Genomic DNA, 57671 nt, shown 5'->3' on the forward strand with positions numbered 1-57671 from the left:
ACTGACACCGGAGCCGTGACCGAAGACGTGACCGTAGCTGCCTCCGGTACGCTGACGGCCGAGGATGCGGACGCCGGTGAAAGCGGGTTCGTGGTGCATGGAGCCGATGCCCCGCTGGATGGTTCCTACGGCAAGCTGACCATCACTGAAACCGGTGAATGGAAATACGAGCTGGACGGCCGCGCACAGGCGCTGGACAATGGCGACGTCCGCACCGAGACCTTTACGGTGACAACCAACGGCGGCGACACGCACACCATCACCATCACGGTGAACGGTACCGAAGATGCACCCGTCATCACCGGAACTGACACCGGAGCCGTGACCGAAGACGTGACCGTAGCTGCCTCCGGTACGCTGACGGCCGTGGATGCGGACGCCGGTGAAAGCGGGTTCGTGGTGCATGGAGCCGATGCCCCGCTGGATGGTTCCTACGGCAAGCTGACCATCACTGAAACCGGTGAATGGAAATACGAGCTGGACGGCCGCGCACAGGCGCTGGACAATGGCGACGTCCGCACCGAGACCTTTACGGTGACAACCAACGGCGGCGACACGCACACCATCACCATCACGGTGAACGGTACCAACGACAAGCCCGTGGTTACGCTGGCAACCGGTTCCAACCTCATCATCAACGGCAGCTTTGAAGACGGCGTGAACTTTGGCGGTTCCAACTGGACCAAGGCCGACTCGCTGCCGGGCTGGAAGAACGAATCCGATACCTCCATGGAGCCCCATAAGGGCAGCCATATGAACGTCGGCACGACTGACGGTGAGAACTATATGGACCTTGGCGGTTCGCCCGGTAACGCCCATATCTCGCAGACTATCGAAGGGCTTTCCGACGGCGAGACTTATACGCTGCAGTTCTCCATGTTTGACAAGGCATTCAAGGCAGGGAATGCGGATTCCGGCACGCTGGAAGTCTACTGGAACGGCCATCTTGTGGCGACGTTGCATGGTGATTCGGCATCGTGGTCTGAGGTGAGCCTCAATCTGGTGGCGGATGGTACCAGCGGTACTCTTTCGTTCAAGGAAGTAGGCACCTCCACCGACAACCACGGCATAGCACTGGACAACGTCCGGCTGTTCGGCACCGCCGGGGCTGATGTTACCGTGGCCGAGCATGTTGCCAACGGCACAGTTGTGGCTACCGCTGCCGGATCTGACGTGGACGCAGGCGACACCCTCTCTTTCTGGTTGCTCGATGGTGAAGGAAACAGGGTGAACACCCTGAATGGCTTCGCTATCAACCAGACAACCGGGGTTGTTTCCGTCGTCGATTCAAACATGATCGATTACGAATCTGCCACCAACCATGCCATCACGCTCAAGGTCGTCTCTTTTGATGGCACGGAGAATTCTGTTCCGCAGGACCTTACGGTCAATATTACCGACGTTCCGGAAGTGCTCTTTACGACCAGCCATCAGGAAACCCAAACTCCGAATTATACGAACGAATTTGCTACCCAGTTCGATCAGAGCGGCACCAGGGTTGTGAACGGACATGCCGTGACTGTGGGCAAATATGGTGGAACAGACAGCATTTCCGTGGACAAGTGGAATGGCGTGAAGAGCGTGCAGGCCACTTCGTCCGGCGATGCAGACGTCACCATAAACAACTTCGTTCATGTTGACGTGAACCTCGGCTCGGCCAATGACGACGATGCCAAGGGCAGCAACGTGCTGATTAACAACGCCAAGCGCGGTAACGTGACCACCGGCAATGATGGTGACCATATTACCATTCATGCACAGACCAACGACAAGCCGAATACCGGCTGGTCCGATACCTTCACCATCCACACCAATGATGGCGATGATACGCTGGACCTCGTGGGCTCCGGTCTGAAAAATCAGGGTGGCAGCACGGTCTTTGTCGTGGATGCGGGCAGCGGTAACGACACCGTGAACATTTCCGGTGAGAACTACAGCCTGAACATCAACGGCGGTGCTGGGAACGATACCATAACCGTTTCCGGCAGTGCAGCGCACAGCACGCTTGCCGGCGGCGATGGCGTAGACCATGTGACCGTGACCGGCGCCTTGGCGCACAGCGTTGTCAGCGGTGAAGATGTGGATATAAACGGCAGCGTGTTCAACAGCACGCTGACCGGCGAAGATATCACTATCGGCGGAGCGCTGGACTCAAGCTCTGTATCCGGCGGTGACATAACCGTGGGCGGGTCTGTATCCAACAGCACCCTTTCCGGCGGTACCGGAGACGATACCATCCGCATCGGTGGCAATGCCACTAACGTGACTCTGTCCGGTGGGGAAGGAAGCGATCGCATAACCGTGGTGGGCAACTACTCCGGCCCTGCCATCGACGGTGGTTCCGGTGACGACTTCATATCCATCGCGGGCTCCACAACCGGAGCGCACCTTGTGGGCGGTATCGGTAATGATGAGCTTATCGCCGGAAGCGGAACGGATACGCTGACCGGCGGTGTCGGCAACGACACCATGGACGGCGGAGCAGGGTATGATACCGCCATTCTCCAAGGCAACTTCAATGAATACCGCGTGACCGACCTTGGTGATGACGGCTTGCGTTTTGAGCGGATTTCCGACGGAGCCGTTGTGGAAACCGATATCATCAAGAACGTTGAAAACTTCACCTTTGGTGACAAGCACGACCTGAATCTGACGGATGTGCTGAACAATGTTCCGTCGGATGTGGGTATGGCCCGCGCTACGGGCTCCGCTTCCGTGCTCAGCACTGCAACGCTGCATCTGGACGCGCATGCGGTCAACGGAGTTGCACCTTCCACCGTGCATTTCAATAGTAGTGACGGTTTGGGTGGTGTGGGGAGCTGGACTGATACTGCGGGCTTCCCGAACAACGCCTATGCACAGGATACCACCTATGATCCCCATTATGATGCATCTGTGCTGAACGGGCATGGCGGGATATCCTTTGCGAATACCGATCTCATTGCCGCTGCAGGCATCGACATCAAGGCTGAGAAAGACATCAACTCCGGTTCGGATGACACCGGCAAGTCTTTTGCCGTTGTCTTTGAAACCGGAGCCGTGGATGGTTCCATGCAGGTGGTCTATGATAACGGGACGCTCTGGGGTGGCTATAACATCGTAATCGGTGCTGATAATCATCTTTACGCGCAGATATATGACACTTCGTTCTGGAAAAATTCTTCGACTCAGATTGATCTCGGGCTCGCGCAGGCAGACACCACATATTCAGTGATAGTGGACCATGACGATGTAGCGGATACGCTCTCGGTCTGGTGCAACGGGCAGGAGTATTCCGATTCTGTTGCCGGAAATATTCATCTTGTCGAATCGTCTGATATCGGTATTGGCGGGGCTGCTGGTTGGCTATACACACCAGACCATGCCTTTGATCTTGGCGACCACACCTTCAAGGGCTCTGTCGGCGAAGTCATCCAGTGGAATGAGTCACTTGGTGACAAGGTGGATGACGTTCAGTCGTACCTTGACCAGAAGTGGTTTGCCTCGGGCGACAGCCTGACCGTGGGCGCGCATGATGGCATGATTCTCGGTTCCCTTTCCGCCCATGATGCGGACAACGACCCGCTGACTTACAGCCTGAGCAATGATGGCGGCCTGGTGAACCTTGTGTCTACCGGAAGCGAGCATCATATTGTGCTCAACACGCTTGTCGATTCGGGCATGCATGATATCCGCTTCGATGTAACAGCGACGGATTCTCATGCAGCCTCGCATTCGGAGCGCTTCATTGTTGATGTCAACGATCCCTCCGGTACCATTTCGCTTGGCGCTGCGGACACGGGACACGATGTGACCATCATAGGTCTCGATAAGGGCGAGAAGCTTGATCTGAGTCAGCTGCTGCAGGACGAGCACAGAGACACTCTGGACCAGTATCTGCATTTCTCGACCGAGACCGAAGGCGGCAGCACCAACACGCTGATTACTGTTGATGTGCATGGCGGCGGCAACTTTGGTGCCGGTTCCCAGCAGATTACGCTGGTCGGAGTGGACATGACCTCCGGAGGTCATGTGGACTCTGCATCCATCCTGAATGACCTGCTTGCCAACGGCAAGCTCGTGACTGACCTGTAGGTTGAACGGAATGCATACACCCCGTTGTCTTGAGGCGGCGGGGTGTTTTTTGCCTGAAAGAACGCAACGGTGACTGTTTGCGGTATGTGTAAACCAATCTGTTGCAATAATTGAATATAAATAGAATGGGGGCAACGTGAGTTTGCGAATTCTCAAATCCATGCGCGCGGTGGGCATGGCTGTCTGTCTGTGTCTGAGCGGCTTGGTAATGGGTGACGTGGCGTTGGCTGGTGAGACCAGCCTGAGAGACAGTGTTATGGCCACCCTGAAGCAGCATCCCTATCTCCAGTCCATGGGAAAGGTGAAGGATGCTGCGGAACAGGATTATAAGCAGGCCCGGGGCGGCTTCTTCCCCAAACTGGACGCCAGCGCTCAGTACGGGGCGGAATCCTACAGCGATGCAGCTACCCGCAGGTCACAGAACGACAACGATGTGACGGACCGTATGGATGCAAGCCTTACAGCCACACAGCTTCTCTGGGACGGTCATGCGACCGAGGGCCGTACTGATGCCGCGCTGGCTGGCATGCGGTCTGCCGAGAGCCAGTTTGTGGATGTGGCTGATACCCTGGGGCTGGATGCTGTCATTGCGCACGTTTCTGTCTACAGACAGCAGCTGCTGGTTGCACTGGCACAGGACAACGTTTCCGAACACAAAGATATTCTGGCATCCATGGAAGAGCGTGAACGAGTCGGGGCGGGCAGCCTTGCAGATGTGACGCAGACCCGTGGACGCCTTGCCCGGGCCATGACAACGCTTTCTGCCACCAGAAACGAGCTCAATGCGGCCGTGGCAAACTATTATCGTCTGACCGGTGATGCTCCCAAGGAACTTGCACTTGCCGAATTGCCCGGTGCTGTTCCGGCCAACGTTGATGCGGCAGCCAAGGATACCCTGAACAACAACCCCAAGCTTACTTCGCTGATGGCGGAAGTGGACAGGGCTGTGCAGACGGTTGTGCAGAACGAGGCTAACTATTATCCGGAGTTCAACCTCAAGGCTTCTTCCGGCTTTACGCAGAATGCGGATGCTTCCGAAACCTACACCAAGAAGGATCAGCTCATGGTAACCATGGACTGGAATCTCTTCAACGGTGGTTCGGACGTTGCCGGTGTGCAGGCGGCCAAGTCCCGCAAACTGGCTGCCGAACTGAACCTGCGTGATATGCGCGATTCTCTTATGGAAAGCGTGGCAGCAAGCTGGAGCCAATATGAGGCCGCCCGCGAGCAGGTGAGCCTGTATGAAGAAGCTGTGGAATACAACCGCCAGACCCGCGACATGTACGCCCAGCAGTTCACCGTCGGCCAGCGCAGCCTGCTGGATGTGCTTGATGCCGAGAATGAACTCTTTAATACGCAGAGCCAGCTTGTTACCGCCCAGATGAATGTGGTGATCGGCGGTTTCCGCCTGCTTACCCTGAGCGGCAATATTCTTCCTGCGCTGGAAATTGATAAGAAGGAATACAGCCAGAAGTCCATGTAACCGTTTCTGCGCTGGCTTTATTACGATGAATCAAGGGACGCCTCCGGGCGTCCCTTTTGTTTTTGCCGTGGCGTGCAGCGAATTCCAGACGGGCATGTTTACGCTCCATGGTGCGTTGCAATTGGTCAGACCTTCATGGTATCTTGCTTTATTACAGGCATGAATACCGGAGAGTGCAGCGATGCACCGGTCAGAACAAGGAGCATGACATGGAATTGAAAACAGTGGGCTGGATCGGAACCGGAGTCATGGGAAAGTCCATGTGCGGACATTTGATGAAGGCCGGTTATGCAGCCAATGTATATAACCGTACTCCCGAAAAGGCTGCCGACCTTGTGGCTGCGGGGGCCAGACTGTGTGCCACGCCTGCCGAAGTGGCAGCAAACAGCGATGTCGTGTTCACCATTGTCGGTTTTCCCACGGATGTTGAACAGGTGTATTTCGGGCCTGAAGGCATCATCAGCAATGCCCGTAAGGGTACTGTCGTGGTGGATATGACCACGTCGAAACCCGCACTTGCGCAGGCCATTGCCGCAGAAGCGCAGGCACACGGCGTGGAGGCTCTGGATGCGCCTGTTTCCGGCGGTGATCTAGGTGCGAGAAATGCCACGCTGGCCATCATGGTGGGCGGCAGTCAGGCTGTGTACGAGAAGGTGCTGCCCTTCTTTAACGCCATGGGTAAGACCATCCAGCTCATGGGACCCGCAGGGGCAGGCCAGCATACCAAGATGTGCAACCAGATACTCATAGCCGGAACCATGATCGGCGTGGTGGAATCGCTGCTCTATGCCGCCCGTGCGGGAATGGATCACGATGCCGTCATAGATATCATCGGCAGCGGTGCAGCAAGCTCCTGGTCCATCAACAACCTTGGCCGTCGTATTGCCAAGGGCGACTACGATCCCGGCTTCTACATCAAGCATTTCGTCAAGGACATGGGCATAGCGCTGGAAGAAGCGCGGGCCATGAAGCTGGCGCTTCCCGGCCTTGCTCTGGTGCATCAGCTGTACGTGGCTGCGCAGGGGCAGGGGCTGGAGAATCTCGGCACGCAGGGCCTCTACAAGGCCTGCCTCACCGTGAACGGGCTGCAGTAGCGTTGCTGGCGGGAACAGTGGCGGGGGACAGACGTTTTTCCTGAAATAAGACAAGGGCCGCTCCCGCAAAGGGGCGGCCCTTGTTTCGTTGATTCGCGGGGGAGAAAACAAAAAAGCTCCGACATATGCCGGAGCTTTTGCATTCCGTGTGGTGCCCAAGAGAGGACTCGAACCTCCATGAGGGAACCCTCACTAGACCCTGAACCTAGCGTGTCTACCAATTCCACCACTTGGGCACGGAACGTGCCGAGATATTTTCTCGGCGTCGAGGAGAGGTGTTTATCGAGATTGTGTTTGCTTTGCAAGCAAATTCTTGCGGCATGATGAAAAAAAATGCCATGCTCCGCATGCAGGGCGCAGTGTTGTCATTCTCCGCTGTTCTTGTCACCATTTCGGGGACTTGGGCAAAATGAGCGGCAATCCGCATCGGGCCTTGATGCTATGGCGCTTTTGAGGTAGCAATATTCGCTTTCACAAACGGTTTTTTCTTCCTGCCCGGGGGAGGAGGGAAAAAAACTTGCCGTTGGCGGTATGCATGGAAATCGCACGAGAATTACAGGAAATTTCCATAGATCTTTCACGAGGCTGTTGTGTGACCATCGGAAACTTTGATGGTGTGCACAACGGTCATCGCAAACTTATTCGCCGCACCATGGAAAAGGCAGCAAAGCTGGGGCTCCCCAGCGTTGTCGTTACCTTTTGTCCTCATCCGCTCAAGGTGCTGGCCGGAGCGCACGCAGCTCCCCTGATTACCGATTACGAAAAAAAGCTCGACCTCTTCGAGGCGCTGGGCGTTGATCTTGTATTGATGCTGGAGTTCACAAAGGCCCTTGCGGGTATGGAGCCTGAGCAGTTCGTGCGCGAAGTGCTGGTTGAGGGGCTGCATATGAAGGAGCTGGTTGTCGGTTACGACTATTCCTTCGGCAAGGGGCGCAAGGGCAACTTCGAGTTGCTCAGCGAGCTGGGTGCCAGGTTCGGGTATGCCACGGAACGGCTTGACCCTGTCATCATAGACGGTGCCATCGTCAGCTCCACCCGCATCCGCGATATGATCAAGGCCGGCAGGGTCTGGTATGTCCGTCCTCTCATGGATCGTTTTTACGTCGTGAGAGGGACCGTGGTGCATGGCATGGACCGTGGCGGCAAGCTGCTCGGGTTTCCCACGGCCAACATGCGCGTACGCGACGAACTGCATCCCATGCCCGGCGTGTACGCAACGTGGGCAGAGGTGGATGGCAAGGTCTACAAGGCCGTGACCAACATCGGGACCAATCCTACCTTCGGCAACGACGAAATCAGTGTTGAAACCTTCATCATGGATTTCGATCAGGATATTTATGGCTGGGAACTGCGGCTGAATTTTGTCACCCGCCTGCGTGACGAGAAAAAGTTCGGCAGCCTTGATGAGCTTGTGGCGCAGATTACCAAGGACATTTCCTTGGCGCGCCAGATTTTGGAAACTCCCGAGGCCCAGCTGTAGCGTTGTTTTTCGCTGTCCAGCTCCCGGCCTGAATAACACAGGCGGAGGCTGTCAGCTTTCGCCGGACGGCCTGACAGGATGCGGATGCATCCGCTGCTGGTCGGACTGTCTGACGCTGTTTGCGTATTGTCAGCAAACGCCCTCTAACGGGAGTTTGCTTTTCGGCGTTATGCCGTCTACAGATTGATCGGGAGTATGCTCATGTTCAGTCCCCTGAAGCGTCTCTGGAGGAAGTATCTCTACCTCTACCGCAACATAACATATGTGCGGATGCTGGTTATCGGGATATTTCTGGGGGTGCTCACAGGTATCGCCTCCATTCTTTTCTTTTTAGGTATTGAATATTTCAAGCATCTCATTCAGGGGCAATGGGCCGGAATGAATCTGCCTGCCCCGGCTGGAGAAGCCATGTTCCATGGAGAAGGTGCCGAGCACTACCGCCCGTGGATCATACCGCTTTCCTGTGCCGTTGTAGGGCTGGTCACCGGCTGGCTGGTTGAACGTTTTCTGCCGCACTCCATCAATGGCATGACCGATGGCACAGATGCCATGATCAAGGCCTTCCATCAGGACAGAGGGGTTATCAAGCCCTGTGCTCCCTTGATCAAGGGCATCACCTCCATTTTTACCATTGCCTCCGGCGGATCCGCCGGTCGTGAAGGGCCAATTTCACAGATCGGTGCGGGCCTCGGTTCATGGATGGCGGATTTTCTGGGACTTTCCGTCAAGGAACGGCGCATTCTCATGCTCACGGGGGCTGCCGGTGGTCTTGGGGCTGTGTTCCGCGCACCGCTCGGGGGAGCACTCACAGCCATCGAAGTGATCTACAAGGAAGACTTCGAATCGGAAGCGATTCTGCCTGCAGTCATTTCTTCGGTGGTGGCCTATTCGATTTTTACCTTTGCGTTTGGCACTGAGCCGATGTTCGGCATTCCCGAATTTTCGTTCAGCAATATCTTTGAACTGCCGTTTTACGTCATCCTCGCCTTTGCATGTGCCCTTACCGGCTGGATGTATGTACGTACGTTCCAGTACCTCAAGTATTCCGTATTCGAGAAGATGCGTGCCAAGGTAGGCATCATGTGGACCATGGCCGCTGGCGGCCTGATCATGGGCATGTTCGGCATGATGTATCCCAAGGTTATTTCCGGCGGCTACGGCTGGCTTGAGCAGGCCATTCTGGGCGAGCTGACCATTACCACGATGGTTGTGGTGGTGCTGGCAAAAACGCTGGCAACGTCCATAACGCTTGGGTCAGGTATGAGCGGCGGCATGTTTGCACCGGCTCTCTTTGTGGGCGGCATGACAGGCGGGGTTGTAGGCTTCAGTGCGCACAAGTTCTATCCGGATGTCGTGGCCCAGCCCGGGGGATACGTGCTGGTGGGCATGGCCGCGTTCTTTGCAGGCGTAGCCAATGCGCCCATCGGCCCGCTGGTTATGGTCTGCGAACTGACGCAGGGCTATGGTCTGCTTGCGCCGCTCATGCTTGCTTCGGCCATCTGTCTTGTCGTGAGCCGCAAGACCTCGCTCTATGAGAATCAGCTGGAAAACAAGTTCGAATCTCCTGCGCATATCAACGACGCCACCATCAATATTCTTGAAAAACTTCACGTGTCAGACTTTTTCCAGCGTGGTCGCGTGACCATTCTGGAGGAATCCATCACGCTTAAAGCCCTGACCGATATCATCGCCGGAACGAACGAGTTCTTCTTTCCGGTCAAGAACCACGATGGTGAAATAACCGGTATTCTGTCGCTCAACGACGTGCGTAATCTGCTGTACGAAGAATGCCTGTTCGATCTTGTTATCGTGGGTGAGCTGGCCAGACCGCCTATCACCCTGGAAGAGAACGACGATCTTTACACCGCCCTGCTCAAGTTCGTGGACAGCGATCTGGGGCAGATTCCCGTTATCAAGGATAACGATCCCCACACTATTCTCGGCCTTATCAACAGGGCTGACGTATTCAGGGCGTATACGACGCACCTGCGGGTCATTCAGGCCGAAGAGTAGTACGGCCGAGTCAGAACAACAAAAGCGCACCGTTTCTTCGCGAGACGGTGCGCTTTTTTACAGAAGGCTTGTGAGACAAGGCGGCGCCTGTTCGCTGTCTTTGAGCATGAGCACAAGATCATGAATGTGCTGGCGGGCAGCAAGCACCGCCTGTACCACCAGTGGGTCGAACTGTGTTCCCGAGCAGCGCTGCAGTTCTTCCAGAGCCTGATCGAAGGTCATGGACGCGCGATAGGGTCTGTCCTGCAGCATGGCGGAGAGTGAATCCGCCGCTGCAATGATTCTTGCCCCCCTTGGAATGGCATTGCCTCCCAGACCGAAAGGATACCCCTTTCCGTCATACCGTTCATGATGGTGTAGAATCATGGCCTGAATGCCCGTCATGTTCGAAAAAGCCTGTACCGGCTGAACGATGTTGGCCCCGATGGAGGGGTGCATCTTTATGAGCCGCATCTCTTCTTCGTTAAGCGGCCCTTCCTTCTGGAGCACCCTGTCCGGAACACCGATTTTGCCGATATCATGCAGATGGCCGGCAATGTGGAGGATGTCAGACTCATGGCAGGTCATGCCCAGTGTTTGGCCTATGGCTTGGGCAATAATGGCCACTTCTTCTGAATGGCAGCTGGTTCTCGGATCTTTGGCGTCGATGGCGTTGCCGAGAGATTCGGCGAACTGGTGTAATGAACGGCTCACCGCCTCGTCACAGGCGGTTGTGCAATGCTCGGCAGAGGGGAGCGGACAGCAGGCGCCCTGCAGCTGTTTTGCGGCGTGCAGGGGCTTATACGCTACCGGAGTCTTGGAGCGGACGTGATAAAGTTGTTTCATGGTGGGCTGTTAGGGCAAAAGATTGAGTGTGTATTGAAAATGAAATTCGTTTTCACGAATAGGGGCTTTTCATGCGGGTGTCAAATGAAAACAGGCGCTGCTTCTGCGTACCGGAACGGGAAAGACCTTTTGTGATTTGAAGCTGTGCGGTGCAGGTGTTGCCGCTCATCGCGCCTTTGAGAGGGAGGCGCGCCGTAATGTTGGTCTGCGCCACGGAGGAGAGTCATAATGCCTTATGACAGAAGAGCGGGTATACAGAAGCGCGACAGATGAGTGGACATGCGGAACAGAAAACACAGGGCAGAAAAAGGGCACATGCAGGGTGGTTTGATGTTCGTTATGCTGCCTGTTGTCTGCGTGGAGGAACTGCGGGGGATAGAGATGCCTCCGGGATGTGCCATTTTTGCCTCTCAGCGTGAGCTGTGAGAGGTAATTTGACTTGGGGCTGGCAGACGGAGGGATAGCTCTGTTTCAGGGGCGGAAAGGGCGTTTTTTGAAGAATGAGGTTTTAGGGTTTGAAAAAACAAAAGCCCCCGCTTTCGCGGGGGCCCCTGCTAAAAAAAACTATGCGGTACTACTTGATGATCTTGAAGGCAGCGCGGCGGTTCTTGGACCACACAGCCTCGCCCGTGCCTTCAAGGGCAGGACGTTCTTCACCGAAAGATACCACTTCGATCTGGGAAGCGGAAACGCCGAGCACCATAAGGTATTCCTTAACGGCGCGAGCGCGGCGCTCACCCAGTGCAAGGTTGTATTCTTCAGTACCGCGGTCGTCACAATGACCTTCCACCAGCACGCGCAGCTGGGGGAACTTCTTCATGACAGCGGCCTTGTTCTTCAGGGAGTCACGGTAGTCAGCCTTGATGTCGAACTTGTCGAACTCAAAGTATACCAGTTCATCGGTGATAACCATACGGGCCTTGTTCAGGGCTTCTGCAAGCTCCTGTTCGGCGGTCATGGCACCGGAATCAACAGTTTCGACCGGAGCCTGCTCCACAGTGGAAGCCTGCTCAGGGGTAGCAGCTACCTGCTTCTTGGCACAGCCGAAGCTCATAGCCAGTACCAAAACCATAAAAAGTGCCAGCCCGATCCGTTTCATGTTACGCATTGAATATTCCTCCTAATGCTCTGTACAAATCTCTATTAGCAGACACACAATGGTCAGCCTCTATCCCTTTTTCACACGTTCAGCAGGTTGTCTGCGCTTTGAATTCCAAAGCCGATCACACAACGAACGCGACAGTATCGTAGCTTAGGCATAGATTTTGTCAAGATGAATACTATTGGTTATCAATGGGTTCTTAGGCACTCGCTGGCTGCCAAGCCAGATGCCAAGCCTATGCCGAGGGAAAAAATATTTTTTTATTCAGGAACGAATCCCCATGAAGGCATGGTGTCTTCACCGGGTCCGGTGGGCACCAAGCGGGGGTCTCCGCCGTGGCGCGTTGTCAGGTATATCTTGTACTGGCCTGTCCTGCTTGAGGAAAATGCCAGAAAGTATCCGTCGGGGGCAAATGCGGGCATTTCATCGTTGCCCGGACCGAAGGTTACCTGCTTTTCACGGCCGGTAACGAGGTCCAGAACGAAGATGCGGTGCTGCCCGTCCACCATGCGGGAAAAGGCCACCAGCTCACCGTCGGGCGAGATGCTGGGGTTGGTGTTGTATTTGCCTTCGCGGGTTACACGCTCGTCGCTGCCGGTCTTCAGATCTTTCAGGAAGATGTGCGGATTGCCTCTGCGGCTGGAAACGTAGGCCATCTTCGTGCCGGTGGCATCGAAGGAGGGCGAAACGTCAATGGCCCAGTTTTCAATCAGCGTGGATTCCTTCTGGAAGATGTGGTTCAGCAGGTAGATATCGGGGTTGCCGCCGGAAGCAAGGCTCACGGCCACCTTGTTGTTGGGAAGGAAGGTGGGGCCGATGATGGTGTTGCCGGGGAACTTGATATGCTGCACACGGCGCGTGAGGCGGTCCCACACCCCGAGGGAGTGGTAGCGGTCGCCGATGTGGCTGAAGATGATGTAGCGGCCGTCAGGCGACCACGAAGGCGAAAGGCTCAGGCCCTTCAGCTTGGTGAGCTGACGCAGATCGCGGCCGGTGGCATGCACGGACCAGATGTCTTTCTGGGTTTTGCCGGCTTTTTTTACGAAAGCGAGGGTGGAGAGGAAGAAATCTCCCCGTCCCGTGAGTGCCTTCATGAAATCGGCGCAGAAGCGGTCTGCAACGCGGGGCAGCATTTCAGGCGTGATATCGTAGTAGGCCTTGCCGAGAACAAGTTTGCCGGAAAGCACTTCGTACACGCGCAGCTCCACGCTGGGAGACTTGCCCGGTGCAGGGGTAGGCCAGCCCGCGGTGATGAGCAGGTCAACACCTGCCAGCTGGTAGCGGCGCATGTCCACATCGGGGGCCTTGAATCCGGCGAGCCGGTTGCCACCGAGAATCGTGCCGCCTTCCACCACGTTGAGGAAGGGCAGGTAGTAGAGGTTGCCGTCGATCAGCTTCTTGAGTTGGGAACCCATGACAGGTGCCCCGGTAATGGGTCCGGCCGGTCCGGCACTGCCGAGCGGTTCTGCGGTGACCAGATTCAGAGCGCCCTGACCCGGTCCGTAGATATCCACTTCGAGCGAACGCGCATGGGCCTGCAGCACCGTCAGGGCGAGGGTTACGATTAGGAGAAAGGTCGTTCTGAGATGTTTCATGATAATTGTACTCTTCAATTCATGCAGGCCCGAGAGAGCGTGCAGTGATGTCGTCTATTCGTGACTGTTGAAGTTGATGGTTATTTCCGAAATATCCGGCGAAGGCGGTTTGGGAAGTACCTTGGTATCCGCTACCGCACGCAGGGTTGATGCGTCAAAGTCTGCGCGGCCTGAAGAGGCCACGATCTTGGCGTCGAGAATGGAACCTTCGGGTGAAATAATGACCCGCACTCTCGTCGAAAGCTGATCCTTAATAGCCGCGCGTGGGAAATGCCAGCTCTCCTTTATGCGTTGCTGAATGACGATGCCCCATAGTTCTACTTCGGGGGGGATGTCATATATCTTGTTTTCGTTTTGCTGTGCGGAATGCTCCGTTGTAATTGGTGCAGCCTCTTTTGATTGTGTGTCGCTCTGTATCTCCGCATGCCTTTTTGCAGCTGGAAAGGTGCAGGCATTCAGAGAGATAAGCGCTATGGCTATGCAGCTAATTAATAACGTGGCACGGAACATATATTGATTGTCGCAATTTGAGAGCGTTATTCGTGACTGTTGAAGTTGATGGTTATTTCCGAAATATCCGGCGAAGGCGGCTTGGGAAGTACCTTGGTATCCGCTACCGCACGCAGGGTTGATGCGTCAAAGTCTGCGCGGCCTGAAGAGGCCACGATCTTGGCGTCGAGAATGGAACCTTCGGGCGAAAGCATTATCCGCACGCTAGCCGTGAGCTGGTCACGGGTTGCCATCTGCGGAAAACGCCAGTTATCTCTCACGAGCTTCTGCACGGCAATGGCATACAGGTCTTCTATGCTGCCGACAACACCGTCGGAAGGCGGACCTTCAATGCCCTCTTCACCGGCTTCTGCCAGTGCGTCCTGCAGTGCCTTGTCCTGAGAGACAGATTCCTGCAGCGCCGCAAGTTCCTTGCTGAGCTGCTGCTGACCGGAGACGGCGCGTTGTTTCTCGGCCTTCTTGACGGTCTTGGAAGTGTCTGCCAGCGCTTCGCGCAGAATATCGTCGGCGGATTTCTCCGGCTTCTTTTCGGGTTTCTTTTGCGGTTCGGGCTTTTTGTCCGGTTCCGACTTCTTGTCCGGCTTGTCCTTCTTGTCGTCCTTGGGCTTGGGCTGTTCCGCCACCTTGGGTGCCTCTGGCACAACGGCCTTTTTGGGGCTTATGGGGGTGGCGTCGGGCTTGGGCTCGGGCTTGGGTGCGGGAACAGGCTTGGCCGCAGGCTGGGGCTTGGGAGCCGGAGCAGGGGCCGGAGCGGGTTCCGGTGCCGGAGGCGGAGGCGTGGCGGGAGAAGGTTCCGGCTTGGGTTTGACTACGGGGCCGGCAACCTTGTTGCCGGGCGCAACCTTGCCCACCGGACGCTTGCCCGAAAGCGCGACCAGTTTCACCTGATATACAGGAACGTCCAGCCGCACCTTACTTGAGCTTGCAGGCCAATAGATCATGCCTATCACAAGCAGAAGGTGCAGACAGAGGGAGAGCAGCGTGCTGATAAAACGCATCAGATTGGACGCCTACTTGGTTTTCTTCTGGTCCTTGGGTTCGTCGGGCTGTTCCGCTACCACACCAAGGTTGGCTATGCCTGCTGCCTTGATATGCCCCATGGCCTGAACCACGACGCCGTAAGGCACTTCCCTGTCTGCACGCAGGAAAAGCTGTTTATTCTGTTCCTTGACCAGACGGATGATGTGTCCTTCCAGATCGTCGAAGGTGACAGGGTATTCGTCAAGGAACATGGCGCCGTCGCGGCGGATGGTCATGACGAGGTGTTCACTGTCCGTAGGCAGCACTTCAACGGTCTGGGTCTGGGGCAGGTCCACTTCAAGTCCCTGCGTCATGAGCGGTGCTGTGACCATGAAAATGATCAGCAGAACCAGCATGACGTCAACGAAGGGCGTGACGTTGATTTCCGCCACAAAGCCCTTGCTGTTTCCGACAGAAGCTCCCATGGCTATCTCCTAGCGCTTTTCGCCGGGAATGCGGGCGACGGTTTGGGAGGCGGGACGGGTAGCGCCGAGTTCGCGCTGAACACGGTTGAGGAAGGCACCGGCAAAGTTGACCAGCTGCACTTCAATGCCGTTGAGCATGCCGAGGAACAGGTTGTAGCCCATGGTGGCGGGAATGGCCACGGCCAGGCCGATGGCGGTGGCGACAAGGGCTTCGGATATGCCGGGGGCAACTGCAGCAAGGGTTGCAGTCTTCATCTGCCCGATGGAATGGAAGGAGTGCATGATGCCCCAAACCGTTCCGAACAGTCCGATGAAGGGGGCGGAGTTTGCGCAGGTGGCAAGGAAGGACAGCGATGTGCCCATCTTTGATGTCTGCATGCTCACACCCTGACGCAGCGCGCGGCGCACGTTGTCCGCGAGAATATCGGAATTGCTGCCCAGCTCGCGCAGGCGGTTGTATTCGGCCACGCCTTCCTGCGCCACGCTGTACACGGGCGAGGTGGCGTCGCTGCCCAGAGACTGCACGGCTTCGCGCAGATCCTTGGCGGCCTGGAAGTCGGCAAGTCCCTTTTCCGCCTTGGCGCGGGCGGCGCTCAGGTGAAACCATTTCTGGAACATGAGGGACCAGCTGGTGATGGACATGATGATCAGCAGGGCAAGCACGCATTTTACAACGAAAGTTGCCTGCCACAGCAGCATAAAGACATTGGAATCGCCCATGAAATCTCTCCGAAAAAGTAGTGTTGTCGGTAGTAACCGATTTGTTTTTTTGGTAAAACTTCCTCTTGCTTTAGAGGAACCTATCAAGACCCGGGCAGAAAATCCGCTCAAGGGGGATTGATTGGCAGCCTTGTAACGTAAAAAAAGCGGGGTATAAAGCATGTTTCCCCCGCCATTCCCCGTAAACGGCCTAAACGCGTCTCCCTTTTGGCCGCAGAGCTCGGGCGTACGCCATCGGGCGGGCAGACGCGTTTGTAAAATTTTCTATCATTATAATATAGTCTGCCGCCGGTTCTCCCGAACTCATTGGCTGTCGGCAACCGGTTGGCCCGGTCGCAACCGTTCGTTGCCCTTTACCACCACCGGCATACCGGCCGAAAGGCCGGGGCCGTGCACGGCCACTTCGTTGCCGAGCCAGGCATCAATGGTAACGGGAACAGGTTCGGCCTTGCCATCGCGCACGGTCCATAACGTTGTCTGCCCCCGCTGACTGATCACGGCATCGCGCGGAACAATGGTTGCTTCAACCTGTGTTCCGGCTGGCAGGCTCACTTTGGCTTCCATTCCCTGCATGAGGCCGCTTATATTCCCTATGCGCACTTTTACGGGGAATGTTCTTGTGGTGAGATTGCCCTGCGGAATAATGGCGGAAATGGTACCCGCGTGCGCGTTGCCGAGAACTGATACGGATACGTTCTGCCCCTTGCTCAGGAAGGGAAGCACTACCTGCGGCACTTCGACAACCGCTTCGACCACATCGTTGCGGGCAAGTGTGGCAATGACCGTGCCCGGAGAAACCCATTCCCCGCGGCTTGCGTGTTTTTTCAGCACGACACCCGCAAAGGGAGCCCTTATGTGGCTCTTGGCAATTTCCAGTTTCAGGCGTTCGGCTTCCGCCTTGAACGAAAGCGCTTTCTGCTGCAGGGCCTTCATGGTCAGGCGGGCTTCGTCAAACTCTTTTTCCGAAACGGATTTGGAGGAATAGAGCGTGTTCATGCGCCCGAACTCGAGTCTGGCACTCTCTAAATCTGCAAGCGCCTGCGCATGCTGTGCCTTTGCGGCTTCCAGATCTTTAGAGAGCAGCGCGTTGTCCAGTTCCACCATAATGTGGTCTGCGGCAAGGATGTCGCCTTCTTCAAAAAAGGCGGCGCTTACTCTTCCCTGCACTTCCGCAGCCACATCCGAAACCTCGGGAAATTCAATGGAACCTATGAACTCGTTCTGCAAGGTCACATTGCCGGTGCGGGCCTTTGCGGTGACAACGGGAACCGCAGGCTGCTGCTGCACGCCCTGTTTGTCTTCAGCCTGTGCAGCCTGTGCCGCTACCCGCATGGGAACGGCCATGGCCGTGAGCCAAAGGATGATGAGAATACAATGAAGAATTCCGTGAGGACGGGATGTGAACATTATAAGTCTCCGGAGCCTGCCGTGGTGGCGTTGGTGCTGTATTGCGCCTGATATCCGCATGGCAGATCTTCTTGTACCGCAAATCAGGAAAGAACGAAACAGGGATGACGCGATGATTGATGCAGCCTGGGGATTACGTAAAAAAACGTAAACGCTCATTCCCATACCTTGATAGCAGGTGGAAAAGGAGGTACAGAGGTAAAGATTATATATTGATCAGGCTTGTTTCGGTAGAGGGCATCATGTTTTCGGTTTTTTTCCTGAGAAGGGCATGTGCAAGCAGCATGTGTATTCTTTTTTCAGGCATGCCGGTTCATGCCAGCACCCTTTGCCTGTTTTCCATAAGGAGTGATTTCATGCGCATTCGCAAACAGTCCGTTCTGCTCTCTTTTCTGCTCGTCAGTCTGCTGGCTTTTTCCGCCCATGCTGAGGAAATGACGTTTGACCTTGAAGCTACTGTAAACAAGGCCCTCAAGGACAACCCCAGCATTGAGGCATCCCGCGCATCCGCTCTTGGAGCCGAGGAAGGTCGCAAGGCCGCCCGTGGCGCGTTCGGTCCCAAGCTGACCGCCTCGTACGGGTATACCTACAAAGACCATAAGAAGAATTATCGTGATGCTCCTATCTACGATGATGATTACTACTCTCTTGGCGCAAATGTAAGCCAGCCCCTCTTTACTGGCTTCAACATCCTGTCCACCTATCAGAAGGCTGAACTGTCCAAGGAAAGTGCAGAGCTTGCCAAGGACCAGACCGAGCTTTCGCTTATTCTCAATGTACAGGAAAATTTCATCAACCTGCTCATCGCCCGCGAGAACGTGCGCAGCGCGCAGGCCACTCTTGAACGTCTTGCTTCGCAGCTCAAGGTGACGCAGGCGTACTACGACGTGGGTCTGCAGCCCCGCATTGACGTGCTCCGCGCCGAAGTGCAGCTTTCCGATGCTGAAAATTCCCTGCTGCAGGCAGAGAACGCCCGCGAAATTCAGCGCACCCGCCTGAACACGCTGCTCAATCTGCCGCTGGATGCCGACGTGAAGTACATGGGTGAACTTGTCTACACGCCGATACCCATGGACCTGGAAGCAAGCCTGAATTTTGCCGCCAAGGAACGCCCCGACCTGCTCATCGCCCGCAAGGCCATCGACATTGCCATGAAGGATCTGAAGATCACCGAAAGTGACTTCTATCCCCAGCTGGCTGCCTCGTTCGACTGGTCCAGAATGGGCGATCATCCGCAGGTGGACGGCAGCGACTTTGCCCGTACCGAATTCAGCGAATGGGAAGCCAAGGCCACCATGTCGTGGGAACTGTTCTCCTGGGGTACCACATACTATGCCGCACAGCGCGACAAGCAGACCATTGCCAAGCTGAAGGCCGAAGAAGCCAGCACCTGGCAGGAAGCCCTGTACGAAATCAAGTCCCGTCACCTGAGCATTGCAGAAGCTGCAAAGCGTATCAAGGTGGCCCAGAAGACTGTTGATTCCGCACAGGAAGCATACCGTATGGCCCTTGCACGTTATCAGGCACAGGTTGGCACCAACAACGACGTACTTGATGCGCAGGCTGACCTTTCCTCTGCCGAAGCTTCCTACACCAAGGCACAGGGCGACTACATGATCGCCATTGCCCGTCTGTATAACGCCATCGGCGAAAAGAATCCCGGCCTTAGCACCACAGGCAACTAGCCTGTCCGGTAAGGGATGGAAAAATCAGGCCGGAGTGCATATGCGCTCCGGCCTTTTTTCGTGGGCTGATACCCGTAATGATGCGAAAGAGAAACCTACCCCTTCGCCAGTGTCACGCCGGATAGCTTCTTGTACATGGTAACGGCCGAGGTATCTGTCATGCCGGAAACGAAGTCTGTCACTTCCAGCATTTTCTCGTACAGGCTTTCTTCTGCCGCGTGTCTGCTTTCAGGCAGCAGCTTGAGCAGGGTTCTGTCTCTGGCTGTTGCCTTGCCCGTGTGCTGTCTGAAGACGGCCCCCCCGAAAGACGAGAGCAGGGTGTCCATCACTTCAAAACCGGCGGCTTCTATCTCCACCACCTGCGGGTCCTGATATACCTTGTCGAAATTGACTGTACCCAGCGTGGCGAAGGGGGCCGCAAGTGCCATGTGGCGGGTGAGGCCCTTGTCCAGATGCGTTCCGGCGAGCAGTGCGGCTTCGTGTTGCATGAAGCAGTCCACGGCACTGTGCACCAGCCCGCCTATGGCCAGAGCGCGCAGGAATTCAACCTTCTCCGTCAGGTGGCGCATGGGGTCGAGATGCTCCTTCCACCAGCTGTTCTCGGCCCATATGAAGGGAGTTAGCAGGTTGTAGACATCGTCGTAGGAGACGCGTTTGCGCCTGAAACCATCTTCAAGGTCGGCAATGGAATAGCTTATGTCGTCGGCCGCTTCCACAAGATAGGCAAGCGGGTGGCGCGCCCATGAAGCAAAGGGCAGGTGCGCGTGAGGCACAAGCCCCAGCGGACCGGCAATGTGAGCGAACATGTCCCGCTCTGCGGCGAACAGGCCGAATTTCTTGTATATCCTCTCTGCGCCGGTCATGCAGGCGGCTTCGCACGGGTATTTCATGAAGGCCCCCTGCGTGGCGCAGGTAAGGCGCATGCCAAAGGCCCTGTCAGGGTACTGCAGGCGGCTTAGTATGCGAAATCCCTGTGCATTTCCTTCAAAATGCAGAAAGTCCGCAGCTTCGTTTTCCGTTAAGGCGCCGATAACTTCCTGTCCTTCCGGGGTGCTTGCAAACCACTGGCGAATGGCGTCTTCGCCGCTGTGCCCGAACGGGGGATTGCCAATGTCGTGCGCCAGAGCTGCCGTGGCGACAATGGCACCGAAGTCGTCTTCAGAGAAGGATAGGGGATTGTCTTCTCCGCATTCGCCCGCCAGTTCCGGGTGGGCGGCAATGATGCGGCGTCCGGCGAGGTTGCCGAGTGTGCGGCCGATGTTGGACGCTTCCAAGCTATGGGTAAGGCGTGTGCGCACGTAGTCGGTTTCTGCCAGCGGAAACACCTGCGTCTTGTCCTGCAGGCGGCGGAAGGCGGAAGAAAAGATGATGCGGTCGTGGTCGGTGTTGAAATCCGTACGGCCTTCCTTGGGGCGCTGGCTGCTCTGGCCCGGGCGGGTTGTGGAAAGAAGGCGGGGCCATTCCATGCTGGTCATGACGAATCCTTGCTGGTGTTATGGAAAAGCGCGTTGTCGCGAATAGTGCGGTTTGCGTCCAGCGGGTTTTCCTGTACACAGACCGGAGAACCCGTATCATGAGCATCCGCACGATGGCTGAGCGCTATCAGCATGTTGCATACTTCAGGAGAGACGCATGTTGCAACAGTATTGGCAAGGCTTGCCCTCCGTTTTCAGAAGCCGCTTGCTGCACGGCAGCGCTGGATCGTTCCAGCGCATGCGGCTTGCCTCCCTTGCGCTTGCCGAGGCTGTTCCTTCCACGGCTTCTCCTGAAGCTGGTGCGGCAGGCAGGCAGGGCATCAATCCCGTCATGCTGGCAACGGGGCGCGAGCTGCTTCTGGCTGCGCTGGAAGATGATCCCCTGAAAGGCGACCTTGCACGGCAGGTGCTGGGTGTGGACAGGCAGGCCCCGTGGCTCGACTCCGCCACGCGCACTGCCCTGCTGGAGCTGGCAGCCGCTTTTGCGCGACCTGACAATCTGCGATATTTTCAGCGTCTCGCGCAGCAGGGCGAGTACGCCAAGATCATGTCCTATCTCGACGGTGAGCGGGCCAAGGCGCCGGAGAATGCATACTGGCTGCAGCAGGTGTTGGCCGTAGGCGAACTGGCCGGAGAGCCCGCATGGGCGCTTGAGCATGTGCGCCGTCATTGGCCTGCATCGCTGGCGCAGGGCAATCTGCTCGCCGTTGCCGCAGAGGCGCATCTTCTTGCCGTTATGGGGCGTCATGACGAGGCGCTGGAACGCTCGGCAGGGCATGATGCTGTCGCTCCGGGGCGTTTTCTGCTCGCGGCTGAACGCAGGGCGCATAGCCTGTGCATGAGCGGGCGTGCTGCCGAGGCACAGCAGCTCTGGGGCCGGATTCTGGCTGTCCGCCCGTGGCATGTGAACCTGCTGTGCCGACTGCATGATTCCCTCAAGGGATATGCCAAGCTGGGCGGTTCTGCCAGCCTGGCCGATTCTGACAGACAACATATATTGCATGGCCGCACCGCCGCGCTGCTGTATTCGTGGAACAAGGCCGATGATCTGAATAACGCGCTGCAAAGCCTTGCCCCATCCGCTGACGGACTTTGCACGATACTGGCCCTGAATAACGGTAGCACGGACGGTACCGGCGCGGTTATTGACGCATGGGCTGACCGTCTTGGCGGGCGCATGCAGGCCGTTCACCTGCCCGTGAACATAGGCGCACCCGCCGCGCGCAACTGGCTGAAGAACATGCCGGAACTTGAAACTGCCGAATACGTCGCCTATCTGGACGACGACGCCATTCTGCCGCCGGACTGGCTCGCGCACATGGCGCGCGCCGTGGACGTGTGCCCCGAAGCATCTGTCTGGGGCGGCAAGATCATCGACCGTGCAGCCCCGCACATCATCCAGTCCGCAGACCTGCATCTGGTCATGGCCGGGGGCAGTGACGATGAAATCAATGCCGAGTTCCGGCCCACACGCGCCCATGCCGTTCCTTTCAATGTTTCCGATATTCATGCGCAGGTGGCGGACTGCGGCGGGTTCGACTACATCCGCCCGTGCATTTCCGTCACCGGCTGCTGTCACCTGTTTCGCAGGGCGGACCTCATGACCTGCGGTGACTTTTCGCTATCTCTTTCCCCCTCCCAGTACGACGATCTGGAACACGATCTGCGCATGGCTTCAAAGGGCATGCACTGCGCGTATACGGGCTTTTTGCCGGTGGGGCATATGAAGCGCACAGGCAAGGCCGTGCGCATGTCTGCTGCGCAGTTCGGCAACGGGCTGGGCAACAAGTTCAAGCTGCACGCCATGTATCCCCGCGAGGAGATAGAGCGGCTTATGGATTTTGAGACGACTCTGCTGGAACAGGATTTGCTTCGTAAAGCCGCATTGCTGGATACATTTGCCGCATAATGGCCAGAAAACAGCCTGACAAGAGCCTGACAAGAGCCTGGCAACGGGCCAATACAGGACCGATTACGGCGGACAATTCCGCCGTAGAGCATATTCTTCCATATTTTCATCGTGTTGCAGTACGATGGATGTGTTACGCAGAGACAGGAAAGGAGCACGCATGCATGTCAAATATCTGATCATCGGTGCCGGACCTACCGGCCTTGGCGCAGGTCACAGACTGCGGGAGCTGGGCGAAACCAGCATTCTGCTGCTGGAGCGCAACGCCTATACGGGCGGTCTTGCCACCAGCTTCAAGGATTCCGCAGGCTTTACGTGGGACCTTGGGGGCCACGTGGTGTTTTCGCACTACGGCTATTTTGACAGGCTCATAGAAGACCTGCTCGGCGATCAGTATCTTGAGCACCAGCGCATAGCTGCCGTGCGCATGTTCGAGCGCTGGGTTCCCTATCCCTTCCAGAACAATCTGCGCTATCTGCCCAAGGAAGTGCAGTGGGAGATTGTGGAAGCCATGCTGCCCGGTCGCAGACCCGAGGCGCACCCCACCAACTTCCGCGAGTGGATAGAGGTGGTGTTCGGCGCAGGCATAGCCAAGTATTTCATGGTTCCCTACAACTTCAAGGTGTGGGCAACCCCTGCCGAGAAAATGGCGTATAACTGGATAGGCGAGCGGGTTTCTGTCGTTGATCTGGAAATGGTGCTGAAGAACCTTGTTCTTGAGCTGGATAACAAGAGCTGGGGGCCGAACAACGTGTTCCGCTTTCCCCTGTTCGGCGGAACGGGCGATATTTTCAACCGCATGGGTGACAGGCTCAACGATTTTGTGCGGCGGAATACCGACGTTGTGGCCGTTGATCCGGTTGCCAAGTCGGTGCGCACGGCGGATGGCGAAACCATCACCTATGACAATCTGCTGAACACGGGCCCGCTGGACCTGTTTGTGCTGAACAGCATAAATACGTCCAACGAAACGTTGCGTGCAGCCGCCGCGAACCTTACGCACAACTCAGTCTATGTGGCGGGTGTGGGCGTGGACGGCATGCGCGATGATCCCACCTGCTGGATGTATTTCCCCGAGAACAACTCGCCGTTCTACCGCGTGACCAACTTCCACAACTATTCGCCCAACAACGCGGGCAAGCCCGGTGCATCGCGTGCGCTGATGTGTGAGGTTTCCTATTCCGAGCACAAGCACGAAGACCTTTCCACCCTCATGGAAACCACCGTGCAGGGGCTGGTGAACACCGCGCTCATGGACGAGAATGACCGCAGGAATATTCTTTCCACATGGTCCTATCCCCTCGATTACGGGTACCCCGTGCCGACCCTTGAGCGCGATCCTGCGCTGCGTGTGTTGCAGCCGTGGCTGGAGTCCTGCCAGATATACTCCCGCGGCCGTTTCGGTGGCTGGCAGTATGAGGCCGCCAATATGGACCACTCCGTCATGCAGGGCGTGGAATGGGCAGAGCGCATGGTGCAGGGCAAGGCTGAAACCACGTATGTGGTGAAGTAGAGCGGCTGGCCTGAGAGAATCTTGAGGCGGAAGGGGAACCTTCCGCCTTTTTCGTGTTGCTCTATGAAAAATCATCTGGCCTGTATTGCCTGTTGCACACATACGGCCCTCAATGTACCAAAGGGCATCACACGTATGTTCGAAACGGGGGAAGGGTGATGGATTACCTGCAATACATACAGTATGTTGCCGTGGCGTGCGGCGTCATGTGCCTGATAGACTGTGCCGGTGCGGTACTCCGTCATCCGTTTGCCGCAGGGCTGCTCCGCAGGCGGTTTCCCGCTGCGGCAGCACAGCCGGATGCGCAGTATTTCACGGCGCACTGGTTGTTACGCTATGTCTGTTGCGGGCTCGCCGCAGTGACGCTGTGTCTGGCCGAATGGTATGGCAGCAAACCTCGCGCCGCTGCGGAGCAGGCGGAATGGCCTGTTATTGCCGTGGGGCTGGTGTTCTTTGCAGTGCTGTTCGTCCTGCTGGCCTTTGCCTCTTACTGGCACGGGGCCGTGCTGGCCGGCGACAAGCTGTATTTTGCGGGCATCGCGCCATGGCAGACCGTTGTTGCCCCTGTTGGGGAGATTACGGTTGACGGAGGGGAGAACCCTTCCGGCAGGCGGCGGGATATCTTCCGGCTGTACAACGTGTATCGGGGTGAAGATCGGCGTTATTCCTCCATGCTCCCCGGTCTGGGTATGGCTGTCCGGCTGGTGGCACCCAAGGCGGCTCCGCTGGCTGCCGTGGATTTCGGTCAGGTGGTCGTGGCACATGTGGTGGAATCCGTGGCCGAGGCTGTGCACGGCAAAAAGGAATCCCGATGATCCCGATAACGGCTGGCCTTACTGCTGACATTATCGGGCTGATCGCATGGACCCCGGCACAACTCTGTGTGCTGCTGGGCGTTCTTGATCTCGCGTTGCTCGCATTGGGGCATGACCTGCGCGTGCATTTTTTCTACTGGCGCATGGCGCGGCGCGGGGTGAATGTTGCCACACCCAAGGATCTGTTCACCGTCCGGCGCTGGAAACAATATGCCTGCCTGCTGCTCTTTCTCTATTTCTATCAGGCTCCTGCGGGCGGCGTGCAGGAGATACTTGGCGGAAATCCTGAGTTGTTAGGCAGCCCCATGTTTTTCGTGTGCTGCATGTTGGCGTTGTTCTTAGGCATTCTCTATCTTTCCGGATTCTGGCATTTTATGCTGGTGGAAGCCGAAACCGTGCATCTGCTCACTCTCAATCCGTTCCGCGCACTCTGTGTTCCGCGCAAGGACGTGTATACGGATTCCAAGGATTGGGGCGACCTTGCCGTCAACACGCTCTACATCGGCAACCGGGACAACAGGCACACCGTGTTTCTGGAAAAGCTGCAAGATGCGGGGTTCGAGAACATGAAGAATACCGAGTTTGTCCAGCCTGAGAAATAAGGTTGACTTTACAGGGTTTTGTATGCGTTTTGGCTGTGGTGGCTGATGGGTTTATTTGTTGTCTGAAACAGAGTAATAAAGGATCGTTTATGAATGAGGTAAACAAGGAAAATACAACTCTGAGAACCTATATCGTCTCATTTATTGCGGCAGTTGTCGGAGTCTTATTGATTGTGTGGGGAGAAAATTTGGCTTCAGGCCATACTGTAATTAAGCCGATATTGAATAATATTGGATCTATTGTTTTGGCAACAGCTCTGCTGGCAACGATATGGGAGCTGTTCGTTAAGCGGAGTTTTGTTTGTGAAATTATTGATATGATGAGATCGGATTATAGTGTTATCGAATCTGGTATAGAGATGATAACTCTTGATTTTAGTGAAATAATCTGGGGTAATTATCTTAAAAATAACAAATCGTTAGATATTTATTTTGCATATGGTAGGACTTGGAGGAATCATAACGCTACTTATCTTAATGATATGTCTAAAGTGAATGGCGCTGCGGTCAGGGTTATTCTCCCAGATGTTTCTGATGAGCTTTTGATTTCAAGTATGGCAAGTAGATTTGGGTATAGTGTTGAAAGGTTGAAGGGTGAAATTGAAGATGCTGTAAAAGATTTCCGTGAAATATTTCAACAAAATGGAGAAAATGTAAGTTTGAAAATATATTTATGCAAAAAAAATCCTGTTTACAGTATGTATATATTTGATAATAAGGCAATATTTTCAATGTATAAGCATAGCAGGGGGAGAGGTGGTGTCCCAACTTTTGTATTAAACAATCAAGGGAAGTTGTTTAATTTTTTGAGATGTGAATTTGATAGTTTGATTGCAGATGAAGATATTACCAGAGAAATATAGATTGGAGGTAAAAGGTATGAATATTGATGATGTGCAATTACTAAATAATGATATTCCATATAGCGTATATGAGATGGCTGTTTCCTCTCGTGTGGTTTCTATTGATATAGAGACGACTGGGTTGGATTGGAATGTTGACAAGATGGCGACATGTCAAATTTGTATACCAAATAAATTTATTGGTATTGTAAGGGTTGATGATGATAATATTGGCAATAATTTGATTAATATTATTAATAACAGTGGAATTGCTAAAATATTTCATTATGCTGTGTTTGATTTGAGGTTCTTCGTAAATAAATGGGCTGCTGAACCTTCAAATATAATATGTACGAAAATATGCTCTAAAATTGTGTCCCCAGATGAGAAGGATCACAGTCTTAAGGGGTTATTGAAAAAATATTTAAATGTTGAAATTGATAAAACGCAGAGATTGTCTGATTGGACGATTAGTCTTAATGAAGAACAGATTGAATACGCTGTGAAAGATGTGTTGTATTTGTATGATCTTTACAAGTCTCTTGATGTTAATTTGGAAAATCTTGGGAGGAGAGGGTTGGCAAGAGCAGCATTTGAGTTTGTTCCAACTCGGGTTGTCCTTGATATTATTGGGAGTGGAGATGTTATGTCATATTAGTGACTTTGTTTTGTTTGATTCAGCGGCAGCGCAGGGGCAATAATTCGCCAAGATAGATGCCTTGCTCTGTCACGCGTGCACGGTGGGGATAGACCTCCACTCCCGCATCAAGGGCCTGCCAGAAGAGTTCTGCATAGGCCGGGTCTATGAAATCCGCAGGGCCGAAGCAGTTGCCGTCCGCGCGCTGCACCAGATAGAAGAACGCCGCGCGGAATCCCTTTTCCACCAGCCCCATCATTTCCCGCAGGTGCTTCTGGCCGCGCTCGGTGGCCGCATCGGGAAAGCATGCCACGTCATCTTCCACCATTGTCACGTTCTTGCATTCAATCCACAGGGGTGGGCGGTCTGCGTTATCGCTGTCCAGCCGTGCATCCAGACGGCTGTCGCCGTACTTTGCCTCGCGCCGAAGTACGGTGTAGCCGTCTGCCCATGGCAGCTTGCCGGCATGAAAGGCGGCTTCGAGCAATCTGTTGGGCGTCATGGTGTTCACCCCCACCCAGAAGTCGCCCGCAAAGTCGGGCATGCGCACCGCCTCGTGCGTCCACTTGAGTTTGCGGTCGGGGTTGGCCGCAGGCGAGGCCAGAACCTGCATGCCGGGACGCAGCAGGCCGAGCATGGAGCCTGAATTGTTGGAGTGTACCCACACCGATGCATCGTTGTGCACGATTTCAACGCTGAAGCGCTTGACGCGGCGCACAAAAGAGCCGGTGATGCAGCCTGACGGAAAGGGAATGAGAGGAAGTTCGTTCACGGTATATCCTGTGTATTCGCGCTATTGGAACGGCGACCAGTTTGGCTGATCTTTATGCAGGCTTTCAGGTGTTTACAGATGTTGACCAAATTGATAATTCGCGTGAAGCCAACGTCGGTCAATCCAACTGAGAAAGGGGACCCTGCAATGAACATTTCTGACAGATTAAAGCAGCTGAAGCCGTCGGCAACCCTTGCCGTGAATGCCAAGGCATTGGAGCTGAAGGCTCAGGGCAAGGAAATTGTCAGCCTTGCCGTCGGCGAGCCCGACTTTCCCACTCCGGAGCACGTGCGTGAAGCATGCAAGAAGGCCATCGACGAAGGCTTTACCCGTTACGCCGCCGTTCCCGGCCTGCCCGATTTGCGCGAGGCCGTAGCCGCATATTTCAACACCTTCTACGGTGCTCTTGCCGCACCGGAGCATACCATGGTGACCAACGGCGGCAAGCAGGCACTGTACAACCTTTTTCAGGCATTGCTCAACCCCGGAGACGAAGTTCTCATTCCCGGTCCCTACTGGGTGAGCTACCCGCCCATGGTGCAGCTGGCAGAAGGCGTGCCGGTGGTGGTGCCCGCATCCGCCGACGCGGCTTTCAAGGTAACGGTGGAGCAGCTGGAGGCCGCCTGTACCGACAAGACCCGCGTGCTGCTGCTGAACTCGCCCTCTAACCCCACGGGCGCAGCCTACGACAAGGCTCAGATAGACGCCATTGCCCGGTGGGCCATAGACAAGGGCCTGTTCATCATCTCTGACGAAATTTATGACCAGCTCGTTTACGCGCCCGCCGAGCATGCCTCCCTGTGCAGCTGGTGGACCCGCTACCCCGAGCAGGTCTGCGTGGTGAACGGCCTTGCCAAGAGCTTTGCCATGACCGGCTGGCGCATCGGCTACGTGCTTGCGCATGCCGATCTCATCAAGGCCATGACCAAGATTCAGGGGCAGTCCACATCCAACGTCTGTACCTTCGCCCAGAAGGGCGCAGTGGCTGCACTGAACGGCGGGTTCGGCGTTGTGGACGAAATGCGCGGTGCCTTCCGCGCCCGCCGCGATCTTGCCATGCAGATCGTGGGCAGCTGGCCCGAAGTGGTCTGTCCCGTGCCGGAAGGGGCGTTCTACATCTTCCCCGACGTGCACCGCCACTACACCAAGGACATTCCCGATTCCGCCACCCTGTGTACCCGACTGCTCGAAGAGGCTGGCGTGGCGCTTGTTCCCGGTGCCGCCTTCGGTGACGACAACTGTATCCGCATTTCCTACGCCGTGGATGAAACGACCCTGACCACGGCTTTGGACAAGATTGCAAAGGTTCTGTTCAAGTAGGTGCAATGCACCGGAAAATAATGTAGGGTTCCGCCCATACTGCTACCATAACTGGAAATGCATGGCCGCCCGGTAATGATGCCGGGCGGCATATCCGATACCAAGGAGCGGACCCATGACCATCAATACGCTTGACTGGACCAGCGCCTGGAACGGCCGGGTTTCCAAAGCCGATGCGGCCCCCTTCGACATCCGTTGCGGCGACCTTGCCCTGCGCCTTGCCACTGAAATTCGGGCAAATCGTCTGCCCTTCATCAATCTTCCCTACCGTGAAGAGCTGGAAAAGGATCTGGAGGCCCAGACCCCGTGGCTCCAGTCTTTCGAGCACATGTTGCTGCTGGGCATTGGCGGCTCCGCCCTTGGTGCCCGCGCCTTGCAGAAAGCCTTTTATCCCCAGCAGGACAGACCCTGCCACAACGGCCGCAGTCTCTGGATTGCGGACAACGTGGACGCGGCCACCCTTGATGCATGGTTTGAGCTTCTTCCGCCGGAAAAAACCGTCGTGGTTGTCATTTCCAAGTCCGGTGGCACCATTGAGACGCTCTCGCAATATTTCCTCGCCCGCCTGTGGCTGCAGAAGTCGCTGGGAGATGACTGGAAACGCCATGTCATGCTTATCACCGACGAGGCCAAAGGCTATCTGCGGCAGGAGGCAAACGCCCTCGGGCTTGCATCCATGCCGGTGCCTGATTATCTGGGCGGCCGTTATTCCGTGCTTTCCGCCGTCGGGCTCGTGCCTGCCGCATTCCTCGGCATGGACTGGAAGGCCCTTATCCGCGGCGCGCTTGCCGTGGGGGCTCCGCTCCTGAACATGGGCGCGGGCGCTTCCGAGCTGCACCGGCATCCGTCATGGAAGCTTGCCGTGTGGAACAGCGCCCTGATGGCCAAGGGCTATTCACAGATCATCTTTTTCTCGTACGTGCCGCTCTGGGCCCAGTTCGGCCTGTGGTTCACCCAGCTGTGGGCCGAAAGCCTCGGCAAGGAAGGCAAGGGCTCCATGCCGCTGCCTGCCGTGGGCGTGACGGACCAGCATTCCACGCAGCAGATGTTCCTTGATGGCCCGCGTGACAAGGCCTGCCTGCTGCTTTCCTCTCCCAGCCTTTCGCGGGGCAGCCAGTTCGGCAACGATCTGCCCGAAGAATGGGCCTACCTGCGCGGTGCACACTTCGGCGATCTGCTGCAGGCTGAAGGGCTTGGCACCCAGATGGCGCTGACCAAGACCGGCACCCCGCTCATTGAACTGCGCATGGGCAGAACCGGCGAAGAAGAAGCCGGCCGCCTGATGGCGCTGCTTGAAATCACCACCGTGCTCACCGGATGGCTGCTGGATATCAATCCGCTCGACCAGCCCGCCGTGGAGCTTGGGAAACGTCTTGCCAATGCACGGCTCGGCGCACAGGGATATGCGGAGGAATCTGCAGACCTTGAGGCGTTTCTCGGGCGTGCGCCGGAGCAACAGGAGTTCTAATTGACCCCGAGACCGTTGACGGACCAGACACAATTAGGTTTTGCAAAGTTCCTTTCATGGACCTCGCTGGTCCTGATTCTGATCTCCAGTATGATCCTGTCCGTTGTGATCAGCAATTCAGCGCGAACATCCCTGCTGCGCAAGCAGCAGGAGTTCGCGACATTGCTGGCCGAAAACCTGAACCACCAGATATACCGCCGGTTCACCCTGCCCACCATCATCGGTTACGGGCGCATTGCCCTGCGTAACGAGCAGCAGTATGAGCGGCTTGATCAGGTGGTGGAAAGCACCATCCACGGGCTGCACGTCAAAAGCCTGCGTATCTATGACTACGCCAAGATAGTGGCCTACGCCTCGGACCGGAAGGACCTCGGCGAAACCAACATGGCGGGCATGGCGGTGACCAAGGCCCTGAATGAGGGGAAGCACAGCTTCGAGATCGAATCAACCATGTCGCCATGGGTGGCCATGTTCCACTTCGACCTGCCGCCCGGTTCCTTTTCCTTACGCACCACGTACCCTCTTCGCGTGGAGCAGCGGCTCGGCAGAGACGTGTTCAACGAAGATGATCAGCCGGTCATGGGCGTGCTGGAAATCACGCAGGACATCACGGCGGACTATTCCTCCGTTATCAGCCTGCAGTGGCTTATCGTGCTCACCACCATGGCTTCGTCGTTTCTGCTGTTCCTCATTCTGGTGACTTTCATCCGCCGGTCGGAAAAAGCCCTTGCCGCCCGTATGGCGGAAAAGGAACGGCTTGAGCGCGACCTGCACCAGAGCGAAAAACTGGCGAGCATGGGGCGCGTGGTGTCGTCCATTGCCCACGAAATACGCAATCCGCTCGGCATCATTTCATCCAGCGCAGAGCTGCTGCTGAAGCGGCCTAATACGGATGCGCTGACCCAGAAGATTCTTACTGCCATATATGATGAGGCAAAACGGCTGTCCAAGACCGTGCACGACTTCCTCGACTATGCCCGCCCCAAGGCCCCCTGCAAGGAGCAGGTGGATGCCTCCATGGTGCTTGATCAGGCCCTCGGCTTTCTCGAACATGAGTTTTCGCAACGGCAGGTGCGGGTAGACCGGCTGTATGAGCCGGGGCTTGTCATGGCGGGGGACAAGGACTTATTGTACCGTGCGTTCTACAACATCATATCCAACGGGCTGCAGGCCATTTGCGGTGAGGGCCACCTTTCCATTGCCGGACTGCGCAGGGAAGGCGAGATCATCATCACCTTCCAGGATTCGGGCTGCGGATTCGATACCGCCAATCTGGACAAGATGCTTGATCCTTTCTTTACCACCAAGGACGATGGAACAGGACTCGGGCTGGCTATCGTGAACAGCATTGTGACCAGTCACGGCGGCAGCCTGCAGCTTTCCAACGCCGAGGGCGGCGGGGCGATTGTGCGGTTGCGGTTTCCGGCAGTATAAGCGGGCACCGGCCCTGAACGTTTGACATAGTATCGTATCCCCATGAGCGGACACCCTGTGTGTCTGTTCCGCCTGAGGCAGGGGATGCGTTTAGCCATAAGGAATTGTTGTTTCATGAGTGAACAGACCCATTTACTTGTTCTCGACGACGAGAAAAACTACCTGCTGGTGCTGGAAGCATTGCTGACGGACGCAGGCTACAAGGTGACCGCCCTGAGCGATCCCGAAACGGGTCTTGCCTTTCTGGAAGAATCCGAGGTGGACGTCGTCGTCACCGACATGAAGATGCCCAAGCTGACCGGCGCAGATGTGCTGGCGCATGTGAAGAAGAATTATCCTCAGACTCCGGTGCTCATCATGACCGCGTTCGGCTCCATCGAAAGTGCGGTGGAAGTCATGCGTACCGGTGCCTTTGACTACATCACCAAGCCCTTTGCCAATGACGAACTGCTGCTGGCCGTGCAGAACGCTGCCGAGCTTTCCCGCGCGCACCGTAAATATCGCCTGCTGGCAGAAAACCTTGAGGAACGCTACGGGCTGAAGCAGATCATCGGCCGGAGCAGGGCTATCAAGGATACGCTCGCCATGGTGGACCGTGCTGCGCCCAGCAAATCCACGGTGCTCATCACCGGCGAGTCCGGCACCGGCAAGGAACTGGTGGCGCGCGCCATCCATTTTTCCTCACCCCGCAAGGACGGTCCCTTCATCAGCGTGAACTGCATGGCGCTGAACCCCGGCGTGCTGGAAAGCGAGCTCTTCGGCCATGAAAAAGGCTCCTTCACCGGAGCCGTGGCTCTGAAGCGCGGTCGGTTCGAGCTGGCGCACGGCGGCACCCTGTTCCTCGACGAGATCGGCGAGCTTTCGCACGACATGCAGGTGAAACTGCTGCGCGTGCTGCAGGAGCGCAAGATAGAACGTGTGGGCAGCGGGCAGGAGATTGATATTGATATCCGCATCGTTACTGCCACCAACAAGGACCTGCAGGAAGAAGTGCAGAAGGGGACCTTCCGCGAAGACCTCTATTACCGGCTCAACGTGGTGCATATTGAGCTGGCCCCGTTGCGGGAGCGTCGTGAAGACATTCCGTTACTGGCCAGTCATTTTGCGGAGAAGGTGGCACGTGAGCAGGGGGTGCAGCGCCGCGCCTTCAGTACCGAGGCCATGGATTATCTCACCGGATACGAGTGGCCGGGGAATATCCGTCAGCTGGAAAACGTGGTGGAGCGCTGTCTGGTGCTTGCCTCGCACGATATGATTGTGGTGGAGGACCTGCCGCAGGAAATCCGCGACGAGGAAACCCAGCTCAAGAGCGCCGTGGACCTGCTCCCCGCCAAGCTCGACCTTGGGGATACGCTGGAGAAGATCGAGGCTGCGCTTATCCGCCGCGCGCTTGTGCGTACCGACTTTGTGCAGGTGAAAGCCGCAGAGATGCTGAACATTTCCAAAAGCCTTCTGCAGTACAAGCTCAAGAAATATCAGATTACCGGCCACTAGGCCTTGCCGGAATATGCTCTCCGGCTTCTTGATGAAGCGGGTCGAGTGAAGCCGGACGAAACCGGTTACAGCGGCTTGAAGGAATGCAACACGGGGTAGCGCGACATGATGTCGGGCTACCCCGTTTCGTATTGTATTGCGGCTGCCATGTGCGGCAGCGGTTTTGGCAAAGACTACATGGAGCTAGCTTGCATGCAGGATGGAAAGGCCGAAGACCAGCAGAGCCATGCCTGCCCATGCGCTGGCCTTGAGGCGCTGTCCGAACAGCATCCAGCCCCCGAGCGATGTACCCAGTATGCCGAACCCGCCCCACATGGCATAGGCCACGGCAAGGTCCATGGTGCGCACGGCATAGGAAAGCGAGGTGAAGGCAAGTCCCACGGCGACAAGGGCGAGCAGCCCGTAGCGGCGGATGCGGAATCCTTCGGACTTGGCCAGCAGCAGGTTGGCGGTCACGTCCAGCACTGCGGCCAGCATGACCAGCAGAAGCCCCGCAGAAAAGAGAGAGGTCAGAGTATCCATATCAGCGCCTTCCTTCGCTTGCGGCTGCTTCATGATTGTCTGAATCCTGCCCGTTGCCGGAGGGGCCTGAGCCGCCGGTATCTCCGCCGGCCGTGCCGTGGTGCACCAGCAAGACTCCGGCAGCCACGGCGCACAGGGCTGCAAAGCGGGTGAGAGTCATGTCCTCTCCCAGCAGCAGAACGCTCGAAAGGGTGATGAAGAAGAGCCCGAGCCCTTCCCAGAAGGCAAAGGCCACGCCCACGGGCAGGGCTGTGGTTGCCAGCGAAAGCAGATAGTAGGATAGCCCGATGAAGGCGAGCATGGCCGCAATGCCGAGCTGTGCACCATAAGGAATGCTCCAGCTCTGGGCGGCCTTCATTATGGTGGTGCCTGCCACTTCAAAGACAATGGCACCCACAAGGCACATCCAGTGATATGCGCGTACGGCAGACATGAAAATATACCCCCTTGGCAGCATCATGCGGCCAAAAGACATTACGGAAATATGCGAATCAGTCGGAAGAAAAGAGGGCAGGGGCGCAGGCCTAAAGGCCGGTGCGCCAGTAATGTTCCGAGGAGAAGATGCTCCTGCGGCAGGGAAGAGTCACGGTTGTGCGGGTAAACATTCGGCAATGCTACTGTCCGGCCGCAAAAAAAGCAACTCCTGCCGATGGGGGCGAAACGCAATAGGGTTTTACCATACGGTGCCCAGTGTTCCATCGCGGAAGATCATGGCAAATGCCGCGGAAGACCTGAAATATCGCGGAAGAACCGAAGTATCGCAGGAGACCCGAAATAGCTCAGATGACCCGAAATAGCTCAGATGACCTGAAATATCTCACAGGCTGGTGTACGGGAGCCGGAGCCTTTTGCAGGCAGGCTGAGAGAAAAAGGGACTACATGGCGTCGGTAAGAATCCGTCGGCACACGTCCGGTGTAACGGCTCCCCGTTCCCCGAGTGCTTCAAGACCGTGGTTTTTCAGGTTCCGGATAACGGTTTCGATGAATGCACTGTCGGTAACGCCGTAGTCCGCTAGGCGGGTGGATATGCCGAGCGAGTGGTACAGGCGCTCAGTGGCCTGAACGGTGCGCTCCGCAAGGTCAAAGCCGTCCTGCATGCCTTCGGTGAGCATAAACACGTTGCGGCCCATCTGTTCCAGTTTTTCCCGCTTGTTGTCCATCTGGTGCCGTAGCAGCTGTGGCTGCACCACGGCCAGCGTGCGGGCGTGGTCCATGCCGAACATGGCGGTCAGTTCATGGCCGATCATGTGCGTGGCAAAGTCGCGGGGCATGCCCGCACCGATAAGCCCGTTCAATGCCTGATTGGCAGCCCACATGAGGTTGCCGCGCCATGTGTCATTGTCGCGGTCGGCAAACTGCGCGGTGAGGCTGACAAGCGTGCGCAGCAGGGCTTCGCTGTAGCCGTCCTGCACCATGCCGCCGCAGGGGTAGGTGATATACTGTTCGCACACATGCACAAAGGCATCGGCAATGCCGTTTGCCAGTTGGCGTTCCGGAAGGCTTTTCACCACGTCAGGATCAAGCACCGCAAATTGGGGGAAGAACAGGGGCGAGCGAAACACGCATTTCTCGTGGGTATTTGCCCGTGAAACCACCGCGCCGCTGTTGGATTCCGAGCCGGTGGCCGGAATGGTGAGCACGGCACCGATGGGCAGAGCATTTGTCACGATATGCCTGCCTGCCACAATATCCCAGGCATCGCCAGTGTGGCAGACAGCTGCGGCTATGTATTTGCACCCGTCGATGACCGAACCGCCGCCCACGGCAAGGATGAACGTCACCTTTTCGCGCCGTGCAAGTTCCACGGCCTTGTCCAGCGTTTCCACGCAGGGGTTGGGTTCGACACCGGAAAACTCTATCCACGCATGCTTGCCGAGCGCCGCGGTGACTTGATCGTATATGCCGTTCCGTTTGATGGAGCCGCCGCCGTAAACAAGAAGCACCTTGTGGTCGGAAGCTATGAGACCGGCAATGGAGGCTATCTGCCCCTTGCCGAACAGAATGGCTGTGGGGTTGGCATAGGTGAAGCTGTTCATGGGTATCCTCTTGAAATAACAGATGCTGCGACGATGACTTGATGCGATGGCTACGCTACGCCGCACCTGCGAAAAAAGAAAGAGGGCACGGAAAAGTAACCGCAACACACCAGTATTGCTGGCGGAAGGTCTGTGAGATGTCAGCGGCGCGGCGGCTTTGATGAAGAGGCGGAAATGCGTTTGAGAACGAGCAGCGAAATGCCCCAGGATACCGCAGCGGTGACAATGAGCGCCGGCACATAGGTGAGCATGCTTTCGTGCAGAAAAGACCCCTGCACCGCGGTGCTGAAGCCGAAGAACAGGGCAGCGGCAATGATGAGCTGGATGAGGTGGTTCACGTCACGGATGACACGTCGTCTGCGGCTGAAGATGAGACTCCCCAGCCACACGACGACGAATAATATGATCGTGAACTTGAACATGATCTGCCAAGGGGGGCTACGCGCCCTGTTCCGGTGCCAGCTGCTCGGCTTCTGCGCCGGATTCGGTATCAGCCTCGTCAGGGGGCAGCGAGTGAACCAGCGCTATGAGGTTGTCCAGCACTTCCTGCGGGTTTTCCTGCTGGAAGACATTGCGGCCGATGCTCACACCGGATGCGCCGCATTCCAGCGCTTCACCGATCATGTTCAACAGGTTTTCCGGATTCGGGTGGCCCGGTCCGCCAGCTACCAGCACGGGGGCAGGGCAGGACTGCACGGCACGGGCAAAGCTCTGCCTGTCACCGGAGTACGGCACGGAAACCAGATCGGCTCCCAGTTCCCCGCCCAGCCGGATGCAGTGGCTGATGAGGCTGGGGTCCAGCTCCTTCACGATGCGTTCGCCCTTGGCATAGATTACAGCCATGACGGGCAGGCCGTGCTGGTGGGCTTCTTCCGTGACGGAGCCGAAGTCGGCCAGCATACGGTCTTCAAGCTCATTGCCGATGTTGATCTGCACAGACACCGCGTCTGCACCGAGGCGCAGAGCTTCCGGTATGGAACAGACCAGCGCCTTGTTCCACGCGGGCAGGCCGTGGCGGGTGCCTGCAGAAAGCTGCATGACCAGAGGCAGGCTGGGCGGCAGGCTCAGGCCGTGCGCGCGGGCGTAGCCCTTGTTCAGCACCACGCCCTGCACGTTGCGGGTGGCAATGTGTTCCAGCAGTTCGGGCATGCGGTTCAGACCGCTGAGCATGCCTTCGTTTGCGCCGTGATCAAGGGAAAGCAGAACAGCCCTGCCGCTGGGGGTGGGGAAAAAACGTTTTAGTTTGCGCAGAATACCGATCATGCAGAATCTCCGATTTGGTGATGCCCGCGTGCATTGCAGGCAAGGTGCGGGCAGAATGCCAGCGCTTGAGGCGTAAGGGTGGTTGCCTCGCCCTCGCCCGAGTACAGGATGAGCGGGGGATGAATGATGCAGCCGGAGTTAGCGTTTTTTCGCGCTTCCAGCAACACCAGAACTGCCTCCCTGTCCTGTTTGGAATGGACAAGGCGCAGGTGTTTCGGTTCAAGCCGTGCGGCGGCAAGGGCGGTCATGAGTTCTGTCAGCCGTTCCGCCGGATAGATGCAGCAGAACCTGCCTTTGTTACGTACCAGATAACCTGCTGCACTGACAAATGTTTCCAGTCCTCCTGCCGTTTCGAACAGGGCGTTGGTGCGCAGCTGCGTGGCGGAATGCCTGCCCTGATCTGCGCGGCGGTAGGGCGGGTTGCTCACCACGAGATCAAAAGTTTCTGCGGCAAGCATGGTTCGCACGTCTGCAAGGTTGCCGGTGCGGGCGGCAAAGCGGTCTGCAAGGCCCAGTGATGCCGCGTTGGTCTGTGCTGCGGCGGCAAGTGCCGGGTCTATGTCGAGTCCGGTTGCGATCATGCTCGGCGCGTCAAGCAGCATGGCCAGCGCGACTACGCCGCAGCCCGTGCCGAGGTCCGCGACGGTGCATTCCTTCCGGCTGCCGGAGGCGGGCAGGGCAAAACGGGCAAGCAGCAGGGCGTCCATGGCAAAACGGAACGAACCTTCCGGCTGGTACAGCCCGCGCGGAAACTGGATGCGCGCATGGGCTGCCGCATCCTGCGCGGCGGGAACTGTGTCCGGTGTGCATAAAGCTGTGTCAGGCTGCAGGGGATGAGACACCGTACCGCTCCTTATTGAACCGAATTACCCGTGCTACCGGCGGGCAGACGGAACACAAAGCGCATGGAGGCGTTGCGTCCGTCGTCTTCCTCCATCAGGGCAAAGAGGCGTGCGGCTTCTGCGGCTGGCAGGGTGTCGGAAGCCTGCTGCAGAAGCGGTATGGCGAACGGGGGAACCAGAATGCGCTCCACCTGCGCCATGGGCTGGTTCACGAGGGCATTCAGCACCTGCAGCGTTGCGGCGGGGTCCATGACCGCGCTGACAATGCCGTTGTCTTCGCCTTTGGCGTCATAGTGAATGGTCGGGCCATAGGTGAGCAGGGAGGGAGATGCCTGCGAAGGTTTGCCGTTGGGCGTGCGGGCGACAAAGCCTATGTCCGCCGTGTTTCCGGTGTTCTCCGCATCCGCATGGCGTGCGGAAAGGCGGAAGACGATAACCGGCAGTTCCTGCGGTTTGAGCGCAGATGCGGCATCCGCCAGTGCATCAAGCACGCGGCCGTGGGCATAGCAGTTGCCAGTGAGCCATGTAACCGGATGCTGTATAAAGAGGTTGTCTTTGCGAAGCTGCATGATGCGCCAGTCCGGTTCTGTTTCCATGCGCGCCCGCAGCATGAAAAGAGCAAGCAGGCACACCGCCAGCAGTATGAGCACGAGGTTGAGATATTTGAGATTAGGGGGCGAGGACTGTTGTTCCATGCTGGCAGGCTCCGGTGCTGTTGTTGTCTTGGTTACTTGTAGTGGTATTTGCCCCGGGACGCAAAGAAAACAGTCTTTGCGTGCATCATGAAGGACTTGGTTACGAAATGATGACATCCGGTTGTAACTGTTTGTGTATTCGGGGCACTTTTGCTACATCAGGGTTGTACGGCCGGACTTTCTTTTTTTCATCATGCCGTGCAGACGACTCCATCCCGAGGAATTCCGCATGAAGCAGTTTCGGGCAGATTTGCATATCCACTCCCGTTTTTCGCGTGCCACCAGCAAGAAGCTATCTCCACGGTATCTGGCTGCGTGGTCCCGCATCAAGGGGCTGGATGTGCTGGGCACAGGCGATTTTACCCATCCCGAATGGCTTAATGAGCTGGAAGAGCAGCTCGTTCAGGACAGCGCAACCGGTCTGTTCCGTCTGAAAGACGACCGCAGGCTGGACCACGAGGTGCCGGAATTTGCGGGCACACCGTTTTCCGGTCGCGCTCTGTTCATGCTGCAGGGCGAGATAAGCTCCATCTACAAACGCGGCGGCAAGGTGCGCAAGGTGCATAACCTTGTGTTCATGCCCACCATAGAAGCGGCCCGCACCTTCAGCAACAAGCTGGCCGAGGTGGGCAATATAACCTCTGACGGCAGGCCCATACTGGGGCTGGACTCGCGCAATTTGCTTGAAATGGTGCTGGAAACGCACCCCCTCGCCTTTCTTGTTCCCGCCCATATCTGGACGCCGTGGTTCTCGCTGTTCGGTTCCAAATCCGGTTTCGATACCATCGAGGAATGCTTCGGCGATCTTTCGTCCGAAATTTTTGCGCTGGAAACGGGCCTTTCTTCCGATCCTGAAATGAACTGGCTGTGGAGCCATCTGGACCGCTTCCGCCTTATCTCCAACTCCGACGCTCATTCCGGTGACAACCTCGGGCGCGAATGCAATCTGTTCAGCGGCGAGATGTCCTATGAAGGCATCTACCGCAGTTTGCGCGGCGAGGCGCTGGGACACAAATTCCTCGGCACACTCGAATTTTTCCCCGAAGAGGGCAAATACCATCTGGATGGTCACCGCAAGTGCGGCGTGGTCATGGAACCCGGCGAAACCCGCTCGCGCGATGGCAAATGCCCTGTGTGTGGCAAGCCCCTGACCGTGGGCGTGCTGAACCGCGTGCTGGAACTGGCAGACCGTCAGGTTCCCAAACAGCCCGCATCGCAGCCCGGATTTGCCTCGCTGGTTCCGCTGCCGGAACTCATCGGCGAAATTTTGGACGTGGGACCCAAGACCAAGAAGGCCATGGGCATGTTTTCCCGCGCCATCCGCCTGCTCGGACCGGAACTGACCATTCTGCGCGATGTGCCTGAAGAGGACATCCGCAAGGTCAACCCCTTGCTGGCAGAAGGCGTGATGCGCATACGCCGCGGCGAGGTGCTGCGTCAGCCCGGCTATGACGGCGAATATGGTGTGGTGCGCGTGTTCTCCCGCAAGGAGCGCGATTCCTTTTTGAAGGGCGCCACGCTGGTGGACCTGCCCGACCGCGACGCCGCCATCGGCAAGGGGGCTGCAAACGGTCTTACTGCAGAAGAGGCAGCCCAGCGGACGCCGGTATTCGCCTCGGCGCTCAAGGAACGGCAGGCGGGGGCGGATGTCTCTCAATCATCTGCCGCATCGGCTGCTGCATCATCTGCTATTGACGATGCGTTGCTGGAATTTTCTTTTGATGTGTCTGAAGAAGAGGCGCAGGAAGCACCGCTGCTGCCGGGCATGCCCGAGCTTGTGGCCCCCAGGGCTCCGTCCATTGTCTACAATGAGGGGCAGAAGCAGGCCATAGCAGCCGGTCCGCAGCCGGTGCTGGTCATGGCCGGTCCCGGAACGGGCAAGACCCGTACGCTGGTGGGCCGCATAATGCGCCTTCTGGATCAGGGCGTGAGCCCGCGTCATATTCTTGCGCTTACCTTTACCCGCCGTGCGGCCCGCGAGATGGAAGAACGGCTGGTGCTGGCCCTCGGTTCCGGTCAGGCCACTCCGCGTGCCGATACGCTGCACGCCCTTGCCTTCGAATACTGGCAGCACTCCTACGACGATGCGCCCACTCTGCTTTCAGAAGAGGGCGCCCGCCGCGTGTTTGCTGAAGCGAATCCCGAAGAGACGGGCCAGCGTATCCGTGACGCATGGGATGCCATCAACCTGTGCCGCGAACGTATGGAAGTGTGCACGCTGGAATACCACGACATGTTCGTGAACTATTCTGCGCTCAAGGATTCATGGAACCTTGCCGATTATACCGACCTGCTGGAGTTCTGGCTGGAGCAGGTGGACGCGGGCGTCTATTCCTGCCCGTTCACGCAGGTGCTGGTGGATGAAATTCAGGATCTTTCTCCGCTGCAGCTGGCGCTTATCCGCAAGCTGGTGCCGGAGGGCGGTCAGGGCTTTTTCGGTATCGGCGATCCGGACCAGTCCATTTACGGGTTCCGTGGTGCGCACGGCGATGTGCTCGGCTTTCTGCAGGAAGCGTGGCCCACGCTCGAAGTTATCCGCCTGACGGAATGCTACCGCAGCGCGCAGGCCGTGCTGGACCTTGCCGCCAGCCTGATGGCGAGAAACGGTGCACCGCAACCGCTTGCCGCCATGCGTGCGCTGCCTTCGGACCTGCGCATGTTTGAAGCGCATTCGCCGGAGGCGGAAGCTTCGTGGATAGGCGAACAGATTCGCGGGCTCATCGGGGCCACCAGCCATTCTCTGAAAGACGCCGAAAGCGGCGAACGCCTGCTTGGTGGCGAGCTTTCACCCGGCGACGTGGCCGTACTTGTCCGCTTCAAGGCGCTGGTCGATCCCATCCAGAGAACCCTGTCGCGGCTCGGCATTCCCTGCGCCGTGCCGGAAAACGAGGCTTTCTGGGTTGAACCGCGTATCAAGTTGATTCTGGAAGCCGCAGGACGTTTTCTCGGCATTGCCGGTACCTCGGGAGAGGAACCTCTTTCCTGCCCCGATACCATGCTTGCCAAGGGGCCGCTGGGCGTGGCTGCCTATCTTGAAGATATGCCGCCCTTTGACCGCCTGTTCTGGAAGTCCTCTGCCTTCCGCGAGCTTGTGCGCCGTTACGACGAGCTGGAAGGCTGGGCCGGTCTGCTGAACTGGATAACCCTGCAGTCGGAACTGGAGCAGGTGCGCAGGCGCAGCGAAAAGGTGCAGATAATGACCATGCACGCTGCCAAGGGGCTTGAATTCAAGGCGGTGTTTCTGCCAGCGCTGGAAGACGGCATTATGCCGTTTGCCGGAACCGGCGTGCTGACAGGCAAGGCAGACCGAAATGAAGGGAGTTATGACGTGGAAGAGGAGCGCAGGCTCCTGTATGTGGGCATGACGCGCGCCGAGCAGGCGCTGTTCCTGAGTTCTTCAGGCAAGCGCATGCTCTATGGCCGCGAACTGCGGCTCAAGGCTTCCCGTTTTCTTGCGGCGTTGCCGCAGGATGCCCTGAAACGCTCGATGCTGAAGGCACACACCAAGCGCAAGGAAAAGCAGTTGTCTCTGATGTGACCGCATGGCCGGTGCTACACTCCCGACGTGGTAAGCCGGTATACCCAGCGTTCATATAATCCCGAAACCCGCGAAGCCAGTTTGCGGCTGACGCCGTAATCCAGCAGCCTGCAGTATATGTGCAGCGGGTTGAACCTGTGTTGAAAATAATTTCGTACCCTAGCCATGACGGACCTCGTTGTTGTATGCAGGATATTCTGCGGTGATGTTTGCAATCCCTGTTCCCCTCTGCGCTTTGTGTAATGGCGGGGGCAGTTATGAGAAAACAGGGAAAACCGTCGTCGGCATTTTATTCGCGCATACCGTCTTATCGTCCTTTCGGGGGTGTTACTGTAGGCCGTGCGCAGGTGGGAGCGTTGTTTGATTGACAGTATGACCATGCATTCCAGAACACCTGAAGAAGCGCAGCGAACCATAGCGGCCCCTTCGTGGGTCATCCGCGATTCTCTTGCTGCAAACTGCTGTTTTCTTGAAGGAAAAGTGGATGAGACAGGGCTGATCTTTTTTGAGAAGGATTCGTGCCTGAACTATACGCACGCCGACCTGCCGGATGATCTGGCCGACCTTGCCATGACCTGGCACGTGCACCTGCCGCTTGATCTTGATTGGAACGATGCCCGCGGCACAGCGGCGGCCTGCCTTGCCCTGATGGAAAAAATCGCCTATCTGGGCGTACGGCGGGCAGTGTTGCACCCGCCCCAGCCGGGCATGACTTTTTCCGGCACGGCAAAAGAGGCCATGCAGGCGCTGGAAATCTTTGCCGCCAACTGGCAACATGCCGGTTTTTCAACACGTGACTGCATGCTCGAAAACGTGCTTGGTGCAGACCTGACCGATATCTGGCCCCTTGTGTGCGATGCCGGATACAGTGTTTGTCTGGACACGGGGCATATGCTGTCCTACCGTCAATATAGACTCTTAGAACTGTGCGACCTGGAAGGGCGGGTTCGCATGGTGCATCTCAATGCTCCGGGGCCGGGAGGCAGGCATCTGCCGCTGACGGCACTTACGCCCGGCCAGCAGTCGGATGTGGCGCGAATGCTGCAAGTCGCCGACAGGGATGCCGTATTCATGATGGAAATTTTTGACTGGAACGGCATAGCGGAATCATTGCCTCTGCTGGATGCCATGCTCGGCAGTGCAAAGGAGGCAGTATGATCCGTCTGATTCTCGGGGGAGACAAATCAGGCAAGTCCGCATACGGCCTGCAGGTGTTTGAAGAGGGCGCAGGCCCCCGTCTGCTGCTGGCTACAGGGCAGGCACAGGACTTTGCCTTTCGCCGACAGATTCTTGACCATCGCACCGCCCGCAAGCCGGAGATTCAGGTGCGTGAGACAGGCGCAGACATGGTACCTGCACTGCAGGAGGCCGCGTCGCGCTACAGATCCATTCTTGTGGACAGTCTCGATTTCTGGCTCTTTGCCTGCGGCTCTGACAGGGCGGCAGCGAAAGGGCATGCAGGCCATGTGCAATCGTTGCTGGCCTGCCTGAAACTTATGCCGCTTGAAACGGATGTGACATTCGTTTCGTGCGAAGCCGGATTGGGGGCAATTCCGGCCAGTGCCGAAGTTCGACGCTTTGTGCGGGAACTGGGAGCGCTCAATCAGGCGGTGGCCGCTGCGAGCGATGAGGTATGCCTCATGGTCGCAGGGTTGCCGTTGTATCTGAAGAGGTCTTGACGCATGTCCTATTTCAGAAAGCTGGAACCGGGTCTTTCCCACATGATGGAGTTGTTCTCGCGAGATGAACGCTGGCTTATTGTGGTGAATGCCGACCCCGATGCCATGGCCTCTGCCATGGCACTCAAGCGCATCATGATACACCGTGTGGCAGATGTGGGCATAGCGCGTGTGAACGAGGTGACAAGGCCGGACAATCTGGCCATGATCCGGTATCTGCGTATTCCCATGATGAAGCTCACCCCCACGGTGATCGCGCAGTATGACCGCTTTGCGCTGGTCGATTCCCAGCCGCATCATCATCCCCTGTTCAAGGAACTGCATTTTTCCCTTGTTTTTGACCATCACCCGCTGTCGGAAGAAAACCCTGTGGTTGTGGATTACAAGGACATCAAGACGGAATACGGCGCAAACTCCACACTCATGACGGAGTATCTCTACAATCTGGGCATTCGTCCCGGTAACAGACTCGCCACGGCGCTGGTGTACGGCATCAAAACCGATACGGGCAGCTTTGAGCGCGAGTTCTGTGATGTGGATGTGCGGGCCTTCCGGTATCTTTCCAAGTGGTCGAGCCAGATCCTGCTGTCGCGTATTTCCCGCAGTGAATTCCGGCTGGGATGGCTGGATTATTTCTCCCGTGCTGTTTCCAGCATGCACAAGATCAAGTCCGGTTTCCTGACCTATGTGGGCGAGGTGCCCAATGCCGACGCGCTGGTGGTGATCGCGGACTTCTTCATGCGTGTGCATGAAATACGCTGGGTTGCCGTGGCGGGTGTGAGCGAGGACAAGCTGGTCGTCATTTTCCGGGGTGATGGTGTGACCCGCGACCTTGGCCGTTTTGCCAACATGCAGTTCGGCGACATAGGGTCTGCGGGCGGTCACAAGGCCATGGCGCGGGCAGAGATTCCCATTGAAAAGCTGGCGGGCAAGGATCTTGAAATGTATGTGTTCAAGCGACTTGTCTCACCGCGCAAGAGGCCCAAGGTTGTGGTGCCGGAGGACGAAGTCCAGAAATCTAAGGACGAGGCCCAGAAGGCCAAGGACGAAGTCCAGAAATCCAAGGATGAGGCCCAGAAGGCTAAGGACGAGGCCCAGAAGGTCAAGGACGAGGCCCAGAAGGTCAAGGACGAAGCCCAGAAGGTCAAGGACGAAGTCCAGAAATCCAAGGACGAAGTCCAGAAGGCTAAGGACGAGGCCCAGAAATCCAAGGACGCCGTGAAGGATGCTCCAGCCAAGCCCGCCGAGGCAAAGCAGCCTGAAGCGGAAAAGGCCCGCGCACCAGAACCGGTTCAGGAATCGGCCAAGGATTCGGCATCGAAGCAGGCAGCAAAGCCGGCACCTGAGTCAAAGCCGGATTCTAAATAGGATCAGACCGGCTCACCAGCCACTCCCTGTTTGAAGAAAGCATAAAAAAACCCGCCACAGACCGTTGGCGGGTTTTTCTTTTGGGCCGTCGTACCGGTGTATGTGTCAGTGGAGCCGGTACGACGGTGGAACCATTCGCGGAGGTATGCGAATCCGGAACAGTGGTGGCGGGGCGGAAAGCCATCCCCTGCGGCAAGGCTGCCTTGCACAGCAAGAGCGGCTGCGGGGAGTGCAGGCGTCGCGTCGGGGCCTCAACGATACTACCTGTTTGAGAGGATCGCAGATCCTGTCACCGGTCCGATAAGGAGCCGCCCGCGTATCCGTATGCCGTAACGCTCTCCGCCCCGCCTTGGGAAAGCCGGTCCCAGTATCGACCTTCCCAAGAGAGTTGGTTCAGAAAATTCCTCGCGCTCGGAGCGCTTCTTGTGTCCGGGAACACTCTCGTGTCCCTGACTTTCCCGCCCACCCGCTGCTATGTCCCGCAGGCGCAGATGGACTGCTCATGCAGCGGGGCCATGTTGCCCCGTTCCATCACATCAAGGCACAACACGTGGGGCTTGCCTTCAGCGCATGTGCAGCGGGTGGCCAGCGTTATGCAACGGTTGCCTGATGCCAGCGAAATGTAGGGAGCCGTCACGCATTCCTCCAGCCCCGCCTGAATGGGAATGAAGTATTCCTTGAGTGAATGGTCCGTTCCCTTGCGCGCAGGCTGATAGATGAACCGCTTGTTGGCGCTTATGTTCAGCGGGTTGCACAGCGTGTCCGAGACCTGAATGCCGGTTTCGTCGAGCACATACAGACATTCGAGCGAGGGAAACAGCAGCAGCTGGTCCACAAGCGCCTTGGTGAAATCGGCAGCCTTGACCGTGCCGAGCGTTTCACGAACGTGGCGTATCAGAGCCCGGTGGCTGGCCTGCTGTTCCTTGTGCCGTTCGTAGCGGTTCAGGGAATAGCTTCTGTAGGCGGCTGCGACCGTGCGCATCTGCGGCGCAACATCCGGCGTTTTGGACGTAGGGCAGGGGCGGGCAAACAGATAGCCCTGCAACACGTCTGCCCCGGCGCCCATCAGGTATACGGCTTCTTCTTCTTTTTCCACGCCTTCGGCCACGGTCATGGCCCCTATGCGGCGGGCAAGGGAGGTGAGCGAGTTCACCACTTCCTGCTTGTAGAATTCCGTATGAATGTTGCTGATGAGAAAACGGTCTATCTTGATGACCTCCGGCTTGATGGAGGCAATGCGTTCAAGGTTCGAGTGTCCTGCGCCCACGTCGTCCAGCGCGATGAGAAAGCCGAGGGCGCGGTGGCGGTTGATGAAGCGCATCAGGGCTGCCGTATCCTGCACGTGCGACTCGATGATTTCTATGACCACGTTGGCCGGATTTATGCCGTGCGAACGGGCCAGCATTTCAATGTGGCCGGAGCCGACCACGCTTTCGGTCAGCAGCGATGCGTCCACATTGACGAACAGCAATTGCTCTTTGTGCTGTTTGTGCAGCGGAGCAAACCGGGTAAAGGCCATTTCCCTGCATGCCCTGTCCAGCTGCAGGCTTAAACCGCTCAGCTCTGCCAGTGTGAACAGCGTGTCAGGCGGAATGAGCAGTTCGCCGTTGCCCACCGTGCCTCTGCTCAGGGCCTCGTATCCTATGACGACTCCCTGCCTCACGGAGACCAGAGGCTGAAAATGCGTCATGATCTGGCGGTTGAAGATGAGAGTTTCAATATTGAGTGTGTAGCTCATGGGGAGATCCGGAACGTTGTGCGGCGTACAACGTGGAACAGGTGGACTCGTAACCGGGCCGCGTGACGATTACAGCGAGTGGTCCGGTTTTGTTTTCAAGGGGCCGGACCGGCCCAATGGGTGGCGGTGAGGGCCGGTCCGGCATCGGTATGGAGCGCGCTTTCTCCCGCGGGTGCAGGGAGATTGCTCCGGGGGTGGGTGGGACCCCCGGGAGCGAGCTGTCTATTTTACCTCTCCGGTACGAACCCGGATGGTCTTTGCAATGTCCTGTACGAAGATGACACCGTCGCCTTCCTTGCCGGTGCGGGCACCGGACTGGATGGCTTCAAGGGCGCCTTCCAGCTTGTCTTCGGTAATGGCCAGCTCAATACGCACTTTCTTGAGCAGGTTCACTTCCATGACAACGCCGCGGTAGGTTTCCGTATATCCCTTCTGCTGGCCGCTTCCGAGGATGTTGGTTACGGAGAGGGCGTAAATACCCTTGGCGTACAGAGCCTGCTTTACCGGGGTAAGCATTTCGGGTCTGATGTATGCGATGATGAGTTTCATTGTATTATTCCTCCCTGCCTATTCCACGGTGAAGATCTGGAAGCCGTTGTATGCTTCGGAACCATGTTCGCAGATGTCCAGACCCTTGAGTTCTTCTTCACGGCTTACACGCAGACCCATGACGGCCTTGATGCTTGCGAAGACGATGTAACCCATGCCGAATGCCCAGGCGAAGGTAGCTGCCACGCCGATGATCTGGGTCATGGTCTGACCGAAACCGCCGCCGTAGAACAGACCGGTGATGGTGCCGTACTTGGGGTGGGCGAGCAGGCCGGTCATGATGGTACCGAATGCGCCACATACACCGTGCACGGAAACTGCGCCGACCGGATCGTCGATCTTGAGCACGCGGTCGATGAATTCAACCGAGAGCACTACCAGAATACCTGCCAGAAGGCCGATGACAACTGCGCCGGTGGGGGCCACTTCGTAGCAGCCTGCGGTGATGCCCACGAGACCTGCCAGTGCGCCGTTAAGGGTCATGGAAGTATCAGGCTTGCCGTAGCGGAACCAGGCGGTCATCATGGCACCCAGGGTACCTGCGCAACCGGCAAGGCTGGTGTTTACTGCAATGTAACCGATGGTGCCGTCAGCCACGGTGGTGGAACCGGGGTTGAACCCGAACCAGCCGAACCAGAGGATGAACACGCCAAGCGCTGCCAGCGGAATGTTGTGACCGGGAATGGCCTTGGGGGTACCGTCTGCGGCGTACTTGCCGGTACGGGGTCCGACGATCATGGCACCTGCAAGGGCAACCCAGCCGCCCACGGAGTGAACCACGGTGGAGCCTGCAAAGTCTGCAAAGCCCATGTCCCCCAGCCAGCCGCTGTTACCGGTGAGTCCGCCCCATGCCCAGTGGCCGGAAACGGGGTAGATGATGGCCGTAACAAGTATGCTGGCCACAATGTAGGCCGGGAACTTGGTACGTTCCGCAATGCCGCCGGATACGATGGTGGCCGCAGTGGCCGCAAACACGGACTGGAAGAACCAGAAGGTCAGGTCCCACTGTCCTGCGGCGTCCACACCGCTGCCGGAGCCCATGGCAAAGTTGCTCATGCCGATGAAGCCGCCGATGTCGGTACCGAACATCAGGCCGTAGCCGAGAAAGAAGAAGATGATGGAGCCCGCCGCGAAGTCCAGAACGTTCTTCATCAGAATGTTGCTCGCGTTCTTTGCGCGGGTGAAGCCGCACTCCACCAGGGCAAACCCTGCCTGCATGAACATGACCAGAATGGCTGCAAGAAGCGTCCACATGATGTTCGCATTGTCCTGCGTCAGCATGGCGGGGGCGTCTTCTGCCATGGCCGTGGTGCTGAGGAGCAGAGTGAGTGCTGCAGTTCCCCCCAGAGCGGGGAGCAGCTTCCGCAACTGTGAAATTCTCTTCGAATGCATGGAATCCTCCTTATCGTGGGTAAACACCCTGTTCCCGTATCGTTTGCAGCAGATAAAGCATCTTGCGTGCCATTTTGATTAATAGGCTGAATTTGTTGAATAAGAGTGAAAAACGGGATTTTCAGGGTGTCTGCAAAAACACTTAATTTGACAATTCTGTATAAATATAACATGGGTGTTTTAACATAATTGTGAATCTACGAAAAAATGGAAAGAACGGGAAATCGCAAAAATGTTCTTTTCGGTGTTGACAGTGGTGGTGCTCTCACCTATGTTGCGCGAAACTGATCCACTACCGGATCGAAAAGGACTGTTTCCAGACATGACCAATTTCACCAACAGCTTTACCTTCTGCTTTAATACCGAGTTCTACTTTTGGTATTACTTTAGCTATGGAAAAGCCCGTGGTGAGCTTGATCGTGCCTAACCGACTGAAGAAACAGGACTAGGGAAAGGGTACAAGACAAGGGCCGCGGGCGAAAGCCGGCGGCCCTTTTTTGTTTGCCGTCGCTTCGCCGCAAGGGCCAAACATCATCAGGAGGCGCATATGTTGCTTGGAAAAAGCGTTCGTCTGGAGCGCATCTTCAACCGCAATACTGGCAGAACCATCATTGTACCCATGGATCACGGCGTTACCGTTGGCCCCATCTACGGCCTCGTTGACCTGCCCGGAACCGTGAACAAGGTGGCAGAAGGCGGCGCAAACGCCGTTCTCATGCACAAGGGACTTCCCCGCTGTACCCATCGCGGATACGGCAAGGACGTGGGACTCATCGTGCATCTTTCCGCCAGCACATCCATTGCCACGCTGCCCAACGCCAAGTCGCTGGTCGGCACCGTGGAAGACGCTCTGCGCCTTGGCGCGGATGCGGTATCTGTTCACGTGAACCTTGGCGACGAGACCGAACGCTATATGCTGGAGGATCTGGGCAAGATTACCTCCCGCGCGGTGGAGTGGGGCATGCCGGTTCTGGCCATGATGTATGCCCGCGGTCCGAAAGTGAAAAATGAATTTGATCCCGAGATTGTAGGCCACTGCGCACGCGTGGGCATGGAGCTTGGCGCGGATGTGGTTAAGGTTAATTATACCGGCGATATGGACTCTTTTGCCGGCGTGTGCGAAGCTTGCTGCGTGCCGGTTGTTATCGCAGGTGGCCCGAAGATGGATTCGGATCGCGCACTGCTTGAAATGGTGCACGATTCCGTCAAGGCCGGAGGCGCAGGGCTCTCCATGGGACGCAACGTGTTCCAGCATGCCCGCCCCGACCTGCTTGTGGCCGCCCTGCATGGTGTGGTGCAAAGCGACTGGACCGTAGATCAGGCCATGGACGTGCTGAACGGCAAATAGCCGCCAGCGTGAAACCGTATATTACGAGGGATTTCAGATGCATATTGGCAAAAAGATCAGAATGGAGCGTATCTTCAACCGTCTTACCAGCCGCACCATCATCGTGCCCCTGGACCATGGCGTGACTGTCGGCCCCATCGAAGGACTGGTGGACATGCGCGAGACCGTGAACAGCATTGCCGAGGGCGGTGTTGACGCGGTGCTCATGCACAAGGGCCTTGTACGCTGCGGACACCGCGAAGGCGGCAAGGACGTTGGTCTTATCGTGCACCTTTCCAGTTCCACCTCCATGTCTCCCACCCCCAATGCAAAGACCCTAACCGCCTCGGTAGAAGACGCCATAAAGCACGGTGCGGACGGTGTTTCCGTGCATGTGAACCTTGGTGATGAAACCGAACGCGAAATGCTGGCCGACCTTGGCCGCGTGGCTGCGCAGGCTTCCGACTGGGGTATCCCGCTGCTGGCAATGATGTACGCCCGCGGCCCCAAGATTCAGAACCAGTTCGACCCCGAAGTGGTTGCCCACTGCGCCCGCGTGGCCGTGGAGCTGGGGGCCGACATCGTCAAGGTGCCCTACACCGGCGATATGGATACCTTCTCCCGCGTGGTCGATTCCACCTGCGTTCCCGTGGTTATCGCGGGTGGCCCCAAGATGGATTCCACCCGCGAGTTCATTCAGATGGTGCACGATTCCGTGCGTGCCGGCGGTTCCGGCCTTTCCGTAGGTCGCAATATTTTCCAGCACAAGCGTACTCCGCAACTGGTCAAGGCGCTTCGCGGCGTTGTCCACGAAGATTGGGATGTTGAACAAGCCATTGCAATAGTCGGCGAAGATTAGACCTCCGGAGAATGGGCTTTTTGCCCTCTGCCAACGCGTTTTCACCGGGCATGAGGCACTTCTTGTGCGCAGAGCAGCGGTCGGCACCTTTGGCAGAGAGCAAAAATCCAAATTATCCGGAGAGTTGTCTAGTTTTTACAAAATTGGAAAAATCATGAAAAAGGTATTGTTCAAGAGCGTCCCGTTCAACAAAGAGCACATTACGCTTGCTCTGGAGTCCGGCGTGGATGCCATCATCGTCGCAGCCGGCGACGTGAAGAAAGTGGAAAGCCTTGCCCGTTGCACTGTGATTGCCGAAGAGGCCATGCCCGTTATCGTCTTTGATTCCAAAAAGGACGAGGAAGAGGCAACGGCCCGCCTTGCCAAGGGTGAGAATGTGGCCATTGCACGCGGCTGGGAGATCATTCCCATTGAAAACCTGCTGGCCCAGTCCGACAATGTGACCGTGGAAGTGGCCACGCTGGCGGAAGCAAAACTGGCGGCGGGCATTCTTGAACGTGGAGTCAACGCCGTGGTGGTGCTCCCCGAAGGCGTGGAGGAGCTGAAGCAGATCGTGGCCGAACTCAAATTGTCGCAGGGCACGCTTGATCTGGTGTCCGCCACCGTCACCAGCGTGCAGAATGTGGGCCTGGGGCACCGTGTGTGCGTGGACACCATGTCCGTGCTGAAGACAGGGCAGGGCATGCTGGTGGGTAATTCCAGCGCCTTCACCTTTCTCGTCAATGCGGAAACCGAGCGCAACGAATACGTGGCCGCGCGTCCCTTCCGCATCAACGCCGGAGCCGTGCACGCCTATGCGGTCATGCCCGGCGACCGCACCACCTATCTTGAAGAACTCGCCTCCGGCGACGAAGTGCTCATCGTGAACCACGACGGCTCCACCTCGCTGGCGACCATCGGACGCTGCAAGACTGAGGTCCGGCCCATGCTGCTCATCAAGGCAAAGGTCGGCGGCGTGGAAGGCGCGGTATTCTTGCAGAATGCGGAAACCATCCGCGTGGTGCGCAAGGACGGTTCTCCGGTCAGCGTGGTTGTTCTGAAGGAAGGCGACGAGATTCTGGTGCGAACTGACGCGGCAGGCCGCCATTTCGGCATGCGTATTCAGGAAGAGATCAAGGAAGGCTAGCCATGCCCGGTTCCAAATCCGACAAGACTGAAGATAACCCGCGCATGCTGGAAGTGCGCAGCGAGATTGACGACACGGACCAGCAGATACTCAAACTGCTGAACCACCGCGCCTCGCTGAGTCTTGAAGTGGGGCAGCTCAAGCGCGGAACGCAGGATGTGATCTTCAAACCCTTCCGCGAAAAGGAAGTGCTTGAGAACCTGCGGCGCGGTAATGCCGGTCCCATTCCCCACGAGCATCTCAGTTCCATCTACCGTGAAATATTCTCCTCTTCCCGCGCTCTGCAGCGCCCGCAACGGGTGGCCTACCTCGGGCCGGAAGGAACCTTCTCCTACTTTGCCGGAGTGGAATATCTCGGCAAATCCGTCGAATACCTGCCCCAGAAGAACCTGCACGAGGTGTTTCGCGCCGTGCATTCCCGCGAGTGCGAGTTGGGTGTCATTCCGCTCGAAAATTCGCTGGAAGGCACCGTGGGGCAGAGTCTCGACCTGTTTCTCGATTTTGAGCTGCACATTCAGGCAGAACTCTATTGCCGCATAAGCCACAGCCTGCTCACGCGGGAACGGTCGCTTGCGGCGATAACCACCGTGTATTCGCATCCCCAGCCTCTGGGGCAGTGCGGCAGCTGGCTGCGGGCGAACCTGCCCAATGCGCAGATAGTGCCGACTGAAAGCACGGCGGCCGCAGCACGGCGGGTGCGTGATGAAAAGGGCGCGGCTGCCATAGGCCACGGCAAACTGGCAGATCTGCTTGATCTGAACATACTGGCCCGCGGCATTGAGAACATGCCCGACAACTGGACCCGCTTTGTGATTATCGGGCCCAAGCCCTCGGACGGAGAAGGGCGCGACAAGACCTCGCTGCTGTTCTCCGTACCGGACAAGCCCGGGTCACTGGTGAGCGTGCTGCAGGTAATGGCCATTGAAGGCCTGAACATGAAAAAGCTGGAATCGCGTCCCATGCGGGGCGAAAAATGGCGCTACGTCTTTTTTGTGGACGTGGAGTCCGATCTCTCTGACGAACAGTACAAGGCGTTACTTGAGGAGCTGCGCGGGCACTGCCAGTCCCTGCGCATTCTGGGCAGTTATCCCTCCGGTCCCTATATTGATGTGGCTGCGCGGGTGGACGAAAAGAATCTGCAGTCCGTGCCGAAGACGGAAAGCGTGAAGTAGCTGAAGGAAAATGTCATGAGCAAGGTGATTGAAATTGAAGCACCGGCGTCCAAGTCGGTGTCGCACCGCATGGTGATAGGTGCGGCGCTGGGTGTGGGCGAATCGCGTCTTGCCAATGTGCTGGAAAGCGACGACCTGAAGCGGACCATGGAGATCATGCAGGCGTGCGGTTCGCGCATTGAACGTCTGGGCGACGGTCTGTACGCCATCAGCGGCGTGGCCGGAACTCCGGCCGGTGGAAGGGATGAGCCTGTTTCATGTTATGTGGCGGAATCCGGCACTACCTGCCGTCTGATGACGGCCATTGTTGCGGCGGGCCTCGGACGCTTCCGCATTCATGGTGCTCCCCGCATGCACGAGCGGCCCATCGGCGAGCTGGTCATGGCGCTGCGTATGCTCAATGTCGGTGTGGAATGGGAAGGCAAGGCAGGCTATCCGCCTCTGATCATCGATACCGACGGCATGCCCGGCGGCGAGGTGAACATCGGCATGGACGAATCCAGCCAGTACCTTTCCGGCCTGCTCATGGCTGGCCCTTTGGGCAAGACCCTGACCATCAACGTGACCGGCAAGAAGGTTGTGAGCTGGCCCTATGTAGGCCTCACCCTGAAAGCCATGGAAGAATTCGGCCACAAGTTCCGCGTGGAAATGCTGGAAGACGGTCAGTGGGTGGAAAAGGACTGGCGCACCATCCGTAATGTCGTTCCGGGCAAGACGCGTTTTGTGGTGAAGCCGGGCTTCTACCATGCCGGTGACTACCGTGTGGAAGGCGACTGGTCCAACGCATCCTACTTCCTCGGTGCCGGTGCCGTGGGCCCGAATCCCGTGCGCATTTCCGGCCTGCGTGCCGATTCGCTGCAGGGCGACAAGGCCATGCTGAAGATTCTTCAGGACATGGGCGCCAAGGTGGATATCGAACCCGACGCCGTGACCGTGCATCCTTCCCGTCTCAAGGGTATTACCGTGGATATGGGCGACTGTCCGGATATCGTACCCACCGTGGCGGCTGTGGCCGCCTATGCGGAAGGCCCCACCACCGTGACCAACGTGGGGCATCTGCGCATCAAGGAATGCGACCGCCTTGCCGGTCCTGCCGCGCAGCTTGCCAAGGCGGGTATCAAGGTGGACGTGCATGAAGATGGCCTTACCGTGCATCCTGCCGGTCGTGAGTCCATCAAGGCTCCGGCGGGAACGGTGTTTGAGGCTTACAACGATCACCGCATGGCCATGAGCCTTTCCCTGCTCTGCTTTGCAGGTGTGCAGGTGGAACTGGACGACCCCAAGTGCGTTGCCAAATCCTTTCCGGGTTTCTGGCGCAAATGGGCCAAGGTGTCGGCATGAGTGAGGGTGGCTTTGAAAGTGACTTTAGCGGCGGCAAAGTTGCCGTCATAGGTTCCAACGGCCGCATGGGCCGGATGCTCTGCACCCGTTTCAAGGCCGCAGGGTATGACGTAGCTGAAATTGACCAGCCTTTGACAAATACGTCACTTTCAGCTGGACTGTCAGGGGCGAGTGTGGTACTGCTGTGCATTCCTGCGGCAGCCTTTGTCACGGTATTGCACCAGATAGGCAGCATACTCCAGTCTCCGCAGGTACTTGTGGATATAACTTCGGTAAAGGTACAACCCATGCACCAGATGCAGCACGCCTACAACGGCCCCATCGTGGGTACCCATCCTCTCTTCGGACCAGATCCGAAGGCGGACGAGGTGCGTGTTGCCGTCACTCCCGCAGAGGGAACTGACGAAAAGCATGTGGCCATGGTGGAAGACCTGTTCGCCCGCATCGGCTGCGAACCGTTCCGTACCACTGCGGAAGCGCATGACGAGGCTGCTGCCCTTATTCAGGGGCTGAACTTCATCACCACCGTTTCCTACCTTGCCACTCTGGCGCACAAGGATGAGATCACTCCGTATCTCACGCCTTCCTTCCAGCGTCGTCTGGATGCCGCCAAGAAGATGATGACCGAGGACGCAGAGCTGTTTGAAGGGCTGTTTGAAGCCAATCCCAGCTCGCATGATGCCGTCCGTTCCTTCCGTAACATGCTGAACATTGCCGCCGGTGGCGACATCAACGTGCTCGTAGAGCGCGCTCTTTGGTGGTGGCGTGAGAACAGCAATACGGGAGGGGTGCGTCATTAACTGACCACTGGCATAGAGTATAGAGTTCTCAAACGCCGCGTTCCTCCCGGAACGCGGCGTTTTTTTGTTTCGGAGCAGGGCGGCAGCAAGATGGTGCAAGCAATCAGGAGCCGTCCGGCAGTAGAAAAAGCGGAAAACAGGCACGATACCGCACCGGGCAACCGGAGCGGGACAGATACAAACACCACAGGAAGTCAGGGAGACAACCGAATGAACGTATTACTCAAGCAGACAGGCCAATGGCTGGCGGCGGATATTCAGACGCCCATCAGCCTCTTCCTCGGACTGGTGGGCTCAGGGCAGGGTTTTCTGCTCGAAAGCGCCGAGGTCGATGGCCGTTGGGGCCGCTACAGTGTGATCGGGTTCAACTTCCTGCTCCGTCTGGGTTGCAAGGAAGGGAAGCTGGAGGTCGCATCGCGCGACAAGAGACTGGATTTTCTGAAGCAGTTTGAAGGCATGGATTTTATGGACGGCGTCCGCGCCGTGAACAAGGCCGTTACCGTTGAGGCAGCAGAAGGGTTCGACAAGCTGCCGCCCATCGCGCGCGGGCTGTTCGGCTATTTCGGCTACGGTGCTGCAGGCATGTTCGAACCCAAGCTGCGCAACGTGCTGCCGCCGGAAAGTGCGGAAGCCTGCCTTGTGCTGCCGGGAACCATAGTGCTGTTCGACCATCTGTACAACAAGCTCTGCCTGCTCACGCTGGCAGACGGCCTGAACGTGCGCATGGACCGTGCCGCTGTGGAACGCAAGGCGGAGCCGCCGGACGTGGGACCCATAACCACCATTCCGGATCGCGCCACCTATCTGCGCAACGTGGACAAGGTAAAGGAACTCATCCGGCAGGGCGAGGCCATTCAGGTGGTCATATCCACGCGGTTTCAGGCGCCGTTTTCGGGCGAGCCCTTTGTGCTCTACCGTCGTCTGCGGCAGATCAACCCTTCGCCCTACATGTTCTTCATGCGCCTGCCCGGTGTGAGCCTCATCGGTTCTTCCCCTGAAGTGCTGGTGCGCAGCAGCAAGGGCGAAGTGGAGGTGTGTCCCATCGCAGGTACCCGTCCCCGTGGCGCTTCGGAGACCGAAGACCTCGCGCTTGCCGAAGACCTGAAGGCCGATCCCAAGGAACAGGCCGAACACGTGATGCTGGTGGACCTTGGCCGCAACGATGTGGGCCGCGTTTCCGCACCGGGTACGGTTTCCGTGGACAAGTACATGCAGGTGGAGCGTTTCAGCCACGTCATGCACATGACCTCGTACGTCAAGGGCAAGCTGCAGCAAGGCAAGGATGCGCTGGATGTGCTGGCCGCCACCTTCCCCGCAGGCACCGTGAGCGGTGCGCCCAAGGTGCGGGCTATGGAGATTATCGCGGATATAGAAGCCCTGCAGCGCGGACCCTACGCCGGTGCGGTGGGCTGGATGAGTCTGGATACCGACAACGCCGATCTGGATACCGGCATCCTCATCCGCACCATGTGGGTGCGCGACGGGCTGGTGCAGTGGCAGTGCGGTGCGGGCATTGTGCATGACTCCGTTCCAGAGAAGGAATGGGAAGAATGCCACAACAAGGCTCGGGCTCTGAAGGTTACCATCAACGGAACGGGGGACGGCGATGTTTTTGCTTATAGATAACTACGATTCCTTCACCTTCAATCTGGTGCAGGCCTTCCAGAAAACCGGAAAGAATCCGGAAGTATACAAGAACGATGATCCGCG

49 protein-coding genes and 1 tRNA gene (1 of these 50 running past the window's edge) are annotated in these 57671 nt (G+C 57.2%); 28 read left to right on the forward strand and 22 right to left on the reverse strand.

Translation table 11 applies throughout. The features are described 5' to 3' along the window. The 3 genes from HUV30_RS02985 to HUV30_RS02995 all read left to right on the forward strand — a co-directional run. On the forward strand, positions 1-4074 hold a 4074-nt coding region (locus tag HUV30_RS02985; RefSeq protein WP_174403957.1), incomplete at its 5' end, for a VCBS domain-containing protein. 136 nt (positions 4075-4210) lie between these two features. Then, complete coding sequence (locus tag HUV30_RS02990) at positions 4211-5557, forward strand: TolC family outer membrane protein (protein WP_174403958.1); 1347 nt, start codon at positions 4211-4213, stop codon at positions 5555-5557. 209 nt (positions 5558-5766) lie between these two features. Further along, a complete protein-coding gene (locus tag HUV30_RS02995) occupies positions 5767-6651 on the forward strand; it encodes an NAD(P)-dependent oxidoreductase (RefSeq protein ID WP_174403959.1) in 885 nt (294 codons plus the stop codon). A gap of 149 nt (positions 6652-6800) precedes the next feature. Here the strand turns inward: HUV30_RS02995 and HUV30_RS03000 are convergent. After that, a tRNA-Leu gene (locus HUV30_RS03000) sits at positions 6801-6887 on the reverse strand. Positions 6888-7186: 299 nt separating this feature from the next. Here HUV30_RS03000 and HUV30_RS03005 point away from each other — a divergent pair. Both HUV30_RS03005 and HUV30_RS03010 read left to right on the forward strand, forming a co-directional pair. Then, positions 7187-8131 carry a bifunctional riboflavin kinase/FAD synthetase gene (locus HUV30_RS03005; RefSeq protein ID WP_174403960.1) on the forward strand — a complete coding sequence of 315 codons (945 nt, stop codon included), beginning with the start codon at positions 7187-7189 and terminating at the stop codon, positions 8129-8131. A gap of 201 nt (positions 8132-8332) precedes the next feature. Beyond that, entirely contained in the window at positions 8333-10144 is a 1812-nt protein-coding gene (locus HUV30_RS03010; protein ID WP_174403961.1) for a chloride channel protein, read from the forward strand. A 57-nt stretch (positions 10145-10201) separates the two neighbouring features. Here HUV30_RS03010 and HUV30_RS03015 read toward each other — a convergent pair whose 3' ends face one another. The 9 genes from HUV30_RS03015 to HUV30_RS03050 all read right to left on the reverse strand — a co-directional run bounded on the left by HUV30_RS03015 (position 10202) and on the right by HUV30_RS03050 (position 17748). After that, the gene (locus HUV30_RS03015) at positions 10202-10969 is read right to left on the reverse strand and encodes an HD-GYP domain-containing protein (protein ID WP_174403962.1); all 768 of its coding nucleotides are present in this window, start codon (positions 10967-10969) and stop codon (positions 10202-10204) included. A gap of 52 nt (positions 10970-11021) precedes the next feature. Further along, positions 11022-11183 (reverse strand): hypothetical protein, encoded by a 162-nt coding sequence (locus tag HUV30_RS18285; RefSeq protein WP_205245185.1) that lies wholly within the window; start codon positions 11181-11183, stop codon positions 11022-11024. A gap of 360 nt (positions 11184-11543) precedes the next feature. Continuing rightward, entirely contained in the window at positions 11544-12077 is a 534-nt protein-coding gene (gene pal / locus HUV30_RS03020) for a peptidoglycan-associated lipoprotein Pal (protein WP_174403963.1), read from the reverse strand. 254 nt (positions 12078-12331) lie between these two features. Further along, positions 12332-13666 (reverse strand): beta-propeller domain-containing protein, encoded by a 1335-nt coding sequence (locus tag HUV30_RS03025; protein WP_174403964.1) that lies wholly within the window; start codon positions 13664-13666, stop codon positions 12332-12334. A 54-nt stretch (positions 13667-13720) separates the two neighbouring features. Continuing rightward, the gene (locus HUV30_RS03030; protein WP_174403965.1) at positions 13721-14176 is read right to left on the reverse strand and encodes an energy transducer TonB; all 456 of its coding nucleotides are present in this window, start codon (positions 14174-14176) and stop codon (positions 13721-13723) included. A gap of 26 nt (positions 14177-14202) precedes the next feature. Then, positions 14203-15174, reverse strand: a complete 972-nt coding sequence (locus tag HUV30_RS03035) for an energy transducer TonB (RefSeq protein WP_174403966.1) — start codon at positions 15172-15174, stop codon at positions 14203-14205. Between the two features lie 12 nt (positions 15175-15186). After that, positions 15187-15621 carry an ExbD/TolR family protein gene (locus HUV30_RS03040; protein ID WP_174403967.1) on the reverse strand — a complete coding sequence of 145 codons (435 nt, stop codon included), beginning with the start codon at positions 15619-15621 and terminating at the stop codon, positions 15187-15189. A 9-nt stretch (positions 15622-15630) separates the two neighbouring features. Further along, positions 15631-16341, reverse strand: a complete 711-nt coding sequence (tolQ, locus tag HUV30_RS03045) for a protein TolQ (RefSeq protein WP_174403968.1) — start codon at positions 16339-16341, stop codon at positions 15631-15633. Positions 16342-16644: 303 nt separating this feature from the next. Further along, the gene (locus HUV30_RS03050; protein WP_174403969.1) at positions 16645-17748 is read right to left on the reverse strand and encodes an efflux RND transporter periplasmic adaptor subunit; all 1104 of its coding nucleotides are present in this window, start codon (positions 17746-17748) and stop codon (positions 16645-16647) included. Positions 17749-18104: 356 nt separating this feature from the next. Between HUV30_RS03050 and HUV30_RS03055 the strand changes: the two genes are divergently transcribed. Then, positions 18105-19433 (forward strand): TolC family protein, encoded by a 1329-nt coding sequence (locus tag HUV30_RS03055; RefSeq protein ID WP_174403970.1) that lies wholly within the window; start codon positions 18105-18107, stop codon positions 19431-19433. 95 nt (positions 19434-19528) lie between these two features. Here HUV30_RS03055 and HUV30_RS03060 read toward each other — a convergent pair whose 3' ends face one another. Then, on the reverse strand, positions 19529-20908 hold the full coding sequence (locus HUV30_RS03060; protein ID WP_174403971.1) for a deoxyguanosinetriphosphate triphosphohydrolase: 1380 nt from the start codon (positions 20906-20908) through the stop codon (positions 19529-19531). Positions 20909-21065: 157 nt separating this feature from the next. On the opposite strand from HUV30_RS03060, the gene HUV30_RS03065 reads away from it, so the two are divergent. The 6 genes from HUV30_RS03065 (at position 21066) to HUV30_RS03090 (ending at position 27247) form a co-directional block, all read left to right on the forward strand. Beyond that, on the forward strand, positions 21066-22817 hold the full coding sequence (locus HUV30_RS03065; RefSeq protein WP_174403972.1) for a glycosyltransferase family 2 protein: 1752 nt from the start codon (positions 21066-21068) through the stop codon (positions 22815-22817). Between the two features lie 160 nt (positions 22818-22977). Beyond that, entirely contained in the window at positions 22978-24330 is a 1353-nt protein-coding gene (locus HUV30_RS03070; RefSeq protein ID WP_174403973.1) for a protoporphyrinogen/coproporphyrinogen oxidase, read from the forward strand. A gap of 158 nt (positions 24331-24488) precedes the next feature. Continuing rightward, positions 24489-25145, forward strand: a complete 657-nt coding sequence (locus HUV30_RS03075) for a hypothetical protein (RefSeq protein WP_174403974.1) — start codon at positions 24489-24491, stop codon at positions 25143-25145. Beyond that, positions 25142-25747, forward strand: a complete 606-nt coding sequence (locus HUV30_RS03080; RefSeq protein ID WP_174403975.1) for a hypothetical protein — start codon at positions 25142-25144, stop codon at positions 25745-25747. Before HUV30_RS03075 ends, HUV30_RS03080 begins: the two co-directional genes overlap by 4 nt. Before the next feature lie 89 nt (positions 25748-25836). Next, complete coding sequence (locus HUV30_RS03085; protein WP_174403976.1) at positions 25837-26610, forward strand: hypothetical protein; 774 nt, start codon at positions 25837-25839, stop codon at positions 26608-26610. Between the two features lie 16 nt (positions 26611-26626). Beyond that, entirely contained in the window at positions 26627-27247 is a 621-nt protein-coding gene (locus tag HUV30_RS03090; RefSeq protein ID WP_174403977.1) for a 3'-5' exonuclease family protein, read from the forward strand. 19 nt (positions 27248-27266) lie between these two features. Here HUV30_RS03090 and sfsA read toward each other — a convergent pair whose 3' ends face one another. Further along, on the reverse strand, positions 27267-27998 hold the full coding sequence (gene sfsA / locus HUV30_RS03095) for a DNA/RNA nuclease SfsA (RefSeq protein WP_174403978.1): 732 nt from the start codon (positions 27996-27998) through the stop codon (positions 27267-27269). A 147-nt stretch (positions 27999-28145) separates the two neighbouring features. Between sfsA and HUV30_RS03100 the strand changes: the two genes are divergently transcribed. The 4 genes from HUV30_RS03100 (at position 28146) to HUV30_RS03115 (ending at position 33714) form a co-directional block, all read left to right on the forward strand. Beyond that, positions 28146-29318 (forward strand): pyridoxal phosphate-dependent aminotransferase, encoded by a 1173-nt coding sequence (locus HUV30_RS03100; protein WP_174403979.1) that lies wholly within the window; start codon positions 28146-28148, stop codon positions 29316-29318. Positions 29319-29433: 115 nt separating this feature from the next. Next, positions 29434-30786: a phosphoglucose isomerase-related protein gene (locus HUV30_RS03105; RefSeq protein WP_174403980.1), complete on the forward strand. Its 1353-nt coding sequence runs from the start codon at positions 29434-29436 to the stop codon at positions 30784-30786. A 90-nt stretch (positions 30787-30876) separates the two neighbouring features. Next, complete coding sequence (locus tag HUV30_RS03110) at positions 30877-32220, forward strand: sensor histidine kinase (RefSeq protein ID WP_174403981.1); 1344 nt, start codon at positions 30877-30879, stop codon at positions 32218-32220. 114 nt (positions 32221-32334) lie between these two features. Beyond that, positions 32335-33714: a sigma-54-dependent transcriptional regulator gene (locus tag HUV30_RS03115; RefSeq protein ID WP_174403982.1), complete on the forward strand. Its 1380-nt coding sequence runs from the start codon at positions 32335-32337 to the stop codon at positions 33712-33714. 183 nt (positions 33715-33897) lie between these two features. Here the strand turns inward: HUV30_RS03115 and mdtI are convergent, their stop codons facing one another. The 7 genes from mdtI to HUV30_RS03150 all read right to left on the reverse strand — a co-directional run bounded on the left by mdtI (position 33898) and on the right by HUV30_RS03150 (position 39072). Beyond that, the gene (gene mdtI, locus HUV30_RS03120; RefSeq protein WP_174403983.1) at positions 33898-34236 is read right to left on the reverse strand and encodes a multidrug/spermidine efflux SMR transporter subunit MdtI; all 339 of its coding nucleotides are present in this window, start codon (positions 34234-34236) and stop codon (positions 33898-33900) included. 1 nt (position 34237) lies between these two features. Then, the gene (locus HUV30_RS03125) at positions 34238-34669 is read right to left on the reverse strand and encodes a DMT family transporter (RefSeq protein ID WP_174403984.1); all 432 of its coding nucleotides are present in this window, start codon (positions 34667-34669) and stop codon (positions 34238-34240) included. Between the two features lie 442 nt (positions 34670-35111). Further along, positions 35112-36272: an iron-containing alcohol dehydrogenase gene (locus HUV30_RS03130; RefSeq protein WP_174403985.1), complete on the reverse strand. Its 1161-nt coding sequence runs from the start codon at positions 36270-36272 to the stop codon at positions 35112-35114. Positions 36273-36412: 140 nt separating this feature from the next. Next, complete coding sequence (locus HUV30_RS03135; RefSeq protein WP_174403986.1) at positions 36413-36694, reverse strand: hypothetical protein; 282 nt, start codon at positions 36692-36694, stop codon at positions 36413-36415. A 16-nt stretch (positions 36695-36710) separates the two neighbouring features. After that, the gene (locus HUV30_RS03140; RefSeq protein WP_174403987.1) at positions 36711-37535 is read right to left on the reverse strand and encodes a class I fructose-bisphosphate aldolase; all 825 of its coding nucleotides are present in this window, start codon (positions 37533-37535) and stop codon (positions 36711-36713) included. Then, entirely contained in the window at positions 37532-38377 is an 846-nt protein-coding gene (locus HUV30_RS03145) for a tRNA1(Val) (adenine(37)-N6)-methyltransferase (protein ID WP_243452052.1), read from the reverse strand. Before HUV30_RS03145 ends, HUV30_RS03140 begins: the two co-directional genes overlap by 4 nt. 11 nt (positions 38378-38388) lie before the next feature. Then, positions 38389-39072 carry a hypothetical protein gene (locus HUV30_RS03150; protein WP_174403988.1) on the reverse strand — a complete coding sequence of 228 codons (684 nt, stop codon included), beginning with the start codon at positions 39070-39072 and terminating at the stop codon, positions 38389-38391. 229 nt (positions 39073-39301) lie between these two features. Between HUV30_RS03150 and HUV30_RS03155 the strand changes: the two genes are divergently transcribed. From HUV30_RS03155 to HUV30_RS03170, 4 genes are all read left to right on the forward strand, one after another. Then, the gene (locus HUV30_RS03155) at positions 39302-42610 is read left to right on the forward strand and encodes a UvrD-helicase domain-containing protein (RefSeq protein WP_174403989.1); all 3309 of its coding nucleotides are present in this window, start codon (positions 39302-39304) and stop codon (positions 42608-42610) included. 360 nt (positions 42611-42970) lie between these two features. Beyond that, the gene (cbiR, locus tag HUV30_RS03160) at positions 42971-43768 is read left to right on the forward strand and encodes a cobamide remodeling phosphodiesterase CbiR (protein ID WP_243452053.1); all 798 of its coding nucleotides are present in this window, start codon (positions 42971-42973) and stop codon (positions 43766-43768) included. Beyond that, positions 43765-44289: a bifunctional adenosylcobinamide kinase/adenosylcobinamide-phosphate guanylyltransferase gene (locus tag HUV30_RS03165; RefSeq protein ID WP_174403990.1), complete on the forward strand. Its 525-nt coding sequence runs from the start codon at positions 43765-43767 to the stop codon at positions 44287-44289. Before cbiR ends, HUV30_RS03165 begins: the two co-directional genes overlap by 4 nt. A gap of 3 nt (positions 44290-44292) precedes the next feature. After that, entirely contained in the window at positions 44293-45657 is a 1365-nt protein-coding gene (locus HUV30_RS03170) for a DHH family phosphoesterase (RefSeq protein WP_243452054.1), read from the forward strand. Between the two features lie 472 nt (positions 45658-46129). Here the strand turns inward: HUV30_RS03170 and HUV30_RS03175 are convergent, their stop codons facing one another. From HUV30_RS03175 to HUV30_RS03185, 3 genes are all read right to left on the reverse strand, one after another. Then, positions 46130-47395 carry an EAL domain-containing protein gene (locus HUV30_RS03175; protein WP_174403991.1) on the reverse strand — a complete coding sequence of 422 codons (1266 nt, stop codon included), beginning with the start codon at positions 47393-47395 and terminating at the stop codon, positions 46130-46132. A gap of 222 nt (positions 47396-47617) precedes the next feature. Beyond that, entirely contained in the window at positions 47618-47944 is a 327-nt protein-coding gene (locus tag HUV30_RS03180) for a P-II family nitrogen regulator (RefSeq protein ID WP_174403992.1), read from the reverse strand. Positions 47945-47962: 18 nt separating this feature from the next. Then, positions 47963-49336, reverse strand: a complete 1374-nt coding sequence (locus tag HUV30_RS03185) for an ammonium transporter (protein WP_174403993.1) — start codon at positions 49334-49336, stop codon at positions 47963-47965. 547 nt (positions 49337-49883) lie between these two features. Here HUV30_RS03185 and HUV30_RS03190 point away from each other — a divergent pair. The 8 genes from HUV30_RS03190 to HUV30_RS03225 all read left to right on the forward strand — a co-directional run. Then, positions 49884-50684: a 2-amino-3,7-dideoxy-D-threo-hept-6-ulosonate synthase gene (locus HUV30_RS03190; RefSeq protein WP_174403994.1), complete on the forward strand. Its 801-nt coding sequence runs from the start codon at positions 49884-49886 to the stop codon at positions 50682-50684. Positions 50685-50721: 37 nt separating this feature from the next. Then, positions 50722-51522 carry a 2-amino-3,7-dideoxy-D-threo-hept-6-ulosonate synthase gene (locus tag HUV30_RS03195; protein ID WP_174403995.1) on the forward strand — a complete coding sequence of 267 codons (801 nt, stop codon included), beginning with the start codon at positions 50722-50724 and terminating at the stop codon, positions 51520-51522. A 154-nt stretch (positions 51523-51676) separates the two neighbouring features. After that, a complete protein-coding gene (locus tag HUV30_RS03200; protein WP_174403996.1) occupies positions 51677-52648 on the forward strand; it encodes a 3-dehydroquinate synthase II family protein in 972 nt (323 codons plus the stop codon). Between the two features lie 2 nt (positions 52649-52650). Further along, entirely contained in the window at positions 52651-53820 is a 1170-nt protein-coding gene (gene pheA, locus HUV30_RS03205) for a prephenate dehydratase (protein ID WP_174403997.1), read from the forward strand. Positions 53821-53835: 15 nt separating this feature from the next. Further along, positions 53836-55161, forward strand: a complete 1326-nt coding sequence (gene aroA, locus HUV30_RS03210; RefSeq protein WP_174403998.1) for a 3-phosphoshikimate 1-carboxyvinyltransferase — start codon at positions 53836-53838, stop codon at positions 55159-55161. Continuing rightward, positions 55158-55961, forward strand: coding sequence for a prephenate dehydrogenase/arogenate dehydrogenase family protein (locus HUV30_RS03215; RefSeq protein ID WP_174403999.1), 804 nt, complete (start codon positions 55158-55160; stop codon positions 55959-55961). Before aroA ends, HUV30_RS03215 begins: the two co-directional genes overlap by 4 nt. 210 nt (positions 55962-56171) lie before the next feature. After that, a complete protein-coding gene (locus HUV30_RS03220) occupies positions 56172-57587 on the forward strand; it encodes an anthranilate synthase component I family protein (protein ID WP_243452055.1) in 1416 nt (471 codons plus the stop codon). After that, a protein-coding gene (locus HUV30_RS03225; RefSeq protein WP_174404001.1) for an anthranilate synthase component II crosses the window boundary here: on the forward strand, positions 57568-57671 show its 5' end (the start). 481 nt of this gene lie beyond the right edge of the window; the window shows 104 of its 585 coding nt (coding positions 1-104); it begins with the start codon at positions 57568-57570; its stop codon lies off the right edge, out of view. The genes HUV30_RS03220 and HUV30_RS03225 overlap by 20 nt, the downstream gene beginning before the upstream one ends.

The sequence above is a fragment of the Desulfovibrio subterraneus genome, assembly GCF_013340285.1.
In the GTDB taxonomy this organism is placed as follows: Bacteria; Desulfobacterota; Desulfovibrionia; order Desulfovibrionales; family Desulfovibrionaceae; genus Halodesulfovibrio; species Halodesulfovibrio subterraneus.

Coding starts and splice junctions, on each gene's coding strand:
- HUV30_RS03115 (WP_174403982.1), top strand. CDS start 32,335: ATGAGTGAACAGACCCATTTACTTGTTCTCGACGACGAGAAAAACTAC.
- HUV30_RS03220 (WP_243452055.1), top strand. CDS start 56,172: ATGAACGTATTACTCAAGCAGACAGGCCAATGGCTGGCGGCGGATATT.
- HUV30_RS03155 (WP_174403989.1), top strand. CDS start 39,302: ATGAAGCAGTTTCGGGCAGATTTGCATATCCACTCCCGTTTTTCGCGT.
- HUV30_RS03130 (WP_174403985.1), bottom strand. CDS start 36,272: ATGAACAGCTTCACCTATGCCAACCCCACAGCCATTCTGTTCGGCAAG.
- HUV30_RS03010 (WP_174403961.1), top strand. CDS start 8,333: ATGTTCAGTCCCCTGAAGCGTCTCTGGAGGAAGTATCTCTACCTCTAC.
- HUV30_RS03105 (WP_174403980.1), top strand. CDS start 29,434: ATGACCATCAATACGCTTGACTGGACCAGCGCCTGGAACGGCCGGGTT.
- HUV30_RS03005 (WP_174403960.1), top strand. CDS start 7,187: ATGGAAATCGCACGAGAATTACAGGAAATTTCCATAGATCTTTCACGA.
- HUV30_RS03040 (WP_174403967.1), bottom strand. CDS start 15,621: ATGGGAGCTTCTGTCGGAAACAGCAAGGGCTTTGTGGCGGAAATCAAC.
- HUV30_RS03175 (WP_174403991.1), bottom strand. CDS start 47,395: ATGAGCTACACACTCAATATTGAAACTCTCATCTTCAACCGCCAGATC.
- HUV30_RS03150 (WP_174403988.1), bottom strand. CDS start 39,072: ATGGAACAACAGTCCTCGCCCCCTAATCTCAAATATCTCAACCTCGTG.
- aroA (WP_174403998.1), top strand. CDS start 53,836: ATGAGCAAGGTGATTGAAATTGAAGCACCGGCGTCCAAGTCGGTGTCG.
- HUV30_RS03065 (WP_174403972.1), top strand. CDS start 21,066: ATGTTGCAACAGTATTGGCAAGGCTTGCCCTCCGTTTTCAGAAGCCGC.
- HUV30_RS03060 (WP_174403971.1), bottom strand. CDS start 20,908: ATGACCAGCATGGAATGGCCCCGCCTTCTTTCCACAACCCGCCCGGGC.
- HUV30_RS03170 (WP_243452054.1), top strand. CDS start 44,293: ATGTCCTATTTCAGAAAGCTGGAACCGGGTCTTTCCCACATGATGGAG.
- HUV30_RS03140 (WP_174403987.1), bottom strand. CDS start 37,535: ATGATCGGTATTCTGCGCAAACTAAAACGTTTTTTCCCCACCCCCAGC.
- HUV30_RS03165 (WP_174403990.1), top strand. CDS start 43,765: ATGATCCGTCTGATTCTCGGGGGAGACAAATCAGGCAAGTCCGCATAC.
- HUV30_RS03090 (WP_174403977.1), top strand. CDS start 26,627: ATGAATATTGATGATGTGCAATTACTAAATAATGATATTCCATATAGC.
- HUV30_RS03080 (WP_174403975.1), top strand. CDS start 25,142: ATGATCCCGATAACGGCTGGCCTTACTGCTGACATTATCGGGCTGATC.
- HUV30_RS03125 (WP_174403984.1), bottom strand. CDS start 34,669: ATGTCTGCCGTACGCGCATATCACTGGATGTGCCTTGTGGGTGCCATT.
- HUV30_RS03190 (WP_174403994.1), top strand. CDS start 49,884: ATGTTGCTTGGAAAAAGCGTTCGTCTGGAGCGCATCTTCAACCGCAAT.
- HUV30_RS03085 (WP_174403976.1), top strand. CDS start 25,837: ATGAATGAGGTAAACAAGGAAAATACAACTCTGAGAACCTATATCGTC.
- tolQ (WP_174403968.1), bottom strand. CDS start 16,341: ATGGGCGATTCCAATGTCTTTATGCTGCTGTGGCAGGCAACTTTCGTT.
- HUV30_RS03110 (WP_174403981.1), top strand. CDS start 30,877: ATGATCCTGTCCGTTGTGATCAGCAATTCAGCGCGAACATCCCTGCTG.
- HUV30_RS02995 (WP_174403959.1), top strand. CDS start 5,767: ATGGAATTGAAAACAGTGGGCTGGATCGGAACCGGAGTCATGGGAAAG.
- HUV30_RS03135 (WP_174403986.1), bottom strand. CDS start 36,694: ATGTTCAAGTTCACGATCATATTATTCGTCGTCGTGTGGCTGGGGAGT.
- HUV30_RS03195 (WP_174403995.1), top strand. CDS start 50,722: ATGCATATTGGCAAAAAGATCAGAATGGAGCGTATCTTCAACCGTCTT.
- HUV30_RS03075 (WP_174403974.1), top strand. CDS start 24,489: ATGGATTACCTGCAATACATACAGTATGTTGCCGTGGCGTGCGGCGTC.
- HUV30_RS03070 (WP_174403973.1), top strand. CDS start 22,978: ATGCATGTCAAATATCTGATCATCGGTGCCGGACCTACCGGCCTTGGC.
- HUV30_RS03030 (WP_174403965.1), bottom strand. CDS start 14,176: ATGTTCCGTGCCACGTTATTAATTAGCTGCATAGCCATAGCGCTTATC.
- pal (WP_174403963.1), bottom strand. CDS start 12,077: ATGCGTAACATGAAACGGATCGGGCTGGCACTTTTTATGGTTTTGGTA.
- HUV30_RS03180 (WP_174403992.1), bottom strand. CDS start 47,944: ATGAAACTCATCATCGCATACATCAGACCCGAAATGCTTACCCCGGTA.
- HUV30_RS03200 (WP_174403996.1), top strand. CDS start 51,677: ATGAAAAAGGTATTGTTCAAGAGCGTCCCGTTCAACAAAGAGCACATT.
- HUV30_RS03025 (WP_174403964.1), bottom strand. CDS start 13,666: ATGAAACATCTCAGAACGACCTTTCTCCTAATCGTAACCCTCGCCCTG.
- HUV30_RS03215 (WP_174403999.1), top strand. CDS start 55,158: ATGAGTGAGGGTGGCTTTGAAAGTGACTTTAGCGGCGGCAAAGTTGCC.
- mdtI (WP_174403983.1), bottom strand. CDS start 34,236: ATGGATACTCTGACCTCTCTCTTTTCTGCGGGGCTTCTGCTGGTCATG.
- HUV30_RS03035 (WP_174403966.1), bottom strand. CDS start 15,174: ATGCGTTTTATCAGCACGCTGCTCTCCCTCTGTCTGCACCTTCTGCTT.
- pheA (WP_174403997.1), top strand. CDS start 52,651: ATGCCCGGTTCCAAATCCGACAAGACTGAAGATAACCCGCGCATGCTG.
- HUV30_RS03100 (WP_174403979.1), top strand. CDS start 28,146: ATGAACATTTCTGACAGATTAAAGCAGCTGAAGCCGTCGGCAACCCTT.
- HUV30_RS03185 (WP_174403993.1), bottom strand. CDS start 49,336: ATGCATTCGAAGAGAATTTCACAGTTGCGGAAGCTGCTCCCCGCTCTG.
- HUV30_RS03050 (WP_174403969.1), bottom strand. CDS start 17,748: ATGTTCACATCCCGTCCTCACGGAATTCTTCATTGTATTCTCATCATC.
- HUV30_RS03015 (WP_174403962.1), bottom strand. CDS start 10,969: ATGAAACAACTTTATCACGTCCGCTCCAAGACTCCGGTAGCGTATAAG.
- HUV30_RS03055 (WP_174403970.1), top strand. CDS start 18,105: ATGCGCATTCGCAAACAGTCCGTTCTGCTCTCTTTTCTGCTCGTCAGT.